46 protein-coding genes are annotated in these 53,170 nt (G+C 71.2%); 25 read left to right on the top strand and 21 right to left on the bottom strand.

Annotation, left to right across the window (positions count from 1 at the left end):
• The coding region (locus WD341_RS19430; RefSeq protein ID WP_368427150.1) for a TRAP transporter small permease at window positions 1-531 on the top strand (531 nt) is incomplete at its 5' end.
• 10 nt (window positions 532-541) lie between these two features.
• The gene (locus WD341_RS19425) at window positions 542-1,822 is read left to right on the top strand and encodes a TRAP transporter large permease (protein WP_368427149.1); all 1,281 of its coding nucleotides are present in this window, start codon (window positions 542-544) and stop codon (window positions 1,820-1,822) included.
• 31 nt (window positions 1,823-1,853) lie between these two features.
• Here the strand turns inward: WD341_RS19425 and WD341_RS19420 are convergent, their stop codons facing one another.
• Window positions 1,854-2,606, bottom strand: a complete 753-nt coding sequence (locus WD341_RS19420; RefSeq protein ID WP_368427148.1) for an SDR family NAD(P)-dependent oxidoreductase — start codon at window positions 2,604-2,606, stop codon at window positions 1,854-1,856.
• A gap of 119 nt (window positions 2,607-2,725) precedes the next feature.
• Here WD341_RS19420 and WD341_RS19415 point away from each other — a divergent pair, with 119 nt between their 5' ends.
• The 5 genes from WD341_RS19415 (at window position 2,726) to WD341_RS19395 (ending at window position 8,110) form a co-directional block, all read left to right on the top strand.
• Complete coding sequence (locus WD341_RS19415) at window positions 2,726-3,466, top strand: SDR family oxidoreductase (RefSeq protein ID WP_368427147.1); 741 nt, start codon at window positions 2,726-2,728, stop codon at window positions 3,464-3,466.
• A gap of 173 nt (window positions 3,467-3,639) precedes the next feature.
• Window positions 3,640-4,707, top strand: a complete 1,068-nt coding sequence (locus WD341_RS19410) for an ABC transporter ATP-binding protein (protein WP_368427146.1) — start codon at window positions 3,640-3,642, stop codon at window positions 4,705-4,707.
• Window positions 4,708-4,784: 77 nt separating this feature from the next.
• Window positions 4,785-6,107, top strand: coding sequence for an ABC transporter substrate-binding protein (locus tag WD341_RS19405; protein WP_368427145.1), 1,323 nt, complete (start codon window positions 4,785-4,787; stop codon window positions 6,105-6,107).
• Between the two features lie 94 nt (window positions 6,108-6,201).
• Window positions 6,202-7,152 (top strand): carbohydrate ABC transporter permease, encoded by a 951-nt coding sequence (locus WD341_RS19400; RefSeq protein ID WP_368427144.1) that lies wholly within the window; start codon window positions 6,202-6,204, stop codon window positions 7,150-7,152.
• 19 nt (window positions 7,153-7,171) lie between these two features.
• The gene (locus WD341_RS19395) at window positions 7,172-8,110 is read left to right on the top strand and encodes a carbohydrate ABC transporter permease (protein ID WP_368427143.1); all 939 of its coding nucleotides are present in this window, start codon (window positions 7,172-7,174) and stop codon (window positions 8,108-8,110) included.
• Between the two features lie 69 nt (window positions 8,111-8,179).
• Here WD341_RS19395 and WD341_RS19390 read toward each other — a convergent pair whose 3' ends face one another.
• Window positions 8,180-9,403 (bottom strand): Zn-dependent hydrolase, encoded by a 1,224-nt coding sequence (locus WD341_RS19390; RefSeq protein WP_368427142.1) that lies wholly within the window; start codon window positions 9,401-9,403, stop codon window positions 8,180-8,182.
• A 148-nt stretch (window positions 9,404-9,551) separates the two neighbouring features.
• Here WD341_RS19390 and WD341_RS19385 point away from each other — a divergent pair, with 148 nt between their 5' ends.
• The 7 genes from WD341_RS19385 to WD341_RS19355 all read left to right on the top strand — a co-directional run bounded on the left by WD341_RS19385 (window position 9,552) and on the right by WD341_RS19355 (window position 18,088).
• Window positions 9,552-11,114, top strand: coding sequence for an ABC transporter substrate-binding protein (locus WD341_RS19385; RefSeq protein WP_368427141.1), 1,563 nt, complete (start codon window positions 9,552-9,554; stop codon window positions 11,112-11,114).
• 240 nt (window positions 11,115-11,354) lie between these two features.
• Complete coding sequence (locus tag WD341_RS19380; protein ID WP_368427140.1) at window positions 11,355-12,299, top strand: ABC transporter permease; 945 nt, start codon at window positions 11,355-11,357, stop codon at window positions 12,297-12,299.
• Window positions 12,296-14,242, top strand: coding sequence for a dipeptide/oligopeptide/nickel ABC transporter permease/ATP-binding protein (locus WD341_RS19375; RefSeq protein ID WP_368427139.1), 1,947 nt, complete (start codon window positions 12,296-12,298; stop codon window positions 14,240-14,242). Before WD341_RS19380 ends, WD341_RS19375 begins: the two co-directional genes overlap by 4 nt.
• Complete coding sequence (locus WD341_RS19370) at window positions 14,239-15,246, top strand: oligopeptide/dipeptide ABC transporter ATP-binding protein (protein ID WP_368427138.1); 1,008 nt, start codon at window positions 14,239-14,241, stop codon at window positions 15,244-15,246. Before WD341_RS19375 ends, WD341_RS19370 begins: the two co-directional genes overlap by 4 nt.
• 17 nt (window positions 15,247-15,263) lie before the next feature.
• The gene (locus tag WD341_RS19365; RefSeq protein ID WP_368427137.1) at window positions 15,264-16,082 is read left to right on the top strand and encodes a FadR/GntR family transcriptional regulator; all 819 of its coding nucleotides are present in this window, start codon (window positions 15,264-15,266) and stop codon (window positions 16,080-16,082) included.
• Between the two features lie 150 nt (window positions 16,083-16,232).
• A complete protein-coding gene (locus tag WD341_RS19360; RefSeq protein ID WP_368427136.1) occupies window positions 16,233-17,147 on the top strand; it encodes a complex I NDUFA9 subunit family protein in 915 nt (304 codons plus the stop codon).
• Window positions 17,148-17,179: 32 nt separating this feature from the next.
• Window positions 17,180-18,088: a DUF3445 domain-containing protein gene (locus WD341_RS19355; protein WP_368427135.1), complete on the top strand. Its 909-nt coding sequence runs from the start codon at window positions 17,180-17,182 to the stop codon at window positions 18,086-18,088.
• An 81-nt stretch (window positions 18,089-18,169) separates the two neighbouring features.
• On the opposite strand, the gene WD341_RS19350 is transcribed toward WD341_RS19355, so the two are convergent.
• The 6 genes from WD341_RS19350 to WD341_RS19325 all read right to left on the bottom strand — a co-directional run bounded on the left by WD341_RS19350 (window position 18,170) and on the right by WD341_RS19325 (window position 23,783).
• A complete protein-coding gene (locus WD341_RS19350; RefSeq protein ID WP_368427134.1) occupies window positions 18,170-18,841 on the bottom strand; it encodes a tetratricopeptide repeat protein in 672 nt (223 codons plus the stop codon).
• Between the two features lie 188 nt (window positions 18,842-19,029).
• Entirely contained in the window at window positions 19,030-20,022 is a 993-nt protein-coding gene (locus WD341_RS19345; RefSeq protein WP_368427133.1) for an MDR family oxidoreductase, read from the bottom strand.
• On the bottom strand, window positions 20,019-20,456 hold the full coding sequence (locus WD341_RS19340; protein WP_368427132.1) for a PPC domain-containing DNA-binding protein: 438 nt from the start codon (window positions 20,454-20,456) through the stop codon (window positions 20,019-20,021). The genes WD341_RS19345 and WD341_RS19340 overlap by 4 nt, the downstream gene beginning before the upstream one ends.
• Entirely contained in the window at window positions 20,456-20,965 is a 510-nt protein-coding gene (locus WD341_RS19335; RefSeq protein WP_368427131.1) for a hypothetical protein, read from the bottom strand. The genes WD341_RS19340 and WD341_RS19335 overlap by 1 nt, the downstream gene beginning before the upstream one ends.
• Window positions 20,962-22,557 carry an acyl-CoA synthetase gene (locus WD341_RS19330; protein ID WP_368427130.1) on the bottom strand — a complete coding sequence of 532 codons (1,596 nt, stop codon included), beginning with the start codon at window positions 22,555-22,557 and terminating at the stop codon, window positions 20,962-20,964. The genes WD341_RS19335 and WD341_RS19330 overlap by 4 nt, the downstream gene beginning before the upstream one ends.
• A 56-nt stretch (window positions 22,558-22,613) precedes the next feature.
• Window positions 22,614-23,783, bottom strand: coding sequence for an acetyl-CoA acetyltransferase (locus WD341_RS19325; RefSeq protein WP_368427129.1), 1,170 nt, complete (start codon window positions 23,781-23,783; stop codon window positions 22,614-22,616).
• Between the two features lie 275 nt (window positions 23,784-24,058).
• Here WD341_RS19325 and WD341_RS19320 point away from each other — a divergent pair, with 275 nt between their 5' ends.
• The 3 genes from WD341_RS19320 to WD341_RS19310 all read left to right on the top strand — a co-directional run bounded on the left by WD341_RS19320 (window position 24,059) and on the right by WD341_RS19310 (window position 26,055).
• Window positions 24,059-24,379 carry a GNAT family N-acetyltransferase gene (locus tag WD341_RS19320; RefSeq protein WP_368427128.1) on the top strand — a complete coding sequence of 107 codons (321 nt, stop codon included), beginning with the start codon at window positions 24,059-24,061 and terminating at the stop codon, window positions 24,377-24,379.
• Window positions 24,380-24,462: 83 nt separating this feature from the next.
• On the top strand, window positions 24,463-25,110 hold the full coding sequence (locus tag WD341_RS19315; RefSeq protein ID WP_368427127.1) for a cysteine hydrolase family protein: 648 nt from the start codon (window positions 24,463-24,465) through the stop codon (window positions 25,108-25,110).
• A gap of 39 nt (window positions 25,111-25,149) precedes the next feature.
• Window positions 25,150-26,055, top strand: a complete 906-nt coding sequence (locus tag WD341_RS19310) for a homocysteine S-methyltransferase family protein (protein WP_368427126.1) — start codon at window positions 25,150-25,152, stop codon at window positions 26,053-26,055.
• A 544-nt stretch (window positions 26,056-26,599) separates the two neighbouring features.
• Here the strand turns inward: WD341_RS19310 and WD341_RS19305 are convergent.
• Window positions 26,600-28,396 carry a M3 family oligoendopeptidase gene (locus WD341_RS19305; RefSeq protein ID WP_368427125.1) on the bottom strand — a complete coding sequence of 599 codons (1,797 nt, stop codon included), beginning with the start codon at window positions 28,394-28,396 and terminating at the stop codon, window positions 26,600-26,602.
• 143 nt (window positions 28,397-28,539) lie between these two features.
• Between WD341_RS19305 and WD341_RS19300 the strand changes: the two genes are divergently transcribed.
• Complete coding sequence (locus tag WD341_RS19300) at window positions 28,540-30,348, top strand: long-chain fatty acid--CoA ligase (protein ID WP_368427124.1); 1,809 nt, start codon at window positions 28,540-28,542, stop codon at window positions 30,346-30,348.
• A 20-nt stretch (window positions 30,349-30,368) separates the two neighbouring features.
• Here WD341_RS19300 and WD341_RS19295 read toward each other — a convergent pair whose 3' ends face one another.
• Both WD341_RS19295 and WD341_RS19290 read right to left on the bottom strand, forming a co-directional pair.
• Window positions 30,369-30,824 carry a response regulator gene (locus tag WD341_RS19295; RefSeq protein WP_368427123.1) on the bottom strand — a complete coding sequence of 152 codons (456 nt, stop codon included), beginning with the start codon at window positions 30,822-30,824 and terminating at the stop codon, window positions 30,369-30,371.
• 121 nt (window positions 30,825-30,945) lie between these two features.
• Window positions 30,946-31,929, bottom strand: a complete 984-nt coding sequence (locus tag WD341_RS19290) for an NAD-dependent epimerase/dehydratase family protein (RefSeq protein ID WP_368427122.1) — start codon at window positions 31,927-31,929, stop codon at window positions 30,946-30,948.
• A 350-nt stretch (window positions 31,930-32,279) separates the two neighbouring features.
• Between WD341_RS19290 and WD341_RS19285 the strand changes: the two genes are divergently transcribed.
• Window positions 32,280-35,804, top strand: coding sequence for an indolepyruvate ferredoxin oxidoreductase family protein (locus WD341_RS19285; RefSeq protein WP_368427121.1), 3,525 nt, complete (start codon window positions 32,280-32,282; stop codon window positions 35,802-35,804).
• Window positions 35,805-35,826: 22 nt separating this feature from the next.
• Here the strand turns inward: WD341_RS19285 and WD341_RS19280 are convergent, their stop codons facing one another.
• On the bottom strand, window positions 35,827-38,907 hold the full coding sequence (locus tag WD341_RS19280; protein ID WP_368427120.1) for an efflux RND transporter permease subunit: 3,081 nt from the start codon (window positions 38,905-38,907) through the stop codon (window positions 35,827-35,829).
• Between the two features lie 2 nt (window positions 38,908-38,909).
• Complete coding sequence (locus tag WD341_RS19275) at window positions 38,910-39,995, bottom strand: efflux RND transporter periplasmic adaptor subunit (RefSeq protein WP_368427119.1); 1,086 nt, start codon at window positions 39,993-39,995, stop codon at window positions 38,910-38,912.
• Between the two features lie 85 nt (window positions 39,996-40,080).
• Here WD341_RS19275 and WD341_RS19270 point away from each other — a divergent pair, with 85 nt between their 5' ends.
• Window positions 40,081-40,743: a TetR/AcrR family transcriptional regulator gene (locus WD341_RS19270; RefSeq protein WP_368427118.1), complete on the top strand. Its 663-nt coding sequence runs from the start codon at window positions 40,081-40,083 to the stop codon at window positions 40,741-40,743.
• Here the strand turns inward: WD341_RS19270 and WD341_RS19265 are convergent.
• The 6 genes from WD341_RS19265 to WD341_RS19240 all read right to left on the bottom strand — a co-directional run bounded on the left by WD341_RS19265 (window position 40,740) and on the right by WD341_RS19240 (window position 44,794).
• Entirely contained in the window at window positions 40,740-41,285 is a 546-nt protein-coding gene (locus WD341_RS19265) for a PAS domain-containing protein (RefSeq protein WP_368427117.1), read from the bottom strand. The two genes, WD341_RS19270 and WD341_RS19265, sit on opposite strands and share 4 nt — an antisense overlap.
• 94 nt (window positions 41,286-41,379) lie before the next feature.
• Entirely contained in the window at window positions 41,380-41,628 is a 249-nt protein-coding gene (locus WD341_RS19260; RefSeq protein ID WP_368427116.1) for a DUF2312 domain-containing protein, read from the bottom strand.
• Window positions 41,629-41,754: 126 nt separating this feature from the next.
• Window positions 41,755-42,054, bottom strand: coding sequence for a DUF1244 domain-containing protein (locus tag WD341_RS19255; protein WP_368427115.1), 300 nt, complete (start codon window positions 42,052-42,054; stop codon window positions 41,755-41,757).
• A gap of 30 nt (window positions 42,055-42,084) precedes the next feature.
• Window positions 42,085-43,239, bottom strand: a complete 1,155-nt coding sequence (locus tag WD341_RS19250; RefSeq protein ID WP_368427114.1) for a carboxylate-amine ligase — start codon at window positions 43,237-43,239, stop codon at window positions 42,085-42,087.
• On the bottom strand, window positions 43,236-44,090 hold the full coding sequence (locus tag WD341_RS19245) for an N-formylglutamate amidohydrolase (protein ID WP_368427113.1): 855 nt from the start codon (window positions 44,088-44,090) through the stop codon (window positions 43,236-43,238). The genes WD341_RS19250 and WD341_RS19245 overlap by 4 nt, the downstream gene beginning before the upstream one ends.
• Before the next feature lie 11 nt (window positions 44,091-44,101).
• Window positions 44,102-44,794: a DUF938 domain-containing protein gene (locus WD341_RS19240; RefSeq protein WP_368427112.1), complete on the bottom strand. Its 693-nt coding sequence runs from the start codon at window positions 44,792-44,794 to the stop codon at window positions 44,102-44,104.
• Window positions 44,795-44,977: 183 nt separating this feature from the next.
• Here WD341_RS19240 and WD341_RS19235 point away from each other — a divergent pair, with 183 nt between their 5' ends.
• Together WD341_RS19235 and WD341_RS19230 are read left to right on the top strand one after the other, a co-directional pair.
• Entirely contained in the window at window positions 44,978-46,489 is a 1,512-nt protein-coding gene (locus tag WD341_RS19235) for an FAD-dependent oxidoreductase (protein WP_368427111.1), read from the top strand.
• A gap of 75 nt (window positions 46,490-46,564) precedes the next feature.
• A complete protein-coding gene (locus tag WD341_RS19230; RefSeq protein ID WP_368427110.1) occupies window positions 46,565-47,575 on the top strand; it encodes a 4-hydroxyproline epimerase in 1,011 nt (336 codons plus the stop codon).
• 186 nt (window positions 47,576-47,761) lie between these two features.
• Here WD341_RS19230 and WD341_RS19225 read toward each other — a convergent pair whose 3' ends face one another.
• Window positions 47,762-48,238 (bottom strand): hypothetical protein, encoded by a 477-nt coding sequence (locus WD341_RS19225; RefSeq protein WP_368427109.1) that lies wholly within the window; start codon window positions 48,236-48,238, stop codon window positions 47,762-47,764.
• 2 nt (window positions 48,239-48,240) lie between these two features.
• Window positions 48,241-49,158 (bottom strand): dihydrodipicolinate synthase family protein, encoded by a 918-nt coding sequence (locus tag WD341_RS19220; protein ID WP_368427108.1) that lies wholly within the window; start codon window positions 49,156-49,158, stop codon window positions 48,241-48,243.
• A gap of 226 nt (window positions 49,159-49,384) precedes the next feature.
• Here WD341_RS19220 and WD341_RS19215 point away from each other — a divergent pair, with 226 nt between their 5' ends.
• The 3 genes from WD341_RS19215 (at window position 49,385) to WD341_RS19205 (ending at window position 53,035) form a co-directional block, all read left to right on the top strand.
• Window positions 49,385-50,182, top strand: coding sequence for a FadR/GntR family transcriptional regulator (locus tag WD341_RS19215; RefSeq protein WP_368427107.1), 798 nt, complete (start codon window positions 49,385-49,387; stop codon window positions 50,180-50,182).
• Window positions 50,179-51,468 carry an MFS transporter gene (locus tag WD341_RS19210; protein WP_368427106.1) on the top strand — a complete coding sequence of 430 codons (1,290 nt, stop codon included), beginning with the start codon at window positions 50,179-50,181 and terminating at the stop codon, window positions 51,466-51,468. The genes WD341_RS19215 and WD341_RS19210 overlap by 4 nt, the downstream gene beginning before the upstream one ends.
• Before the next feature lie 292 nt (window positions 51,469-51,760).
• Window positions 51,761-53,035: a glycerate kinase gene (locus tag WD341_RS19205; protein WP_368427105.1), complete on the top strand. Its 1,275-nt coding sequence runs from the start codon at window positions 51,761-51,763 to the stop codon at window positions 53,033-53,035.
• Window positions 53,036-53,170: the final 135 nt, after the last annotated feature.

Below are 53,170 nucleotides of genomic sequence, written 5' to 3'. Positions count from 1 at the left end.
CCGCCGCCCGGCTTGGCGCCGGCCGTGCTCGACGACGACGAGCCGGTCTCCCTCGCCGACCTGCGCCCTGAGGATTCCCTGGTCTTCCTGCTGTTCTGGGGCCTGTCCGTCGTCGTCTTCCTGCAGTTCTTCACTCGCTACGTCCTCAACGACTCCCTCGCCTGGACGGAGGAGATCGCGCGCTACCTGCTGATCGCCGTGACCTTCGCCGGCGCCGTCATCGGCGTGCGCAAGCGCGACCACATCGCCGTCGAGCTGCTCGCCCGCTACCTGCCGAGGCGGGCCAACCGGATCGTCGACCTGGCGATCGACGCCGCCAGCGCCGCCACCTTCTTCTTCTTCGCCCTGCTGACCGCCCGCCTGGCCCTGCGCACCAAGCAGATGATGGTCTCGATCGACGTGCCGAAGTCCGTTGTCTACTGGCTGGTCTGCCTCGCCTTCGTCGCCATGGGCTGCCTCGCGCTGCGCTGGTTCTGGCGCCGCCTGCGCAACCGCACGGCCGACGCCCCCTCCCGCTCAGCCGTCGGCTAGGGCCCCTTTCATGCTGATCACCCTGCTGTTCGTCCTGTTGTTCGGCATGATCATCCTCGGCGTGCCGGTCGCGCTGGCGCTGGCCGGCTCCTCGCTGGTCTTCATCCTGCTGTCGGAGCGGATTCCCGACGTCGTCGTCGTGCACCGCATGATCAACGGCGTCGATTCCTTCCCGCTGCTCGCCGTGCCCTTCTTCATCCTGGCCGGCAACCTGATGAACACGGCCGGCATCACCAACCGGATCTTCGACTTCGCCAAGGCCTGTATCGGCTGGATGCGCGGCGGCCTGGGCCACGTCAACGTCGGCGCCTCGGTGATCTTCGCCGGCATGTCGGGCGCCGCCGTGGCCGACGCCGGCGGCCTCGGCACCATCGAGATCAAGGCGATGCGCGACGCCGGCTACGATCCCGCCTTCTCGGTCGGGGTCACCGCCGCCTCCTCGACCATCGGGCCGATCGTGCCGCCCTCGCTGCCCATGGTCATCTACGGCGTCATGGCCTCGGCCTCGATCGGCCAGCTGTTCGCCGCGGGCTTCATTCCTGGCCTGCTGATGGCCGTCTCGCTGATGCTGATGGTCGCCTGGTACGCGCATCGACGCCGCTACCCGCGCGACGCCGCCTTCGAGCTGCGCCGCCTCGGCCGCACCTTCGTCAAGGCCTTCCTGTCGCTGATGACGCCGGTGATCATCGTCGGCGGCATCCTGTTCGGCATCTTCACGCCGACCGAGGCGGCGATCGCGGCCAGCGCCTACGCCCTGTTCCTGGGCGCGGTGGTCTACCGAACGCTGACCTGGCGGCGGCTGCTGCGGGTCAGCTTCGACACCATCGAGACCACCGCCGTCGTCCTGTTCATCGTCGCCGGCGCCTCGATCTTCGCCTGGATCCTGACCAGCAGCCGGGTCACCGAGCACTTCGCCGCGATCCTGCTCGGCATCAGCGAGAACCCCATCGTCATCCTGCTGCTGATGAACCTGCTGCTGCTGGTCGTCGGCTTCTTCATGGAGACCATCGCTGCGATCACCATCCTGGTGCCGGTGCTGCTTCCCATCATCCTGAAGGTCGGCATCGACCCGGTGCATTTCGGCGTGATCATGGTGCTCAACCTGATGATCGGCCTGCTGACGCCGCCGGTCGGCATGGTGCTCTACGTGCTGTCCCGGGTCTCGGGCGTGCCCTTCGAGCGCTGCGTCTCGGCGACCCTGCCGTTCCTGATCCCGCTGGTCGCGGTGCTGCTGCTGGTGACCTTCCTGCCGCAGCTCTCGCTCTGGCTGCCGACCCTGATCTACCGGTGAGCGGGCCTCGATGACCCGCGCCGCGTCGCGCTCAGTAGGTCGCGCGCCCGCCGGACAGGTCGAAGACCGCGCCGGTGGTGAAGGCGTTCTCGGCCGAGACCAGCCAGGCGACCAGGGACGCGACCTCCTCGACCTTGAGGAAGCGCGCGCGCGGGATCTTCGAGAGCATGTAGTCGATGTGGGTCTGGCTCATCTGGTCGAAGATCGCGGTCTTGGCCGCGGCCGGCGTGATGCAGTTGACCGCGATGTCGCGGTCGGCGAGCTCCTTGCCCAGGCTCTTGGTCAGGGCGATGACGCCGGCCTTGGCGGCCGAGTAGGCGCTGGCGTTGGGGTTGCCCTCCTTGCCGGCGATCGAGGCGACGTTGACGATGCGGCCGTAGCCGGCCTCGGTCATGGTCGGCACCACGGCCTTGCAGCACAGGAAGACGCCGGTCAGGTCGATGTCCAGGACCCGCTGCCATTCCTCCACCGGATAGTCGGCGACGCTGGCGTTGGCCCCGGAGATGCCGGCGTTGGCGACCAGGATGTCGAGGCCGCCGAAGGCCGCGAGCGTCGCGTCCCGTGCCGCCTGCACCGAGGCCCAGTCGGTGACGTCGCAGGCCACCGCCCGGCAGGCTTCGCCGCCGCCGAGCGCCGCGGCCGTCTTTGCCGCCAGCGCCCCGTCCCGGTCCCAGATCGCGACCCTGGCGCCCGACTCGAGGAAGCGCTCGGCGACGGCGCGCCCGATGCCCTGGGCGCCGCCGGTGATCACGGCGCGGCGGCCGTCGAGGTCGATGCGATTCATGGGGATGTTCCTCCGGTTTCCTGGACTGCGTTCCTTGGCGACGGCGCGCATCCTATAACGCGGATCCGCCCGCCGCCCAGGGCTGGCCGGACCGCGCCACGACGAACAGGGAGTTGACGATGTCTCGACGACTGGCAGGCAAGCGCGCCCTCTGCACCGCCTCCGGCCAGGGCATCGGCCGGGCCACGGCCCTCGCCTTCGCCGCCGAGGGCGCCGAGGTCGTCGCCACCGACATCAACGAGGCGGCGCTCAAGGCGCTGGGCCGCGAGGCGGGGATCACGGCACGCCGCCTCGACGTGCTCGACTCCGCCGCCGTGGCGGCGCTGGCCGGCGAGATCGGCGGCCTCGACATCCTGTTCAACTGCGCCGGCTACGTGCATCACGGCTCGGTCCTGGACTGCAGCGAGGAGGAGTGGGACTTCGCCTTCGACCTCAACGTCAAGTCCATGTACCGCACGATCCATGCCTTCCTACCGGCCATGCTGGAGCGCGGCGGCGGCTCGATCGTCAACATCGCCTCGATGGCCTCCTCGCTGAAGGGCATCCCCTTCCGCTGCGCCTACGGCGCCAGCAAGGCGGCGGTGATCGGGCTGACGAAATCGGTCGCCGCGGACTTCGTCGGCCGCGGCCTGCGCTGCAACTGCATCTGCCCCGGCACCGTCGAATCGCCTTCGCTCGACCAGCGCATCGCCGCCTTCGACGATCCGGTCGCGGCGCGCAAGGCCTTCGTCGCCCGCCAGCCGATGGGCCGGCTGGGGCGGCCGGAGGAGATCGCCGAGATGGCGGTGTACCTGGGCAGCGACGCGGCCGCCTTCGTCACCGGCACGGCCATGGTGATCGACGGCGGCCTCGGCATCTAGCAGCCCGCGCACCGCCGTCCCGCCGCCCATGACGCCCCCCGACCCTCGGCTCGGCCCGCAGACTTGCGCAGTCACCCGGAAAACGGGTTGACCGATCCGGCCTTGCGGCCCCCTAATGCGGGCAACGCCGGCCCCAAAGAAGGCCGGCCCTGGAACTGGTACGGGGAGCGTCCATGGCGGCCGTCGATATCGTCGATGTGCGCAAGGCATTCGGTGCCACGGAAGTCATCCACGGGGTCGATATAGACATCGCCGACGGCCAGTTCGTCGTCCTGGTCGGCCCGTCGGGCTGCGGCAAGTCGACCCTGCTGCGCATGCTCGCCGGCCTCGAATCGATCACCGGCGGCGAGATCGCGATCGACGGCAAGGTGGTCAACCTGGTGCCGCCGAAGGAACGCGACATCGCGATGGTGTTCCAGAACTACGCGCTCTATCCGCACATGAGCGTGTTCGACAACATGGCATTCAGCCTCAAGCTGCGCCGCGCGCCCAAGGAGGAGATCGACCGGCGAGTCGGCCAGGCCGCGGCGATCCTCGACCTCGACAAGTACCTCGACCGCTTTCCCCGGCAGCTCTCGGGCGGCCAGCGCCAGCGTGTCGCCATGGGCCGCGCGATCGTGCGCGATCCGAAGGTCTTCCTGTTCGACGAGCCGCTGTCCAACCTCGACGCCAAGCTGCGCGTCGCCATGCGCACCGAGATCCGCGCGCTGCACCAGCGCCTGAGCTCGACCACGGTCTACGTCACCCACGACCAGATCGAGGCCATGACCATGGCCGACAAGATCGTCGTCATGAACGACGGCCGGGTCGAGCAGGTCGGCGAGCCGCTCGAGCTCTACGACCGCCCCGACAACCTCTTCGTCGCCGGCTTCATCGGCTCGCCGGCCATGAACTTCCTGGAGGGCCGCCTGGCGACCGAGGGCCGCCCCCGCTTCCTCGCCGCCGGGGACGTCAGCCTGCCGCTCGACAAGGCGCCGGCCGGCGCCCACGGCCGTCCGGTCGTGCTCGGCATCCGCCCGGAGCACCTGCAGCTGGCCACCGACGGCGCCGCCGCCGAGGTCGTGGTCGTCGAGCCGACCGGCTCCGAAACCCAGGTGGTCTGCAAGCTCGGCGGCACCGACGTGATCGCAGCCTTCCGCGAGCGCCACCGCTTCCGGCCCGGCGAGGAAATCCGGATCGCGCCGATGCCGGGCCACATCCATCTGTTCGACGCGGAGACCGGACGACGACTCGAGGCGTGAGCGCCGCCCGCTCCGAACCAAGAAGGCCAACGCCACGTCGCGGCGCGGGCCCATAACGAAGACGGGAGGAGACTGCGATGAAGTTCACCAGACGTGACGTGTTGCAGACCGGTGCCGGCCTCGCTGCCGGTGCCGTCGGCTCGAAGCTGCTCGGCGCGGGCGGCGCCTTCGCCCAGGACAGCCTGTCCTTCAAGCCCGAGGAAGGCGCCTCCCTGCGCGTCCTGCGCTGGCGCCGCTTCGTCGAGGGCGACGAGGTGCAGTGGCTCGCCAACACCAAGAAGTTCACCGAGGCGACAGGCGTCGAGGTGCGCATCGACAACGAGTCCTGGGAGGACGTGCGTCCCAAGGCGGCGGTGGCAGCCAACGTCGGCGACGGGCCGGACATCATCGTCGGTTGGTTCGACGACCCGCACCAGTACCCGGACAAGCTGGTCGACCTGACCGACCTGGCCGGCTACCTCGGCAACAAGTACGGCGGCTGGTATCCCGTCGCCGAGCGCTACGCCACGCGCGACGGCCGCTGGATCGGCCTGCCGCTGGGCGCCGCCGGCGCCTGCATGGTCTACCGCCAGTCCTGGGTCCAGGAAGCGGGCTTCGAGGAGTTCCCGCGGGACTACCAGGAAGTCCTGAAGTGCGCCCAGGCGCTCAAGAAGAACAACCGCCCGATGGGCATGGCCCTCGGCAACGCGGTCGGCGACGGCAACGGCTGGGTCCACACCATCCTGTGGGGCTTCGGCGGCAAGATGGTCGACGACAACAACGAGGTCGTGCTCAACAGCGACGAGACCGTGGCCGCCCTCGAGTACGTCAAGGAGCTCTACGAGAACTTCGTCCCGGGCACCCTGTCGTGGCTGGACTCGAACAACAACAAGGCCTTCCTCGCCGGCGAGATCAGCGCCACCAACAACGGCATCTCGGTCTACTACGCCGCCAAGATGTCCGATGACGCGGCGATGAAGGAACTGGCCAAGGACATCTACCACGTCAACATGCCGATCGGGCCGGTCGGCAAGCCGACCGAGCTGCACCTCTTCACCCAGGCGATGCTGTTCAACTACTCCAAGTACCCCAACGCGGCGAAGGAGTACCTGCGCTTCATGTGGGAGCGCGAGCAGTACGAGCCCTGGCAGCAGGCGGCGATCGGCTACATCACCCAGCCGCTGGCGGCCTACGAGCAGAACCCGATCTGGACCGAGGACCCCAAGCACACGCCCTATCGGGACTGCGTGAAGAACATGCTGTGGAACGGCTACAGCGGCGACCTGGGCTACGCCTCGGCCGTGGCGATGGCCGACTACATCGTCGTCAACATGTTCGCCGAGGCCTGCGCGGGCGACCGCTCGCCCAAGGAGGCGGCCGAGCGCGCCGCCAAGCGGGCCGAGCGCTACTACCGGGTCTGACCGAGACCCGGCGGGGGGGGGGGGGGGGGGGGGGGGGCGGCGCGGGGGCGCGGCCGCCGCTCCGCTTCCCTTCGCTTTGGAGACGACGGCCGACATGGTCGCTGAGACACGCCCCCTCTCCGGCGCCACCGCCTACCGCAGGAGCCTGTGGTCGCGGCTGATGAGCGACCGCAACTTCCTCGGCTTCTGGTTCATGGTGCCGGCGGCGGCGATCCTGCTGCTGTTTTTGGCCTGGCCGCTGATCCTCGGCGTCTGGCTGTCGATGACCGACACCACGATCGGCCGGGCCGGCCAGTTCATCGGGCTGGAGAACTTCGCCTGGCTGTCCGACGATTCGGTGTTCTGGCTATCGGTCTTCAACACCTTCCTCTACACGGTCGTCGCCAGCATCCTGAAGTTCCTGCTCGGCCTCTGGCTGGCGCTGCTGCTCAACCAGCACCTGCCGTTCAAGGCGCTGCTGCGCGCCATCGTGCTGCTGCCCTGGATCGTGCCGACCGTGCTCTCGGCGATCGCCTTCTGGTGGCTCTACGACAGCCAGTTCTCGATCCTCTCCTGGATCCTGGTCGAGGCCGGCATCATCGACACCTACATCGACTTCCTGGGCGATATGGACAATGCGCGGGCCAGCGTCATCGCCGCCAACACCTGGCGCGGGATTCCCTTCGTCGCCATCACGCTGCTGGCAGGGCTGCAGACCATCTCGCCCTCGCTGCACGAGGCGGCGACGATCGACGGCGCCAACTCCTGGCAGCGCTTCCGCTACGTCACGCTGCCGCTGCTGACGCCGATCATCGCCGTGGTCATGACCTTCTCGGTGCTCTTCACCTTCACCGACTTCCAGCTGATCTACGTGCTGACCCGCGGCGGCCCGCTGAACGCGACGCACCTGATGGCGACGCTGAGCTTCCAGCGCGCGATCCCCGGGGGTCAGCTCGGCGAGGGCGCGGCGATCGCCGTCGCCATGATCCCCTTCCTGCTGTCGGCCATCCTGTTCAGCTACTTCGGCCTGCAGCGCCGGCGCTGGCAGCAGGGCGGCAAGGACTGAGAGGCCAGCGAAGCACGCCATGTCACAGGTCACCCCGCAGCGAGCCACCGAGACCGCCGTCGCCCGGGACGGGCCGCGGCGCAAGACGCGCGGCGGCGACGGCGGCGAGGGCATGGACTACCTGGTGTCCCTGCCGCGCCGGGTGGTGACGGTCTACCTGCCCCTGCTGGTCTTCCTGTTCGTGCTGCTCTTCCCGTTCTATTGGATGACCATCACGACCTTCAAATCCAACGAGGAGCTCTACAACTTCCGGGATTTCAGCCCCTTCTGGGTGGTCCAGCCGACGCTGGCCAACATCGAGAAGCTGTTCTTCGAGACCAGCTATCCGACCTGGCTGTGGAACACCATGCTGGTCTCGGTGGTCGCGACCTTCATCTCGCTGTTCTGCGCGGTCTGCGCCGCCTACGCGATCGAGCGCCTGCGCTTCCAGGGCTCGCGGCTGGTCGGCATGGGCATCTTCCTGGCCTACCTGGTGCCGCCCTCGATCCTGTTCATTCCGCTGGCCACCATCGTCTTCGCCTACGGCCTGTTCGACAGCACGCTGGCGCTGATCCTGACCTACCCGACGATCCTGATCCCCTTCTGCACCTGGCTGCTGATGGGCTACTTCCGCTCGATCCCCTACGAGCTCGAGGAATGCGCCCTGATCGACGGCGCCTCACGCCTGCAGATCCTGATCAAGATCGTGCTGCCGCTCGCCGTGCCCGGGATCATCTCGGCCGGCATATTCGCCTTCACGCTGTCGTGGAACGAGTTCATCTACGCCCTGACCTTCATCTCCTCCTCAGAGAACAAGACCGTGCCGGTCGGCGTCATCACCGAGCTGGTCGAGGGCGACGTCTACCACTGGGGCTCGCTGATGGCCGGCGCCCTGATGGGCTCCCTGCCGGTCGCGATCCTCTATTCCTTCTTCGTCGAGTACTACGTTTCCAGCATGACCGGTGCGGTCAAGGAATAGCGCCCGCCAGGAACTGGCCGAGACGGTTCGCGACGGGATCGACGGGCCGAGCCGGCCCGTCGTTCGCCCTCAGCTCGCCAGCCTGCGCAACGCCCGGCCGAGCAGCTCGGTGCCGGCGGCGACGTCGGCCCAGTCGGTCCACTCCTCGGGGGCGTGGCTGACGCCACCGCGCGAGGGCACGAAGATCAGGCCGGCCGGGCAGAGGCTCAAGAGCGTCTGGGCGTCGTGCCCGGCACCACTCGGCATCGTCAGGGCCGGGCGCCCCAGGGCCTCGGCCTCCTCCTGCAGCAGGGCGATCAGGCACGGGTCGCAGGCGGTCGGCGCGAGGCGCCCCTGGTCGAGGATCGAGAGGCCGAGCCCCTGGCCCGCGGCGGCAGCGGCCAGCTCGTCGCGGCAGGCCGCGGCGAGACGGTCCAGCACCGCCTCCTCGAGATCGCGCACGATCAGGGAGAACTCGGCCTGCCCGGGGATCGTGTGAGGGTAGCCCGGCTGCAGCTCGACCCGCCCGACCGTGATCCGGCTCTCGGGCCCGCCGGCCCGCTCGATCAGCGCGGGAATGCCGGCGGCGAAGGCGGCGAGGCCGGCGAAGGCGTCGGCGCGCAGCGCCATCGGCGTGGTCCCAGAATGGTTGGCCCGCCCAGAGAGGCGGACCGTCCAGTTGATGACGCCCGAGATGCCCTCGACGATGCCGAGCGGCAGGCCGCGCGCCTCGAGCAGCGGGCCCTGCTCGACATGGAGCTCGAGAAAGGCCGCGACGGAGCCCTTCGGCCGCGCCGCCGCCAGGGCCCCCTCGACGCTCAGGCCGTTGGCCGCCAGGGCATCGACGAGGCGCTCGCCGCCGTCGCTGACCGCCGCCTCGATCCAGTCGGCGGTCAGCCGGCCCGCGAGCGCCTGGGCCCCGAACATGCCGCCGAAGCGGCCTTCCTCCTCGGCCGTCGCGACGACCTCGAGAGGACGGGCCGGCTCGAAGCCCGACTCCTTGAGGGCGCGCACGCACTCCAGGGCGGCGCAGGCGCCGAGCGCGCCGTCGAACAGGCCGCCCTCGGGCACCGTGTCGAGGTGCGAGCCGGCCATGACGCGGGGGCCCTCGCCGGCGTGCCAGAGGCCGCAGACGTTGCCGGCGCCGTCCATCGCGGCCTCGAGGCCGGCCTCGCGCAACCGCTCCAGGAACCAGGCGCGCCCGGCCATGTCGGCCGCCGAGAAGCTGACCCGGTTGATGCCGGGGCGCGCCGAGCGTCCGAAGTCCGCCAAGGTCTCCAGGTCCGAGCGCAGCCGCTCCAGGTCGATGTCCAAGCCTTCCCTCCCTGCGCCGGCTCGCGATCCGTGTATCCTCACACAAGACAATTCATCATGATAAATCACTATACAAGCCCGATTGGTGCGTACTAGCATTCTTGGAGGCGCCCGCAGCGCCGCGGGGCAGAGAACAGGGAGCAGGACCATGAAGCGCATTGCAGGCGCCCTGGCGGGCGCATTCTTCGCGGCGGCGCTGGCCGGCGTGCCGGCCCAGGCGCAGACGCCGCCGGGCGTGCTGATCGTCGGGCAGATCGCCGAACCCAAGTCGCTCGACCCGCAGGCGGTGACCGCGGTCAACGACTTCCGGATCCTGATGAACCTCTACGACGGCCTGGTCCGCTACAAGGACGGCACCCTGGAAGTCGAGCCGGCGCTGGCCGAGTCCTGGACCATCAGCGAGGACGGCACGACCTATACCTTTGCCCTGCGCGAAGACGTGACCTTCCACGACGGCACCCCCTTCGACGCCGAGGCCGTCAAGTTCGCCTTCGAGCGCATGCTCGACGAGAGCCATCCCCAGCACGACACCGGGCCCTTCCCGCTGGCCTTCTTCTTCTCGGCGGTGGAGAGCGTCACCGCCGAGGACAGCCACAGCGTCGTCTTCCAGCTGAAGGAGCCCTACGCGCCCTTCCTGTCGAACTTGGCCTACCCGACCGGACTGATCCCCTCGCCCAGCGCGATCGAGGCCGAGGGCAAGGACTTCGGCCGCAACCCGGTCGGCACCGGCGCCTTCCGGTTCGAGGAATGGGACAGCAACACCAAGGTCGTGGCGACGCGCAACGCCGACTACTGGGACGGGCCGCCGGCGCTGGAGGCCGTCGTCTTCCGGCCGATCACCGACGCCAACACCCGCGTCGCCGAGATGCTGTCGGGCGGCATCGACGTCATGGTCGAGGTGCCGCCGGACAACGTCGCGACCTTCACCGACGACGGCGGCTTCGCGCTGCACGAGCAGGCCGGCCCGCACCTCTGGTTCCTGATCCTGAACGTCAAGGAGGGCCCCTTCGCCGACAAGCGGGTGCGCCAGGCGGCGAACTACGCGATCGACAAGCGGGCGCTGGTCGAGAACGTGCTGCAGGGCACCGCCGAGATCGCCGCCGGACCGACCCCGCCGGCCTTCTCCTGGGCCTACAACGAGGCGCTCGAGCCCTACCCGCACGACCCGGACAAGGCCCGCGCCCTGCTCGCCGAGGCCGGCGCCGAGGGTGCCGAGCTGACGATGTACGTGACCCAGGGCGGCTCGGGCATGCTCGATCCCGTGCCGATGGGCTCGGCGATCCAGGCGGATCTCGCCGAGGTCGGCCTCGAGGTCGAGATCGAGAGCTACGAGTGGAACACCTTCCTCGGCAAGGTCAATCCGGGCCTCGAGGGCAAGGCCGACATGGCTCAGATGGCCTGGATGACCAACGATCCCGACACCCTGCCCTACCTGGCACTGCGCAGCGACGCCATGCCCGACCAGGGCGGCTTCAACTCGGGCTACTATTCAAATCCCGAGGTCGACGCGCTGCTCGAGCAGGCCCGCCGCTCGACCGAGCAGTCGGAGCGCGCGGCGCTCTACAAGCAGATGCAGGAGATCGTCCGGGAGGACGCGCCCTGGGTCTTCGTCGCGAACTGGAAGCAGAACGCCGTGACCAGCGAGCGGGTCGAGGGCTTCACGCTGCAGCCCTCCTTCTTCCTGCTGCTGCACGAGGTGAGCAAGTCCTGAGGGTATGACGGGCTGCCTGGCCGGATGAACCCGCAAGCGCTGCCACTCCCCTTGGCGTCCTCCCTCTCCGCCCCCTTGGGGGGGGAGAGGGTCGGGGAGAGGTGGGGCCTGCGGCCGGCAACAGCCCGCCTAGCCTGCCGCGATGGCCGGATCCCCCCACCTCTCCCTGCCCTCTCCGCCCCCCGGGGCGGAGAGGGGACACCGGGTGGCTGGCCCGCCGCACCGCGAGGAGGCAGGCCCATGACCTACGTCGCCAAGCGCCTGCTGGCCATGATCCCGATCCTGCTCGGGCTCACCGTCATCGTCTTCCTGATGATGGCGCTGATCCCGGGCGACCCGGCGACGGCGATCCTCGGCTCCTACGCGACCCCGGACAACGTCGAGCGGCTGAACCGCCAGCTCGGCCTCGACCGCCCGCTCCACGAGCAGTACCTGATCTGGCTCGGCAACATACTGGAGGGCGACTTCGGCCGCTCCTACTCGCTCAACCGCCCGGTCGCCGACGAGGTCCTGGAGCGCTTCTCGGCGACCCTCCTGCTGGCCGGCGCGGCGCTGCTGCTCTGCTCGGTCTTCGGCCTGCTGGCCGGCACCCTCTCGGCGGTCCGGCAGTTCGGCTGGACCGACAGGATCGTCACCCTGCTGGTGCTGATCGGCATCTCGATGCCCTCCTTCTGGCTCGGCCTGCTGATGATCCTGCTGTTCGCCGTGACCCTGCAGTGGCTGCCGGCGAGCGGCATGGTCGCGATCTACGGCGGCGGCGGTCCCCTCGACATCCTGACCCACCTGGTGCTGCCGGCCTTCACCCTGGCGGTGGTCGCGACGGGCGTGATCGCGCGCCTGACCCGCGCCTCCATGCTCGAGGTCCTGCGCCAGGACTACATCCGCACGGCCCGCGCCAAGGGCCTGCCGGAGCGCCGGGTGATCTGGCGCCACGCCTTCAAGGCGGCGCTGGTCACGGTGATCCCGGTGATCGGCATCCAGGCCGGCTTCGTCCTCGGCGGCGCGGTCTACATCGAGACGGTGTTCCAGTGGCCCGGGGTCGGCGCCATGCTGGTCAAGGCGATCTCGACCCGCGACCTGCTGCTGGTCCAGGGCGGCGTGCTGGTGGTGGCCGCCAGCTACGTGCTGTTCAACCTGGCGGCCGACCTGCTGCAGGCCGCGCTCGACCCGAGGCTGAAGGGATGACCGCCGCGGCCGAGGCCGGCCGGGCGCAACCGCCGCGGCGCGACCGCAGCCGGCCAAGCGCCTGGCGGCTGCTCCTGAACAACCGGCTGGCCGCGGCCGGCCTGCTGCTGCTGGCACTGGTCCTGCTGCTGGCGCTGGCGGTGCCGCTGCTGCCCCTGCAGCCGCCCGACGCGACGGCGCCGGCCGACCGCCTGCTGCGGCCCTTCACCGAGGGCCATTTGCTGGGCACCGACGAGCTCGGCCGCGACCTGCTCTCGCGCCTGCTCTGGGGCACGCGGGTCAGCCTGGCGGTCGGCCTGTCCGCGACCCTGATCGCCGCCTTCTTCGGCTCGCTGATCGGCCTGGTCGCGGGCTACGCCGGCGGCCGCCTCGACGGCCTGCTGATGCGCGGCATCGACCTCGTCATGGCCTTTCCCTACATCCTGCTGGCGCTCGGCATCGTCGCCGTGCTCGGCCCCGGCCTGCTCAACGCCCTCTACGCCATCGCCGTCGTCAACATCCCCTTCTTCGCGCGCAACATCCGCGGCGTCACCCTGGGCCTGGCGCGGCGCGAGTTCGTCGATGCGGCGCGCCTGTCGGGCAAGAGCCACCTGCTGATCGTCACCAGCGAGATCCTGCCCAACGTGCTGCCGGTCGTCGTCGTCACCATGTCGACGACGCTGGGCTGGATGATCCTGGAGACCGCCGGCCTCTCCTTCCTCGGGCTCGGCGCGCAGCCGCCCCAGGCCGACCTCGGCTCCATGCTCGGCGAGGGGCGCAAGCTGCTGTTCACCGCGCCCCACGTCTCGGTGATCCCGGGCCTGATGATCTTTCTCGTGGTGATGTCGATCAACCTGCTGGGCGACGGCATCCGCGATGTCCTCGACCCGCGCCTCAAGTCCGGTGCCCTGGCGCGCCCCTCGGCGCGTACAGAGGTCCGGCGCGAGCGCGTGCCGCCGGCGCCCGCATCGGGCGCCCTGGTCGAGGTCACGGGCCTGGAGACCCACTTCCATGTCGGCCGCGAGGTCTACCGTGCGGTCGACGGCGTCGACTTCCGGCTGGCGCCCGGCGAGTGCCTCGGCCTGGTCGGCGAGTCCGGCTCCGGCAAGTCGGTGACCGCGCTGTCCCTGGCCGGCCTGGTGGCGAGCCCGCCGGGGCGCAACGTCGGCGGCCGCATCGACTTCGAGGGCCGCGACCTGCTGGCGGCCTCAGATGCCGAGATCCGGGCCCTGCGCGGCGACAAGCTGTCCCACGTCTTCCAGGACCCGCTGGCGACCCTGCATCCCCTGTTCACCGTGGGCGAGCAGATCGTCGAGGCGATCCGCGCGCACCAGCCCCTGTCGCGCGCCGCGGCCCGGGCCCGGGCCGCCGAGCTGCTCGGCTTGGTGCGCATCCCCAATCCTTCGGCGCGCCTGGATGCCTACCCCCACGAGCTGTCGGGCGGCATGCGCCAGCGCGTCTCGATCGCCATGGCCCTGGCCAACGACGCGCGCCTGCTGATCGCGGACGAGCCGACGACGGCGCTCGACGTCACGGTGCAGGCCCAGGTGCTAAAGCTGCTCGACGGGCTGCGCAGCGAGCGCGACACGGCGGTGCTGTTCATCACCCACGACTTCGGCGTGGTTTCGGAGCTCTGCGACCGCATCGCCGTCATGTATGCCGGACGCATCGTCGAGACCGGCGCGACCGAGGCGGTGATGGCCGCCCCGGCCCACCCCTACACCCGCATGCTGATCGACTGCGTGCCGGTGCTCGGCGAGCCGGGGCGCCGGCTCGACGCGATCCCCGGCCTGCCGCCGCCGGTCAACCGCCTGCCCGAGGGCTGCGCCTTCGCCGAGCGCTGCCCGCGCGCCGAGGCCGACTGCCGCCAGGGGGCCATCCCGCTCGACCCCCTCTCAGGGGCGGCCGGCCGGGACCGCGCCGTGCGCTGCCTGCATCCGGTCGGCGCCGAGGCCGTCCGATGAGCGGCGCGATCCTCGAGGTCCGCGACCTTGAGCGCCGCTTCGGCGGCGGCCGGGACCTGCTCGGCCGCCCGAAGCCGGCGGTCCACGCCCTGCAGGGCATCTCCTTCGACCTGCGCGAGGGCGAGACGCTGGGCATCGTCGGCGAGTCGGGTTGCGGCAAGTCGACCCTGGCGCGCCTGCTGGTCGGCCTCGACCGGCCGAGCGGCGGCACCATCCGGCTCCAGGGCCGCGACGTCACCGCCCTGGCCGGCCGGGAGCCGCGCGCCCTGGCGCGGGTCGTTCAGTACGTCTTCCAGGATCCTGTCTCCTCGCTCAACCCGCGCAAGACGATCCGGGCCACCCTGGAGGCGCCGATGCTCCACCTGCTCGGCCTCGACCGGGCGGCGCGGCGTCGGCGCCTCGAGGAGCTGATGGAGGCGGTCAGACTCAGGAGCGAGTTCCTCGACCGCTACCCGCACGAGTTCTCGGGCGGCCAGGCCCAGCGCATCGGCATCGCCCGGGCGCTGGCCGCCGAGCCGCGCGTGATCGTGCTCGACGAGCCGGTCTCGGCGCTCGACGTGTCGGTCCAGGCGCAGGTGCTCAACCTGCTCGACGACCTGAAGCAGCGCTTCGGCCTGACCTACCTCTTCATCAGCCACGACCTCTCGGTGATCGAGAGCGTCAGCGACCGCATCGCGGTGCTCTACTTCGGCCGTCTCGCCGAGTTCGCCGGGCGCGCGGCGCTCTTCGCCGAGCCGCGCCATCACTACACCCGTCTGCTGCTCGCCTCGGCCCCGGTGCCGGGCCGCCGTTCGGTGCGGGCGGAAGAGGCGCTTGCCGAGCTGCCCGATCCGCTCGATCCTCCCCCGGGCTGCGCCTTCGCGCCGCGCTGCCCGCGGTCCGAGGCCGACTGCCTCCAGCGGATCCCGCAGCCGGAGGACGGCGCCCGGCGCGACGGCGGCGCGCTCCATCTGGCCGCCTGCCTGCATCCGGCGAGCGGCCCCCTACCCCCCGCCTCGCCATGAAGAGGAACGAGCGGCCGATGAGCCTCCAGGACGAGCCCGCCGGGACCCTGCAGCGATCCGAGCTGGCGCCGGTGCCGCCGCCGGCGGCGCCGCTGCCGGGGGCCCGACGGCTGAAGCGCACCGACGCGATCGCCGAGGCGGTCAAGGACTGGATCGTGCTCAACGCGCTCAGGCCCGGCGACCGCCTGCCCCAGGAGAAGGCCCTGATGGCGCAGTTCAAGGCGTCGAAGGGCACGATTCGCGAGGCGCTGAAGGCTTTGGAGACGCAAGGCCTGATCCGCAGCCGCACAGGCCCCGGCGGCGGCGCCTTCGTCGCCGAGCAGAGCGGCGAGCACGCCATGGCGCTGCTCGCCAACTACTTCTTCTTCCGCCAGCCCTCGATCCGCGACATCTACGCCCTGCGCAAGCGCCTGGAGCCGGACCTGGCGGCGAGCCTGGCAGGCCAGCTGGGGGAGGACGACTTCCGCCGGCTCGAGGCAACCATGCGGCTCTACGACCACCCGCCGGCGACGACCGGCGAGGAGTACCAGCAGCGCCTGGCCGAGCTGGAATTCCACGGCATCCTGGCCGAGCTCTGCCCGAACCCGGCGCTCGGCTTCATCTGCCGCTTCCTGCAGACGCTGCTGGCCAACCTGACGATCTGCCGCCGGATCTACGACATCCCCAATCCCGAGCTGCGCGATGCCGGCCTCAGCTACCAGATCCGCCTGCTGCGCGCCCTCAAGTCGGGCGACGCCGAGACGGCCAGCGCCGTCATGCACGAGCACATGTGCGCCGCCGAACGCTACATGGAATCCTGCGAGGCCGAGTTCCGGAGCGGCTTCCTGAAGCTGTGACGGGTTCGCCCGCTATGCCGCGACCGGGCCGACCGGAAGATCGGCCGGCAGTCTCGGCCGACTCGGCCATTCGGATCGAGTGCCGCGCGGGACCGGCCGGAACCGTCGCCGCCGGCGAGCCGTTGGCCCGAGAGCGCAGGAGACAGCGGCATGACGGAGCCCCTGGTCACGGTCTTCGGCGGCACCGGCTTCCTCGGCCGCCGGGTCGTCGCCCGCCTGCTCCGGGCGGACGCTGGCGTGCGGGTCGCCAGCCGGCACCCCGGGAAGGCCCGCGCGCTCTTCGGCACGCCGCCGAGGCTGGAGGCGGTCGCGGCGGATATCGCCAGCGAGGCGCAGGTCGCCACAGCCGTGGCCGGCGCGAGCGGCGTCGTCAACGCGGTCAGCCTCTACGTCGAGGGCGGCGGTGCGACCTTCCACGCGATCCACGTCGAGGCGGCCAGACGCTTGGCCAGGGCCGCGCGCGAGGCGGGCGTGGGACGGCTGGCGCAGCTGTCGGGCATCGGCGCCGATCCACGATCCGAGTCGCCCTACATCCGCAGCCGCGGCGAGGGCGAGGCGGCCGTGCGGGCCGCCTTTCCGGAGGCGACGGTCCTGCGCTCGGCGGTGATGGCCGGGCGGGACGACAGCCTGGTGGTGCCGCTGGCCGGGCTGCTGCGCCGCTTTCCCGCCTTCGCCCTCTTCGGTGGCGGCCAGACGCGCCTGCAGCCGGCCTGGGTCGAGGACGTCGCCGAAGCGGTCGCCCGCAGCGTCGCGGGCCAGGAACCGCCGCCGGCGGGCCTCCTGGAGCTGGGCGGGGCGGAGGTCCTGAGCTACCGGGCGCTGATCGAGGCGATCTGCCGGCGGATCGGCCGCCGGCCGCTGCTGCTGCCGCTGCCCTTCGCGGCCTGGCAGCGCCTCGCCTGGCTGGCCGAGCGGCTGCCCGAGCCGCCGATCACGCGCAACCAGGTCGAGCTGATGCGGTTCGACAATGTCGTCTCCGGCGCGCTGCCCGGCTTCGCCGACCTGGGGCTCGCGCCCCGCGGCCTCTCGTCGCTGCTGCCGGAGATCCTGGACGGCGCCGGCTGACAAGCGGCTGCGGGGCCGCCATCATGGGCGACATGTCGACGAGGCCACCCTACCTGCCCTTCACCGAGGGCCCCTGGCGCATGACCATGGGGCTGCTCGCGATGAAGCCCCAGGACTGGATCGAGATCGACCGGGAGTACGAGAGCTACCTGGCCGAAAAGCGCCGCCTGCTGGCCGAGCGGCGCGATGCGGTCTTCGCGACCCTGCCCGGCTCGGAGGCGGCGACGCGCGAGCTGCAGGACAACCTGGCCGGCTTCCTGGCCGAGCGCTTCCCCGAGCGCTTCCGGCTCGAGGGCCGCCTCCTGCGCCGGCTCACGGACGGGGAGGCCTGGGATCTCGACGACCCATCGGAGCACCCGCTGGCCCGCGCCGGCCTGTGGGTGCAGGAGGACTTCTGCGTCCTGGAATCGGCGGGCCCCGGCGAACCCTACGTGCTGACCGCCGCGACCCTGTCGTTCCCGACGCGCTGGAAGCTGGCCGACAAGATCGGCCGCCCGCTGCTGGCGATCCACGCTCCCGTGCCCGGCTACGCCGAGCGGCTCGGCCGGCCGGTCGACCGCTTCTTCGAGAAGCTGGCTCCGGAGCGGCCGGTCTGGCGGATCAACTGGTCGCTGACCGACGAGCCGACGCTGTTCCAGCCCGAGGGCCACGGCCGCAAGGAGGCCGACCCCTCGATCACGGCCGAGAACGCCGGCGAGCGGGTCTGGCTGCGCGTCGAGCGCCAGACCCTGCGGCGCCTGCCGTCGAGCGGCGCCGTCATCTTCGGCATCCGCATCTACCGCCACCCGCTGTCGAGCCTCGCCGCGGCCCCGGAGGCGGCGGGCCACCTGGCGCGCTGGCTCGGCGAGCTGCCCGAGGATCTGGCGCGCTACAAGTCCCTCCCGGTCTTCGGGGTGGCGGCGCGCGCCTATCTCCAGAAGCTCGCCTGTGTAGAGGCGTGACGCTTTCCGGGGGCCGAAATCCGCCTTTTCTGGGGATAACGGGCGGGATAAGTGAGAAATCTGTGGAAAGCCGGGGAACCTTCAGCGCGCCTGCGATTCTCTCGCAGCGATTTCTGCGGCCTGCCGCTGCTCGTCGCTGAGCAACGGGGCGACCTCGGCGACCAGGCCCTCGGCCGCCGCGACACCGGCGTCTTGGGCCCGCAGCAGCCAAAGGTAGGCGCTTGCCGCATCCGGCGGGCTGGCGCGCAGGGCCAGTAGCGCGCGGTTCAGCGCCGCCTGGGGAAGGCCGTCTCGGAAGGCCTGCTCGTAGAGCCGGGCGGCCTCGGTTTCGTCCGCCGCGACGCCCTGCCCGGTCTCGTGGAGAACCGCCAGATTGTAGGCCGCCGGGGCGATCCCGCCCTCGGCCGCGGCCCGGAACCATTGCGCCGCCGCCGCATGGTCCGGCGGGCTGATCTGGCCGAGCAGCACGCCGAGCCTGAACTGGGCCGCAGGCTGGCCGTTTTCCGCCGCCATGCGGTACCAGTGCAGGGCCTGCGCGCGGTCGACCGGCGTGCCGATGCCGCGCTCGTGCATGGCGCCGGCCAGCGCCTGCGCCTCGGCGTCGCCGCGCACCCCGCGGTGCTCGTACCAGTCGACGCCCAGGCGCTCGTTCCAGGGCAGCAGCTCCCACAGCGGGTCGCGCGCCATGCCGGGACCGGCCGACAGGCACAGCGCGGCGAGCAGCAGCGCGCCGATCGGCCAGCCTCTGGTCAAGGTCGCCTGGAAATCGAAAAGGCTCGAGCCGGACCGCGCGCCGCGCCGACCGCGCCGCCGCCGGATGCCCGATCCGTGACACTGCTTCGCATCGGACCCCCCTGTCCCCCGCCAGAGCGACTTATGCCCCATGCGGCCGTTGTGTGACAAGACGAGGTCGAAACCGCAGAAGAGCCGGGGTGACGGCCCTAACGCCGGACGTCGATGACCGTGCGTCCCTGCACCCGGCCGGCGAGGATCGCCTCGGCCAGCGCCGGCAGGTCGGCGAGGCCGGCCTCGCCGGTCATGGCGTCGAGCTTGTCGAGCGGCAGGTCGGCGACCAGGCGGTTCCAGGCCTCGATCCGGTCGGCATAGGGCCGCATCACCGAGTCGATGCCGAGCAGGCGCACGCCGCGCAGCAGGAAGGGCAGCACCGTGGTGTCCAGCCTGTTGCCGCCGGCGAGGCCGACGGCGGCGACCGCACGGCCGTAACCCATCTGGCTCAGCAGGTGCGCCAGGGTCGTGCCGCCGACCGCGTCGATGCAGCCGGCCCAGCGCTCGCTATCGAGCGGTCGGGCCGGCGGCTCGGCCAGCTCGGCGCGCTCGAGGATCTCGGCGGCGCCGAGCTGCTTCAGGTAGCCGTGGCTTGCGGCCCGTCCGGTCGAGGCGGCGACGCGGTAGCCGAGCCGGGCCAGGAGCGCGACGGCGACCGAGCCGACGCCGCCGGCGGCGCCGGTGACCAGCACCGGCAGGTCGCCGCCCGGCGCCAGGCCGTGGCGCTCCAGCTCGAGGACCGCCAGCATCGCCGTTAGGCCGGCGGTGCCGATCGCCATGGCCCGGCGGGCGGTCAGCCCCTCCGGCAGCGGCACCAGCCAGTCCGCCCTGACCCGAGCCTTGCCGGCGTAGCCGCCCCAGTGCGTCTCGCCGACCCGCCAGCCGGTCAGCACGACCTTGTCGCCCGGCCGATAGCGCGGATCCTCGCTCGCCTCGACCGTGCCGGCGAAGTCGACGCCGGGGACGTGGGGATAGCGGCGGACAAGGCGGCCGATGCCCTGCAGGATCATGCCGTCCTTGTAGTTCAGCGTCGAATACTCGACGGCGACCGTGACCTCGCCCGCCGGCAGGGCCGACTCCTCGAGCTCGACCAGGCGGCCGGCGACCTTGCCCTCGCTCTCCTCGAGCAGGTGCGCGGCAAAGCTCATGGCAGCTCCTCCCCCTCCTCGACCGGGTCCTCGTCCTCCTCCGGCAGCCATTCCTGGAGGACCAGCTCCAGGGTGATGCCGATGGGATTGGCGCCGCGCACGAAGCGCCCGCCGTAGATCCGCGCCTCTGCGTCGGCGATCGTGCCCTGCAGGTAGGCGTGGGGTCGGCCGTTGTCGTCGGTGCGCAGCTCGCCCGCCAGGGTCAGGATCTCGATGTCCGGCCCCTCCACCGTGGTGACGCCGGCGTGCTCGCCGGAGCCGTAGCCGAGCGCAGCGTCGACCAGTGAGCCGATGCCCGAGCGCAGGGTCGCGTAGCGCAGGCCGGACTCGCCCGCGGCCCGCTCGATGCCCTCGACCAGGTCCTGGTTCGGCTTCAGCCGGATCGCGACGAGCCGGCCCTGCCGGCCGGCCTCGAACTGGGTCTCGTGGTCCATCAGGTGCCCTCCACGGGCTGCAGCAGGGTACGGTCGGTCTCGGCGTCGTGGACGGCGAAGAAGCCGGCCCCGGCCAGGGCGAGGACCTGCAGAACCAGGCCGTCGGCGCCGACCCGGCAGCCGGCGGGCACCAGCGCGCCGCCCTCGAGGCGCCCGCTCCGATCGACGACCGTGGCGCGGCAGCGCAGGCAGGCCCCTCCTTCGGCGTCGCGCCCGAGAATGCCGGCGCCGCCGACCAGGGTCGCCGCTCCTTCGAGCTTTCGCGGCCCGGCCGGCTCCGCCGGCCCGCCGCCCAGGGAGTCGGAAACCTCGAGCTCCAGGCGGTCGAAGCTGCCGCTCAGCAGCTGCAGGGCGGCCTGCTCGACGCCGCGCGCCTGCAGCGCAGCGATCAGGGCGGCCCCGAGCTCGGCGCCCGGCGGCAGGGCGATCCGCCACTCGCCGCCCGAGCGGCCCCGGGCGATCACGCGACGCGGCTCGGTCGGCCGGCCCGGGTGCTTGATCAGCCTCACGGCGCGCTGGCCCCGGCCAGCTCGCCGCGCTCGGCCAGGGCCTGGCGCACGAGATGCTTCGGCACCTTGCCGTAGCCCGACTTCGGCAGGGCGTCCCAGAAGAACACCCGGCGCGGCCACTTGTACTTGGCCAGGCGGTTTTCCAGGAAGCCAAGCAGCTCGGCCTCCTCGGCCCGGGCGCCCTCGGCGAGCACGACGACGGCGACGCCCGATTCGCCCCAGGCCGGATCGGGCACGCCGAGCACCGCGACCTCGGCGACCGCCGGATGGGCCAGCAGCACCTCCTCGGCCTCGCGTGGATAGACGTTCGAGCCGCCGGAGATGTACATGTCCGAGGCGCGCCCGGTGATGTAGAGGTAGCCGGCCTCGTCGAGCTGGCCGAGGTCGCCGGTGTGAAACCAGCCATCCTTCAGGGCCTTGGCGTTGGCCTCGGGATTGTCGTGGTAGCCGGCGAAGACGGCGGGCCCGCGCACGCAGATCTCGCCGTCCTGGCGCGGGCCCAGGCGTCGGCCCTCGGCGTCCTTGACGGCGATCTCCATGCCGGTGCGTGGGAAGCCGCAGGAGCCGACGCGCATGCGGTTGTCGTCCAGGTGATGCTCGCGCGGCGGCAGCACCGTGATGTTGCCGGTGACCTCGCCCAGGCCGTAGTACTGCACCAGGCAGGGCCCGAGCTTCTCCAGGGCGTGGCGCTGGTCCTCGCGGTACATCGGCGCGCCGGCGTAGATCACGTACTTCAGCGAGGAATGGTCGTGGCGGTCGACCGCCGGGTGGCGGGCCAGGCGGTTCAGGATCACCGGCACGGTGAACATGTTGGTGATGCGCTGCTCCTCGACCAGGCGCCAGGCCGCCGCCTCGTCGAAGGAGGTGCCGGGCAGCAGCACCGAGCGGACGCCGCGCGCGACCTGGGGCAGCATGTGCACGCCGGCGCCATGCGACAGCGGCGCCACGACCAGCGAGGCGTCGGCCTCGGTCGTGTCCGGCATCAGGTCGGCGAGGTGGTTGACCGTGACGAAGGCGAGCTGGCCGTGGGTCAGGACGCCGGCCTTGGGGCGGCCCGTGGTGCCCGAGGTGTAGAAGAACCAGCAGGGGTCGTTCCGCCCGACCTCGGCCTCCCAGGAGCCCGCGCCCCCACCCTCCTCGACCATGCCCTCCTCGACCAGCGCCTCGTAGGAGACCTGCCCCGCGCCGGGCTCGCCGATCACGACCGTCAGGGCGAGCGCCTCCGAGGCCTCGGCGACCGCCTCGGCATGCCCGGGGAAGGCGTCCTCGAGGATCATCGCCCGGGCCCCGGAATGGGCGCCCAGGTAGGCGACCTCCGAGGGCGTCAGGCGGACGTTGGTCGGGACCCAGACGGCGCCCAGCTTGAAGGCGGCCCAGGCGCTCTCGAACAGCTGGTTGGAGTTGCGGGCGTGGACCAGGATCCGGTCGCCCTTGCCGAGGCCGCGCGCCTTCAGGGCCGCGACCAGGGCGTCGACCCGCCGGTCGAGCTCGGCCCAGGTCCACTGCCGCTCGCCCCAGACCAGGCCGACCCGCTCGGGCAGGCGGCGCGCCGTGTCCGACAGCAGCCGCCCCAGGTTCATCACGTCGCCCATGGGACGTCGCTCCTCCGTCCGATCCCGGTCGCCTCCAGACCCGGCGCCTCGACCCGCTACTTCAGCGGCTCCAGGATCGAGACGTAGTTGGCGACGGCGGCGCCGCCCATGTTGAAGATGCCGCCGAGGCGCGCGTCCTTGACCTGCATGCCCTCGGCCTTGCCCATCAGCTGCATCGAGGTCATGACGTGCATCGAGACGCCGGTCGCGCCGATCGGATGGCCCTTGGACTTGAGGCCGCCCGAGGGGTTGACCGGCAGCCGGCCGTCCTTGCGGGTCCAGCCCTCCAGGACCGCCCGCGCGCCCTGGCCGCGCGGCGTCAGGCCCATGGCCTCGTACTCCAGCAGCTCGGCGATGGTGAAGCAGTCGTGGGTCTCGACCAGCGAGAGGTCGGAGAGCGCGGTGCCGGCCTCGGCGTGGGCCCGCTTCCAGGCCACCTCGCAGCCCTCGAACAGCACGATGTCGCGCTTCGACAGCGGCAGGTAGTCGTTGACCTGCACGGCGGCGCGGAACTTGACCGCCTTGTCCAGGGTGCGCGCCGTCTCCTCGTCGGCCAGCACCAGCGCCGCTGCGCCGTCGGAGACCAGCGAGCAGTCGGTGCGCTTCAGCGGGCCGGCGACATAGGGGTTCTTTTCCGAGACGTTGCGGCAGAAGTCGTAGCCGAGATCCTTGCGCATCTGCGCCCAGGGGTTCTCGACACCGTTGGCGTGGTTCTTGGCGGCGATCGCGGCCAGCGCGTCCGACTGGTCGCCGTGGCGCTGGAAGTACTGGTTGGCGATGACCCCGAAGACCCCGGCGAAGCCGCCCTCGATCTCGCTCTCCTCCTTGAGGTAGGAGGCCTTGAGCAGGGTCTTGCCGATCTCCGGCCCGGGCAGCGCCGTCATCTTCTCGACGCCGACGACCAGCACGAAGCGCCCCTGGCCGGCCGCGATGGTCTTGAGGCCCTGGTGGATCGCCGCCGAGCCGGTCGCGCAGGCGTTCTCGACGCGCGTCGCCGGCTTGAAGCGGAAGTCCGGGGAGGTCTGCAGCACCAGCGAGGAGGGGAAGCCCTGGGGCGAGAAGCCCTCGTTGTAGGTGCCGAGCACGATCTCGTCGATGTCGCCGGGCTCCAGCCCGGCGTCGGCGACGGCCTGGGTCGCGACCTTGGCGATCAGCGACTCGACGTCCTCCCCCTCGTGCTTGCCGAAGGGCGTGTGCGCCCAGCCGACGATGCAGGAACTGGTCATGGCGTGGCCTTCCTCGCTCGGTTCTTCTATGAGTCGGTCCCTGATATAGCGGCGCGGCCGGGCCTTCGCCAGAGCCGGGCCGCCCGCAGCAGGGGAGCGCCGCCATGGTGCGCGAGGCAGAGGCAATCCGGCTGCGCCCGGCCGAGACTGGGGAAGCCGCGGCGCTGAGCACCCTGGCGCTGCGCTCCAAGGCGGTCTAGGGCTACGACGCGGCCTTCCTGGAGGCCTGCCGGGGCGAGCTGACGCTCGAGCCGGGCGAGATCGCGGCCGGCGGCGTGACCGTCGCCGAGCGCGAGGGCCGGATCGTCGGCCTCTCGCGCCTGGCCTTCGAGGCCGACGGCGCCGGCGGCACCACCGCCGAGATCCTGCTGCTCTTCGTCGAGCCGGGCCTGCTGCGCGCTGGCGTCGGGCGGGCGCTCTTCGCGGCGATGGAGGAGGAGGCCGGGCGGCGCGGCGCCGCCCGGATCGCCGCCGGCGCCGACCCCGGCGCGGAGGGCTTCTACCGGCGCGTGGGCATGGTCCGCGTCGGCGAGGAGCCCTCGGGCAGCATCCCGGGCCGCCTGCTGCCGCGCCTGGAAAAGCCGCTCCGGGGGTAGCCGTTCCGGGACTGGCGCCCCGCCGGCCCACGACCGATACTGCGGGCCGCTCGACTCACCCCAGGCACGGAACCCGGAATCTCATGACCGCCTTCGACCCCTTGCGCATGAAGCGCGACAAGCCTCTCGACCCCGCCGTCACGGCGGTGCTCATCGTCGATGCCCAGAACGCCGAGATCGACGAGCCCTACCGCAGCGCCCATCCGGCGTACTGGCAGGCGATCCAGGAGCGCGCCCTGCCGGCGATGCGGCAGCTGCTCGAGGGCAGCCGGGCCGCCGGCTGCGAGGTGCTCTACACGGTGATCGAGGCCCTGACCCGCGACGGCCGCGACCGCTCGCTCGACCACAAGCTCTCGGGCATCCTGGTGCCGCGCGGCTCGCCGGGCGCGAAGGTGATCGCCGAGGTCGCGCCGCGGGACGACGAGATCGTGCTGCCGAAGACCTCCTCGGGCGTCTTCAACTCGACCAACATCGACTACCTGCTGCGCAACCTCGGCGTCGAGAACCTGATCGTCGCCGGCTTCCTGACCGACCAGTGCGTCGACATGGCAGTGCGCGACGCCGCCGACCGCGGCTACTACGTCGTCTGCGCCGCCGACGCCTGCGCCAGCCACAGCGAGGAGCGCCACGAGACGGCGCTCGAGGCCTTCGGCGGCTACTGCCGGGTGCAGACGGTCGCCGAGATCCTGTCCGACCTGCCCTCGGTGCCCGAGGCGGCGGTCGCCCTTTAGCGGCAACCCCTTCAAGGGAGGTCCAGGATGGCAAGCCGGATGACGATCCTCGACGGCGGCATGAGCCGGGAACTGGTGCGCCTGGGCGCCGAGCTGCGCCAGCCGGAGTGGTCGGCGCTGGCGCTGATCGAGACGCCGGGCATCGTCCAGCGCGTCCACGAGGCCTTCATCGAGGCCGGGGCCGAGGTCATCACCACCAACAGCTACGCCCTGGTGCCCTTCCACATCGGCGAGCAGCGCTTCCGCGAGCAGGGCGCCGCGCTCGCCCGCCTGTCCGGCGAGCTGGCGCGGGCCGCGGCCGACGCAGGAGCGGCCGACGGGCAGAGCCGGGTCCGGGTCGCCGGCTGCCTGCCGCCGATCTTCGGCTCCTACGAGCCCGAGGCCTTCGAGCCGGCGCGCGCCGGCGCCTATCTCGATGTCCTTGTCACGGGCCTGTCGCCCTCGGTCGACCTCTGGCTCGGCGAGACCCTGAGCCTGATTGCAGAGGCCAAGGCCGTGGTGGCGGCGACGGCGGCCACCGGCAAGCCGGTCTGGATCTCCTTCACCCTGGAGGACCGCGACGCGCCCGAGACGCCGGAGGTGCCCCGGCTGCGCTCGGGCGAGACGGTCGAGGCGGCGGCGCGCTGGGCGCTTGAGGCCGGCGTGGCGGCGCTGCTGTTCAACTGCAGCCAGCCCGAGGTCATGGCCGCGGCGGTCGAGCGGGCCGCACAGGTCACGAAAGCCGCCGGAAGCTCGCTGCCGCTCGGCGTCTACGCCAACGCCTTCGAGCCGAAGCGGCGCCAGGGCAAGGCCAACGCGGGCCTGAGCGGCACGCGCGAGGAACTGACGCCGGCGCTCTACGCGGCCTTCGCCGCCGACTGGGCGGCGCGCGGCGCCACCATCGTCGGCGGCTGCTGCGGCATCGGCGCCGCCCACATCCGGGCGATCGCCGACCGCCTCAAGTAGCCGGCGCTCCGGGTGCGGCGGCATCGAGCCGCTCTAGCTCGTCGATCACGCCCTTGCCCACCGACCAGTTCAGGAACGGAATTGGGAATGGTTGCAGCTCGAAGTATTGGAACTTCAGCGCTTCTTGGATTTTCCATTCCCATTGTCGTTATGCTCGTCGGGTACTTGTTGGCATGGGTCGACGGCTTTAAGATAGGGGATAATCCCCTTAAGATAATCTCGATACTCTGGTACCATAAGTTAGTCGTTGCAGTATGGCCATCTGGTATCATTTTTCTGATGTCTGGTGGACATCTGGCTCCTATTTCAATCGCCTTTGTTTCGATCTTCTTTATAGCCGTCGTACTGAACGTAGCATTGTATGTGCTGTTCGGATTTCTTTTGTCGAGAAGGTGGGGGAGATTTGGACCCCTAAGCATTATCTCGTTCGTTGGCGTGTTGGCGTATTGGGTCTTTCTCGCCGCGATCTGAGGGGCAGGTCTGGTTACCGGCACATCGAGTCATAGCGCCGGCGGCAACAAGCGTCGGCCGGCGCCAGAGGGCTTCAGTCGAGCCGTTCCAGCTCGTCGATCATGCCCTCGACCACCGTCAGCCCCTTGCGCCAGAAGGCCGGATCAGAGGCGTCCAGGCCGAAGGGCGCCAGCAGCTCCTTGTGGCGCTTGGTGCCGCCGGCGCGCAGCAGCTCCAGGTACTTCTCGGCGAAGCCCTCCTCGGCCTCCTGGTAGACCGCGTAGAGCGAGTTCACCAGGCAGTCGCCGAAGGCGTAGGCGTAGACGTAGAAGGGCGTGTGGAGGAAGTGCGGGATATAGGTCCAGAAGACCCGGTAGTCCTCGTTGAGGTCGAAGGCCGGGCCGAGCGCCTCGACCTGGGTCTCCATCCAGATCTCGGCCAGATCGTCGCTCAGCAGCTCGCCCTGGCGGCGCCGGTCGTGAACCGCCGTCTCGAAGCGGTGGAAGGCGATCTGCCGGACCACCGTGTTGAGCATGTCCTCGACCTTGCTCGCCAGCATAGCCTTGCGCTCGGCCGGATCCTTGGTGTCCGCGAGCAGGCGGCGGAAGGTCAGCATCTCGCCGAACACGCTGGCGGTCTCGGCCAGGGTCAGGGGCGTGCCGGCGAGCAGGTGGCCCTGGGCGCTGGCGAGCACCTGGTGGACGCCGTGGCCAAGCTCGTGGGCCAGGGTCATGACGTCGCGCACCCGGCCCTGGTAGTTGAGCAGCAGGTAGGGGTGCACGCTCGGCACCGTCGAGTGGGCGAAGGCGCCGGACTGCTTGCCGGGCCGGGCCGGGGCGTCGATCCAGGGCCGCTCGAAGAAGCGGCGCCCGACCCCGGCGAGCTCCTCGGAGAAGTCGGCGTAGGCGGTCAGCACGGTCCGCTGCGCCTCGTCCCAGGGCACCTGGCGGTCGACGCTGGTCGGCAGCGGCGCGTTGCGGTCCCAGTAGGACAGCTTGTCGAGGCCGAGCCAGCGCGCCTTCATGGCGTAGTAGCGGTGCGAAAGGCGCGGGTAGGACTCGACGGCCGCCCCGACCAGGGCGTCGACGACCTCGTCCTCGACCCGGTTGTGCAGGTTGCGCGCCGAGATCGGGCGCGCGAAGCCGCGCCAGGAGTCCTCGATCTGCTTGTCCTTGGCCAGGGTGTTGGTGACCAGGGAGAACAGGCCGAGGCGGCTCTTCAGGCCTGCCGCGAAGGCTTCGCCGGCCCGCTGGCGCGCCGCGCGGTCGAAGTCGCTCATCCGGTTGAGGACCTCCATCGAGGTCTGGTCCTTGCCGTCGAGCCGGAAGCGCAGGCCAGCCATGGTCTCGTCGAACAGCCGGGTCCAGGCCGAGGCGCCCGCGACCTGCTTGTCGTGCAGCAGGCGCTCGAGCCGCTCGTCGAGCTGGTGCGGCCGGTAGGCGCGGCTGTCGCGGATCCAGGGGCGGTAGCGCGCCAGCAGCGGATCCTGGAGCTTCTCCTCCAGCGCCGCCTCCTCGATCTCGTTGAGCTCGAGGGTGAAGAAGATCAGCTCGGCGGAGATCTCGCTGACCGCCTCCTGCATGCGCTGGTAGAAGCGGCCGCTGCGGGGGTCCGCCATGTCGGCGGCATAGACCAGCTGGGCGTAGCTCATGAGCTTCGACAGGATCTCGTCGACCGCCTCGTAGTCGCCGAGGGCGCGGCCCAGGGTGTCGCCGGCGAGCGTCGCGAGCTTGCCGGCGCAGCGCTGGCGCAGCTCGCCGGCGAGCGTGCGCGCCTCGGCGAGGTCCTTGTCGATCTCCGGCGCCTCGGTCCCGGCATAGAGGTCCGTGAGGTCCCATTCGGGGAGCGGGCCCAGGGTGTCCGCTGCATTGGTCTCGGCGACGTCGCTCATGCTTTTCCTTTCGCTTGACCTTCCCGCATATAGGCCGCATGTCGCTGGACACCAAAGCAAGAAGCGGCCGGCGGCCGGCGCTGCGGCCGAGCCGGGCACCGCAAGGCGACAGGCCGGGCCGCCAGATCCTGGGGAGGACCGTCTTGGGGGCAGCAATCGACTATCGTGCCGTCGGCAGCCTGCCGGCGCTGTTCTTCGATCAGGCCCGCGCGCTCGGCGACAAGCCGCTGCTCTGGGCCAAGCGGGAGGACGCCTACCGGCCGCTGAGCTGGCGCGAGGTCGAGGCGCGGATCCGCGACCTCGCGCGCGGCCTGCGCGCGCTCGGCATCGCGCCCGGCGACCGGGTGCTGCTGGTCTCGGAGAACCGCCCGGAGTTCTTCATCGCGACCTTCGCGATCATGGCGGCGCGCGCCATCGTCGTGCCGGCCTACACCACCAACACGCCGCGCGACCATGCGCACGTGCTGCGCGACAGCGGCGCCGCCGCCGCCCTGGTCACCACCGGGGCGCTCGCCGGGCCGCTGCTGAGGGCGGTCGCCGAGGTCGAGGACTGCCGCCGGGTCGTCGGCCTGGAGCCGTTGCCCGCGCTGGCCGGGCCGGCGGCGGAGCGCGTCTCGCTGCACGACTGGCACGAGGTCGAGCGGCTCGGCGCCGCCGCGCCGGACGATATCGACGCGCTGGTCGCCGCGGTGCCGCGCGGCGAGACCTGCTGCCTGATCTACACCTCCGGCACCGGGGGCGCGCCCAAGGGCGTGATGCTCAGCCACGGCAACATCCTGTGCAACTGCCTGGGCGCCTACGACCTGCTGAAGGACTTCGGTCTCGGCGACGAGGTCTTCCTCTGCTTCCTGCCGCTGTCGCACTCCTATGAGTTCACCTGCGGCCAGATGTTCCCGATGTCGATCGGCGCGCAGATCTACTACGCCGAGGGCGTCGACCAGCTCGGCCGCAACATGGTCGAGGCGCGGCCGACGATCATGACCGCCGTGCCCCGGCTCTACGAGACCATGCAGGCGCGGATCCTGCGCGGCCTGGCCAAGCAGTCCGGCCTGAAGCGCTGGCTGTTCGCCACCGCCGAGCGCCTCGGCCGCAAGCGCTACGAGGACGCCGGCAGCCTGAGCGCGCGCGAGCGCCTGCTCGACCTGCTTTGCGAGAAGCTGGTGCGCAGCAAGGTGCGCGCGCGCTTCGGCGGCCGACTCAAGGGCCTGGTCTCGGGCGGCGGGCCGCTCAACCCCGACGTCGGCCTGTTCTTCGTGGCCCTCGGCCTGCGCCTGCTCCAGGGGTACGGCCAGACCGAGGCGGCGCCGGTGATCTCCTGCAACCGCCCCTTCGCCTACCGCATGCACACGGTCGGCCCGCCGCTGAAGGAGGTCGAGGTCCGGATCGCCGAGGACGGCGAGATCCTGGTGCGCGGCGAGCTGATCATGACGGGCTACTGGAACCAGCCGGAAGCGACGGCCGCGGTCTTGCGCGACGGCTGGCTCTACACCGGCGACGTCGGCTGCCTCGACACCGAGGGCTACCTGATGATCACCGACCGCAAGAAGGACATCGTCGTGCTGTCCGGCGGCGACAACGTCTCGCCGGCCCGCGTCGAGGGCTTCCTGACCCTGCAGCCGGAGATCTCCCAGGCGATGGTTTCGGGCGACAAGCGCCCGCACCTGGTCTGCCTGCTGGTGCCCGACCCGGACTGGCTGCGCGAATGGGCTGCGAGCGCGGGCAAGACCGATGAGCTGCGGGCGCTGAGCGGCGACGAGGACCTGCGCAAGGCGCTGGCCCAGGCGGTCGAGCGGGTCAACCGCGAGGTCAGCGGCCTGGAGCGGGTGCGCCACTTCGCGGTGGCACCCGAACCCTTCTCGATCGAGAACGAGATGCTGACGCCCAGCCTCAAGGTCCGGCGCCACGTGGTCCGGCGGCACTACGGCGCCCAGCTCGACGCGCTCTACGGCTGAGGCGGCCTACGGACGCGGGCCTAAGGACGCGGGCGCGCGCCAGCGCCGGCCGTCGCCGGCCGGCCGGCGCGCATCAGCAGCGCGATGTGGCTGCGCAGGCTGTCGCGGCTCGGCGGCTTGAGCATCAGGATGCTGCGCGCGATCGCCCGCACCTGCGCGACTTGGCCTTCGGTGGCGTTGGGCGTGAGGAACAGGATCGGCAGGTCGCGGAGGCCGGCCTGCGCGGCGCTGCGCACCGTCTGCGCCAGGGCGAAGCCGTCGAGCGGCTCCACGTCGACCGCCAGCACCAGCAGGTCCGGCGTGAGCTGGTGCAGGTCGGCGAAGGCCGTGGCGCTGTCGGTGCCGGCCCAGACGTGGGCGAAGCCGAGCCCGCGCATCAGGTCGCAGACGAGCCGCGCCTGCCCGACGCTCGACTCGACAACCAGGGCGCTGGGGAAGCGCTCCCGCCCGATATCCGCGTCATAGCCGTCCCGCACCCGCAGCTTCCTCCAATGCACCTATCCGCCGGGGATGATGATGCGGCAATGCTTAAGCCTCGGTTCACAGCAGCCTCGGTTCACAGGGCCGGCAGGCGACGGCCGACCCCCGCCAGGCCCCTTACAGGCCGCGCCACTCCTTGAACCAGGCGACGAAGCGGCCGAGGCCCTCGTCGATCGGCGTGCTCGGCCGGAAGCCGAGGTCGCGCTCGGCGGCCGTGATGTCGGCGTAGGTCTCCTTGACCTCACCCGGCTGCATCGGCTTCTCGATGATGGTCGCCGGCCGGCCGCAATGCTGCTCCAGCACCTCCAGGAAGCGGCGCAGCGACTCGGGGCGCGAGTTGCCGAGGTTGTAGAGCCGGTGCGGGACGCTGCCGGGCTCCGCCGCCGCCGGTGGCCGCTCGAGGGCCGCGAGCACGCCGGCGACGACATCGTCGATGTAGGTGAAGTCGCGGCGCATGTCGCCGCCGTTGAACAGCTCGATCGGCTGGCCGCCCAGGATCTTCTCGGTGAAGCCCCAGTAGGCCATGTCCGGCCGGCCCCAGGGGCCATAGACGGTGAAGAAGCGCAGGCCGGTCAGGGGCAGCTCGAAGAGCCGGGCGTAGGTCTCGGAGAGCAGCTCGCCCGCGCGCTTGGTCGCGGCGTAGACCGAGACCGGCGAATCGACCCGGTCGGTCTCGGAGAAAGGCTGCTTGGTGTTGGCGCCGTAGACCGAGGAGGAGCTGGCGTAGACCAGGTGGGTCAGCGCCGGCAGGCGCTGCGCCGCCTCCAGGATCGCCAGGTGGCCGGTGACGTTCGAATCGACATAGGTGAAGGGGTGGCTCAGCGAGTAGCGCACGCCGGCCTGGGCGGCCAGGTGCAGCACCTGCTCGATCTCCGGGTGTTCCCGGAACAGCGCCGCGACGGCTTCGGGGTCGCCGATGTCGAGCTGCCGGAAGCGGAAGCCCGGGACACCCTCGAGCGCCGTCAGCCGCGCCCGCTTGAGCGCCGGATCGTAGTAGCTGTTGAGGTTGTCGATGCCGAGCACGCTCCGGCCCCGGTCGAGCAGCGCGCGGCTGGTGTGCGAGCCGATGAAGCCGGCGGCTCCGGTGACGAGAACGGTCATGGGATCCAGGCGTTGAGCGAAAAGGGAGGGCCGTCCGGCGGTTATAGCCACAACCGACCGTAGCCTGCACCTTTTTTGGGAGCGCGCGGAGCCCCGCTGCTGCGCCTCCTCTGGACAAATAGGTCAGTAATAGTTACCTTTTTTTGACGCCCCGGACACCTACCTCACACGCTAGGCGATTGACGGGACGCGCTGGCTCCGCCCGTGGCAGGGTGTAGGCTGGACGCCGCAGCCTTCAGGCACGCGGCGCGTGACATACGGGAGAAGGCGCCGGCCGCAGGCGGCAAGGCGCCCCGGACAAACGGAAGTGCGGCCGCGAGGTGCCTTCCGGTTAGGGAGAAGCAGGACGAATGCCCGACGCCGCAGTCAGACTCGACGACAAGTACACGCTGGAATCCGGCCGGATCTTTCTGACCGGCACCCAGGCCCTGGTTCGCCTGCCGATGATGCAGCGCCAGCGCGACCTGGCCGCCGGCCTGAACACCGCCGGCTTCATTTCCGGCTATCGCGGGTCGCCGCTCGGCGGCTTCGACCAGCAGCTGTGGAAGGCGCGGCGCTTCCTCAAGGACAACCACATCCACTTCCAGCCGGGGGTCAACGAGGACCTGGCGGCAACCGCCGTCTGGGGCACCCAGCAGGCGCCGATCTTCGGCGACTGCCGCTACGACGGCATCTATTCGATCTGGTACGGCAAGGGCCCGGGCGTCGACCGCTCGGGCGACGTCTTCCGCCACGGCAACTACGCCGGCGCCTCGCAGCACGGCGGCGTGCTGCTGCTGGCCGGCGACGACCATGCGGCCAAGTCCTCGACCACCGCCCACCAGTGCGAATACACCTTCCTCGACGCCATGGTCCCGGTGCTGAGCCCCGCCGGCGTCCAGGAGTTCCTCGACCTCGGCCTCTACGGCTGGGCGATGAGCCGCTATTCCGGCTGCTGGGTCGGCTTCAAGACGGTCACCGAGACGGTCGACGCCACCGCCTCCTGCTACGTCGATCCGCACCGCATCGAGGTCGTCCTGCCCGAGGACTTCGAGCTGCCGGAGGGCGGGCTGAACCTGCGCTGGAACGGCGCCCTCGACATCCTGGAGCAGGAAGAGCGCCACCACCGCTACAAGATCTACGCCGCGCGCGCCTTCGCCCGCGCCAACAAGCTCGACCGCGCTGTCATCGACGGGCCCGACCGCAAGGTCGGCATCGTCTCGGTCGGCAAGTCCTACCTGGACGTCCGCCAGGCGCTCGACGACCTGCACATCGACGAGGCCGAGGCCGCGCGCCTGGGCCTGTCGGTCTACAAGGTCGCCATGCCCTGGCCGCTGGAGCCGACCGGCGTGCGGACCTTCTGCGAGGGGCTCGACGAGGTCCTGGTCGTCGAGGAGAAGCGCGCGGTCATCGAGAACCAGCTGAAAGAGCAGCTCTACAACTGGCACACCGACAAGCGCCCGCGCATCGTCGGCAAGTTCGACCGGGACTATCCCGACCAGCCGGCGGCGGCCCTGCTGCCGTCCTACGGCGAGCTGACACCGGCGATGATCGCGCGGGCGATCGGACGGCTGTTGAAGCGCCACGGTCGGACCACCGAATCGATCGAGGCGCGCCTGCGCTTCCTCGACGAGAAGGAGCAGGCGCAGTCGCGCGCCGCGCCGCCGATGAAGCGGGTGCCCTACTTCTGCTCGGGCTGCCCCCACAACACCTCGACGCGGGTGCCCGAGGGCAGTCGCGCCATGGCCGGCATCGGCTGCCACTACATGGTCCAGTGGATGGACCGGAACACCGAGACCTTCACCCAGATGGGCGGCGAGGGCGTGCCCTGGGTCGGCCAGGCGCCCTTCAGCACGACTAGGCACGTCTTCGTCAACCTGGGCGACGGCACCTACTTCCACTCCGGCCTGCTGGCGATCCGCCAGGCGGTCGCCGCCAAGGTCAACATCACCTACAAGATTCTGTTCAACGACGCGGTCGCGATGACCGGCGGTCAGCCGCATGACGGCGAGCTCGACCCCATGGCGATCAGCCGCCAGGTCTGGGCCGAGGGCGTCAAGCAGGTCGTGGTCGTCTCCGACGAGCCGGACAAGTACCCCCTCGGCGTCGAGTGGGGCGGCGCCAGCACGGTGCGCCACCGCGACGACCTCGACCAGATCCAGCGCGACCTGCGCGAGCAGGAAGGCGTGACGGTGCTGATCTACGACCAGACCTGCGCCGCCGAGAAGCGGCGCCGGCGCAAGCGCGGCACCTTCCCCGACCCGGACCGGCGCGTCTTCATCAACGACGCCGTCTGCGAGGCCTGCGGCGACTGCTCGGTCAAGTCGAACTGCGTCTCCGTCGTCCCGGTCGAGACCGAATTCGGCACCAAGCGCGGCATCGACCAGTCGTCCTGCAACAAGGATTTCTCCTGCCTCAAGGGCTTCTGCCCCTCCTTCGTCACGGTCGAGGGCGCGACCCTGCACAAGTCGAAGGCGGTCGAGCCCATCGTCGGTCCCTCGGGCAGCCCGTCCGAGCGCCCCTGGCCAGTGCTGCCGGAGCCGACGCTGCCGAGCCTCGACGAGCCCTACGGCATCCTGGTCACCGGCGTCGGCGGCACCGGCGTGGTGACGATCGGCGCCCTGCTCGGCATGGCCGCGCACATCGAGGGCAAAGGCTGTTCCGTGCTCGACATGGCCGGCCTCGCCCAGAAGGGCGGCGCGGTGCTGAGCCACATCCGCCTGGCGCAGCGCCCGGAGGAGCTCCACGCCGTACGCATCTCGGCGGGCGGCGCCCGCCTGCTGCTCGGCTGCGACCTGGTCGTCGCCGCGGCCACCGACACGCTGTCCAAGGTGCGCGAGGGCTACAGCCGGGCGATCGTCAACGACCAGGAGTCGGTGACCGGCGACTTCACCCGCAACTCGACCGCCTACCGCTTCCCCAAGCAGCCGCTCATGGACCTGATTGGCGAGGCGACAGGCGCCGGGGCGGCCGACTTCGTCTCGGCGAGCCGGATCGCGACCGGCCTGCTCGGCGACTCGATCGCGAGCAACCTCTTCATGCTCGGCTACGCCTGGCAGAAGGGCCTGGTGCCGATCAGCGGCGCGGCGATCGACCAGGCCATCGACCTCAACGGCGTCGCCGTCTCCTTCAACAAGCAGGCATTCCTGTGGGGCCGCCGCGCCGCCGAGGACCTGGCCGCCGTCGAGAAGCTGGCCCTGCCGGCCGAGGCGCCGACCAGCCACAGGGTGAGCCAGACCTTCGACGAGCTCGTCGAGCGCCGCCGCGCCTATCTCGCCGCCTACCAGGACGAGGCCTACGCCGGTCGCTATCTCGAGGTCGTCGAGCGCGCCCGCAAGGCCGAGGCCGAGCGGACGCCGGGCATGACCGGTCTTGCCGAGGCGGTCGCGCGCTACGCCTACAAGGTCATGGCCTACAAGGACGAATACGAGGTCGCGCGGCTCTACAGCGATCCCGAGTTCGAGGCCAAGCTCAGGAACCAGTTCAGCGGCGACTTCAAGCTGAAGCTGCACCTGGCGCCGCCGCTGCTGGCCGACCGCGACCCGCAGACCGGCCATCTCAAGAAGCGCGAGTACGGGCCCTGGATCTTCCAGGCCTTCCGCCTGCTGACCCGCCTCAAGGGACTGCGCGGCACCCGCCTCGACCCCTTCGGCTACAGCGCCGAGCGGCGGGCGGAGCGCCGGCTGCGCGACGACTACCTGGCGCTGGTCGAGGAGATCGCGGCCAACCTGTCGCCGGCAAACCACGCGATCGCCGTCGAGCTCGCCTCGGTGCCGGACCAGATCCGCGGCTTCGGCCACATCAAGGACGCCAACCTGGCCCGGGGACGGGCACGCTGGACCGACCTGCTGGAGAGCTTCCGCGACCCGGCCGCGCAGCGCAGCGCGGCCGAATAGGCGGCGGCTTCCCCGGCCCGCCCTACTCGGCGGCTTCGGGCGTCGCCTCCCTGAGGCCGCTGCCGGCAGCTTCCGGCCGGCTCCGGTCGCGGGCGAGCAGCGTGTAGGCGGTCGGCACGACGAAGAGGGTCAAGAGGGTGCCGAGGCTCATGCCGCCGGCGATGACCCAGCCGATGTCCTGCCGGGCCGCAGCACCGGCGCCGCTCGCCAAGGCCAGCGGGATCGCGCCCGAGACCATGGCGCCCGTGGTCATCAGGATCGGGCGCAGGCGCAGGGCGGCGGCCTCGACGACGGCCTCGCGCAGGGGCCGGCCCTGGTCCTGCAGGCTGTTGGCAAACTGCACGATCAGGATGCCGTGCTTGCTGATCAGACCGATCAGGGTGACCAGGCCGATCTGGCTGTAGATGTTCAGCGTCCCGCCCGTCAGCTCGAGCGCCAGCAGCGCGCCGGTCATCGACAGCGGCACGGTCAGCATGATGATCAGCGGATCGAGGAAGCTCTCGAACTGGGCGGCGAGAACCAGGAAGATGAAGCCCAGCGCCAGGATGAATACGAACACCAGGCTCGCCCCGGCCTCCTTGAACTCGCGCGATTCGCCGGCGTAGTCGAAGCGCAGGTCGGCGGGCAGCACCCGCTGCGCGGCCGCCTCCAGGTCGGCGAGCCCCTCGCCCAGGGAGAAGCCCGGCGCGATGTTGCCGGTGATCGTCGCCGAGCGGAACTGGTTGAAGCGGTTGAGCTCCTTGGGCGCCACGCTCTCGCGCACCCGGACCAGGTTGGAGAGCTGGATCATCTCGCCGTTGCGTCCGCGCACGTAGATGTCGTCGAGGTCGTCGGGCGTCCGGCGATCCTCCGGTGCGACCTGGACGATGACGTCGTACTGCTCGCCGTTCTGGTTGAAGCGCGTGACCTGGCGGCCGCCGAGCAGCGTTTCCAGCGCACGCCCCACCGTCAGCACGCCGGCGCCGGTGTCGGCGATCCGCTCGCGGTCGACCTCGACGTCGATCTGCGGCTTGTTGAGGCGCAGGTCGCTGTCGAGGTTGATCAGGCTCGGCGCCTGCTCGGCCTCCGCCAGCAGCGTCGCAACGTAGTCGTCGAGCTGGGCGTAGCTCTGCGAGGTCTGGATGACGAACTCGATCGGCTTGTTGCGCGCGCTCTGGCCGAAGGAGCCGGGGTTGTTGGCGAAGGCCCGGACCCCGGTGACCCGGGAGAGGCGCGGCTGGAGCTCGTCGACGATCTCCATCTGGGTGCGCTCGCGCTCCTCCCAGGGCGACAGCTGGGAGAAGGAGATCAACTCGGTGACCGCGCGCGAGCCGACGATGACGAAGTAGTGCTCGACCTCGGGAATGTCGTCGAGCAGATCCTCGAACTCGGCCGCGTAGCGGCTCGTGAAGTCGACCGTCGAGCCCTCGGGGGCGTTGCCGGCGGTGAACAGCACGCCGCGGTCCTCGATCGGCGCCAGCTCCGACTTCAGTCCGGTGAAGAGCAGGTAGCTCGCGCCGGCGACCAGCAGGGCGACCAGCACCACGGCCGGGCGCGCGCGCAGCGTCGCCTCCAGCATCCGCCGGTAGCCGTCGTTGACGGCCAGCAGGGCGCGCTCGAGCAGGTTGTAGAAGCGGCCGTGGGTCTCGTGCTCGCGCAGCAGGCGCGAGCACATCATCGGCGTCAGCGTCAGGGCGACGAAGCCCGAGACGAGGACGGCGCCGGCCAGGGTCAGGGCGAACTCGGCGAAGAGGGTGCCGGTGCGCCCGGGGGCGAAGGCGACGGGCGCGTAGACCGCCGCCAGCGTCAGGGTCATGGCGACGACCGCCCCCGAGATCTCGCCGATGCCGACGGCCGCCGCGCGCAGCGGCTTCATGCCTTCCTCGATGTGCCTGTGGATGTTCTCGAGCACGACGATGGCGTCGTCGACCACCAGGCCGATCGCCAGGACCATGGCCAACAGGGTCAGGGTGTTGATCGAGAAGCCGAGCAGGTTCATCAGCGCGAAGGCGCCGATCAGCGACACCGGGATGGTGACCAGGGGGATGATCGTCGCTCGCACGGTGCGCAGGAAGAAGAAGATGACGAGCACGACGAGCGCCACCGCCTCCGCGATCGTCGTGTAGACCGCGGCGATCGAGCGGTCGATGAAGATCGACTTGTCGTAGGCGACCTCGGCGTTCATGCCGGCGGGCAGGTCCTGGGCCAGCTGCGGCATGACCTCGCGCAGCGCCGTCGAGACGTCGAGCGGGTTGGCGGTCGCCTGCTTGACGATGCCGAGAATGACGGCGTTGTCGCCCTTGAAGCGGGTGACCCGTCGCTCGTCCTGCGGTCCGATCTCGACCCGCGCCATGGCGCCGAGGCGGACCGGAAAGCCGTCGACGTCCTTGACGACGATCTGCTCGAACTGCTCCGGCGTCACGAGGCCGGTGCGCGACAGCACGGTGAATTCGCGGTCGAAGCTCTCGATCCGGCCCGACGGCACCTCGACGTTCTGCTGGCGCAGCGCATCCTCGACGTCGGGGGCGGTCAGGTCGTAGGCGGCCAGGCGCGCGCGGTCGAGCCAGATGCGCATGGCGTAGCGGCGCTCGCCGAAGATCCGGACCTCGGCGACGCCGGGCAGGTTCTGCAGGCGATCGCGGACGTAGCGGTCGGCGTAGTCGGAGATCTCGATCGGCGAATGGCGGTCGCTGGTGAAGGCAACGAAGACGATCGCCTGCGCGTCCGCCTCGACCTTCGCGATGATCGGCTCCTCGACCTCGCTCGGCAGGCGGCCGCGCACCCGCGCGACGCGGTCGCGCACGTCGCTGGCGGCGACGTCGGGATCGGTGCCCAGGCGGAAGCGGACGGTGATCCGGCTCTCTTCGGGCTCGCTGCTCGAGGTCATGGTCTCGATGCCCTCGATGCCGGCGATCGAGCCCTCCAGCACCTGGGTGACCTGGCTCTCGATGATCTCCGCGCTGGCGCCGAGATAGCTGGTCCGGACCGAGACGACCGGCTCGTCGATGTCGGGATACTCGCGCACGCTGAGCTGGGAGTAGGAGACGAGGCCGACGAGGATCACGATCAGGCTGACCACCGTCGCGAAGACGGGCCGGCGGATGAAGAACTCGAAGAAGCCCATGATCAGCTGCCGGCGGCGGCTGCGAGGACCTCGACGAGGCTGCCGTCGCGGAGCTTCTGGTGTCCTGCGGTGACGACCACGGCGTCGTCGGCCAGGCCGCCCAGCACCTCGACCTGGCCCGGCCGGCGCTGGCCGAGCTCGACCGCGGTGCGCACCGCGCGCTGCTCGACGACCCGGTAGACGTAGCGCTCCTGGCCCTCTGCGAAGATCGCCGATTCCGGCACCAGCAGCGCGTCGTCGCGCCGCTCGACGACGATCTGGACGCGCGCGAAGAGGCCCGGCGACAGCAGGCGCTCGGCGTTGTCGATACGGGCGCGCAGCCGGACCGCGCGGCCGTTGACGTCGACGACCGGGTCGATGGCATAGACCTCGCCCTCGAAGGTCCGGCCCGGCACGGCGTCGACCGTGACCCGGATCGCCTGGCCCGGACGCAGGCTCGCCAGCACCAGCTCGGGGACGCGGAAGTCGACCTTGATCGGATCGACGTCGGCGAGGTCGACGAGCCGGTCGCCCGGCATCACGTAGGCGCCGGCGCTCACCGCGCGCAGGCCGACGACGCCGGAGAAGGGCGCCGCGATCGAGGCCTTCTCGAGCCGGGCCTGGGCGAGCGCCACGTTCGCCTCGGCGAGGCTGTGGGCCGCGACCGCCTCGTCGCGCGCCCGCAGCGTGCCGGTGCCGCGTGTCGCCAGGGTCATGGCACGCTCGCGGTTGGCATCGGCCAGGGTCAGGTCCGACTGCGCCTTAGCCATCTCGGCGCGCAGGATCGCGGCGTCCAGCTCGACCAGGACGTCGCCGGCCGCGACCTCGTCGCCCTCGGCGAAGCCGATGCTCTCGATGCGCCCGGCGATCTCCGGCGAGATCGTGACGGCCTCGCTCGGCATCAGGGTTCCGACCGCCTGGAGGTCCTGCAGCACCGTATCGACCGCCACCGGCTGCGCCTCGACGGTGACCGCCTGCTCCGCGGCCGGGGCCTCGGCCCGGGCGAGCCGCCCGGCCGGCGTCTCCGGCTCCGCGAGGTAATGATAGGCGAGGCCGCCGAGCGCGAGCGCGGCCAATCCCAGGGCGCCCCAGAAGATGCTTCGAGCCATTGACAGTCCCGTTGCTACGGCCGAACTTGGACTGGACCGTACAGTCCAATCTACGCCGACGACCCGGCAGAAAAGCAAGGCCGAATTGAAGCGGACGGCAAGCCAGACACCCTCGGGCCCATCCCGACGCAAGCACGACGCGATCCGACAGGCCGGCACCGAGATCTTCCTGAGGCTCGGCTACGGCAACGCCACGATGGATCTCGTCGCCGCCGAGGCCGGCGTCTCCAAGCAGACCGTCTACAACCATTTCCAGAGCAAGGAAGGGCTGTTCAAGGCGATCATCGAGGACCAGACCACGAGGCTGATGGCCCCGCTGGTGCTGCCCGACCGCGCGGACGCCCCGCCGGAGCGGGTGCTCTCCGCCCTCGGGCGGGATTTCCTGGGACTGATGCTGCGGCCGGGCTCGCTCGCGCTCTACCGCCTGATCGTCGCGGAATCGGACCGCTTCCCCGAGCTCGGCAGCGCCACCTACGAGTTCGGCACGGGCCGCCTGCTTGCGATGCTCGCCGACTACCTGGCGCGGGAGACGCGCCATGGCCGCCTGTCGGTCGCGGAGCCGGGGTTCGCGGCGGAGCAGTTCGTCGGCATGCTGACCGGGCGGATGCAATTGCGCGCGCTGCTCGGCGTCGGGCCGACGCCCGGCGCGGCGGCCCTGAAACGTCATGCCGAGCGAACGGCCGCCGCCTTCCTGGCCCTCTATGCCCGGCAGCCCAGGCCGATTCCGGTCGAGCCTCTCCGCGCCTAGAGGCCTGCGCCCGTGTAGACGCCTGGGCGCATGCCTGCACGCGGGCGCGACGGCCCGCGGACCGCGGCGGGCGTCGGCTGGACGCCGCCGAACAGCATCTCGATACGCCCCTCCTCGCCGGCGAGCGGCATGACGAGGCGCTGGTAGGAGCCGTGACGATCGGATTTGCCGGGCAGCGAGAGCGAGTCGTAGACCGGGCGGCCGGTCTCGACGACCTCACGGTAGCGGTCCGCCAGCCGGTCGGCGACCCGTTGCCCGGTCATGTCGCGCCCGAACCAGGCGACGATGCGCGTGCCGACCAGACGGAAGCGGAAGTCCAGGGGGTCGCGCTCGATATCAACCAGGTAGACCTGCGGCAGGAGGCTGGGAATCTCCAAGGGCTCGATGTCGGCACGGGTCGGCATCCGCTCGCCCTGCCACTTGTCCCGCCAGTAGAGATAAAGCTCGCGCAGCGCCGGCCCCGCAATCGGCAGCGCGCCGAGACCGCAGGCCGCGACCGGGGTCTCCGGCACCGCCGCAGCGACCACCTGTTCTCTCGTCATTCACGACTCCCGCAATGCGGGAAATGATGACAGGCTGACCGTATGCGTCAAGTAAACAAGAGGAGGCTGCTCGTTACCATCTCGCAATGGTTAATCATTCCGACAGGCCGACGGCAGCCTTGTAGAGATCGAGAAGTGCTTCCTGCTCCTGACGATCATTCTGGTCCATTTTCCGGAGCTTTATCACCTGCCGCATGATCTTCGTATCGAATCCGGCAGACTTTGCTTCCGCATATACTTCACGAACGTCATTCGCCAGGGCGGCTTTTTCTTCTTCCAGTCGCTCGATTCGTTCGATGAACGAGCGTAACCGCTCGGCTGCGACGCCGCCGATATCGGACATCATGCACTCCCGGGTAGTAAAGGGGACTTCAGGCGGCAGACGCTAGCCCGCGCCCGGCGCCGGAGCAACACGGGCGATCGTTCCAATCGTGGGGATAAGCGCGGGGCCGTGGGGATAACTCGGGCTTCAGCTCTCGTGAGCGCCGCTCTTGGCGAAGGCCACCTTCTGCTCGGCGCTCGCTTCGGTCTGGTGCTTCGCGCGCCATTCCTCGTAGGGCATGCCGTAGACGATCTCGCGCGCGCCCTCCTTGTCGAGCGGCAGGCCGCGCTCGTTGGCTGCCTCCTGGTACCAGCGCGACAGGCAGTTCCGGCAGAAGCCGGCCAGGTTCATCAGGTCGATGTTCTGGACGTCGCTGCGCTCGCGCAGGTGCCCGACCAGCCGGCGAAAGGCCGCCGCCTGGAGCTCGGTCTCGGTCTTGCTGTCCATGGTCTCAGTCTCCCCGTTCTCGTTGTCAGGCTAGATATCGGTCGCCGGATCGAGCCCCGCAACCGTCTCTTCCATGAGGAAGTCGACGACCGCGTCCAGCGCCTCGCGCTGGTCGGCGCCGGCCTCGCGGGCCTGGCGGAAGGCGGCGAGCTGGCGGTGGGCGCTGGTGCCCCGCCGGACGATCTCGCGCGCCCACTCGATCTCGGCGCGACAGTCGAAGTGCTCGGCGTCGGGCGCGGTCAGAGCGATGATCTCCTCCAGCAGCTCGCCATAGGGCACGATCTCGCCGCGGCCGAAGTCGACCAGCCCGGAATCGATGCCGTAGCGCTGGGCGCGCCAGCGGTTCTCGTTGACCAGCAGGTTGGAGTAGCGCCGCCAGCGCTGGTTGTCGCGCTTCAGCCGCCACAGCATACGCAGCAGGCAAAGATAGATCGCGGCCACCGCGAAGCCGTCGCGTGCCGTCGTGCAGACGTCGGGAATCCGGAGCTCGAGCGTCGGGAAGCGCGCCGAGGGGCGCACGTCCCACCAGAGCTTGGAGGCGTCCTCGAAGAGGCTGGCGTCGACCAGCACTTGGATGTGGCGTTGGAACTCGCCCCAGGAATCGAAGTGCTCGGGCAGCCCAGTGCGCGGCAGTTCGTCGAAAACGGCCAGGCGGTAGGACTTCAGGCCGCTGTCCTGGCCGCGCCAGAAGGGCGAGGAGGTCGAGAGCGCCAGCAGGTGCGGCAAGAAGTAGGCGATCTGGCCCAGCAGGTCGATGCGCAGGTCGTCGTCGTCGAGGCCGACGTGGACGTGCATGCCGCAGATCACCAGGCGCCGCGCCGGCGCCTGGATGTCGCGCGCCAGCACGTTGTAGCGCTCCTTGTCGGTGTGTTTCTGGGCGTCCCAGGCGGCGATCGGGTGGGTCGAGGCGGCGATTGGCGCCAGGCCGTACTCGCCCGCGATGCGGGCGACGCAGCGGCGGAAGCTGCCGATCTCCTCGCAGGCCTGGCGAAGGCTGTCGCACTTGCTGGTGCCGACCTCGATCTGGGACTGCAGGAACTCGGGGCTGACGTGGCCCTCGAGCTCGGTCTCGCAGCGGCTCATCAGGCCGTCGGGCGGGTCGACGACCAGGTCGCGTGTCCGGCGGTCGACCAGCAGATACTCCTCCTCGATGCCGATCGTGAAGGAGGGCTCGGGACGGCTCACCGCGCCGCTCCGGCCAGCTGGGTCTCGCGGAACACCGCCGGGTCGGCGAGCAGCGGCGCCAGGACCTCGGCGAGCAGACGCGCCCAGCGCTCGGCGCCCTGGGCGGTGTCGATCAGATCCTGGCGGAGCTCGATCAGGGCGCAGGGCAGCCGGCGCGCCTCGCCGTGGGCGTGCAGCGAGTAGTCGACCGGGGAGGCGCCCGAGTAGGGCTGGTTGTCGCCGACCGCCAGCCCCTTCGCCTGCAGCGCCCGGATCAGCGGCACCGCCAGGCGCGGGTCTCGGTCCCACAGGACGCCGACCTCCCAGGGCCGCTCGAAGCCCTCCATGACCGGCGTGAAGGAGTGCATGAACAGGAGCGCCGGCGTCACGCCGACGGCCAGGCGCGCCTCGATCAGCCGCGCGACGGCGCCGTGGTAGGGCTTGAACAGGCAGTCGCGGCGCAGGGCGCGCGCCGCCGCGTCGAGCCCGCGGTTGCCCGGCACCGGCGTGCCGTCGCTCGCTTCGGGAATCGAATTCTCGGCGCCGAGCCGCCGGTTGGCGTCGATGACCAGGCGCGAGAAGCCCGAGAGCACTGCCGGGGCGTCGAGCAGCGGCGCCAGCCGGCGGGTGACCTCGGCGGCACCGATGTCCCAGGCGATGTGCCGCGCCAGCTCGGCGCGCTCGACGCCGAGCCGCCCGAGCGCGCGCGGCAGGTGGTTGGAGGCGTGGTCGCAGGTCAGGATCACCGGCGCCGCCCCCTCCAGCCGGCAGAAGCCGAAGGGCGGCGGCTCGTCGCGGGCGAGCAGCCCGGGCTCGGGTGGACAGCCCTGCAGCAGCTCCGAGAGGCGGGGTTCGATGACGGGATCGTCCATGGCGGCCGCGACTATAGTGCCTTCTCCGGCCGCGCGGAATCGGCGCGGCGCCGCAGCGCCAGCGTCAGGTTGTTGGCCGGCATCTCGACCAGCGCCTCGAGCGCCAGGCCGAGCGGCGCCGCCGCGGCCATGACCGCCTCCAGCTTGCGCAGGCCCCAGCGCGGGTCGCGGGCCCGCAGGCTTCGGTCGAAGCTCTCGTTGCTCGGCGCGGTCGGCACGCCGACGCGCCGGAACGGTCCGTAGAGAATCAGCGGGCCGCCCTCGGGCAGCAGCCGCGCCGCCCCGGCGAGCAGGCCGAGGCAGGCGCTCCAGGGCGCGATGTGGATCATGTTGACGCAGAGCACGGCCGAGACCGGCGGCAATCCCTCGGCCCAGCCGTCCCGAGTCGCGTCGAGCGGCAGCGGCGGCTCCAGGTTAGGCAGGCCGGCCGCCTGCCGCCAGGCCTCGATCGAGGCGCGCGCGGCCGGATCGGGGTCGCTCGGCAACCAGGCGAGGCCCGGCAAGCGCTCGGCCAGGAAGACCGCGTGCTGGCCGGTGCCGCTGGCAAGCTCCAGGAGGCGCCCCTGCCCCGGCAGCAGGCTCTCAAGCACCGAGGCGAGCGGCGCGGCGTTGCGCTCCGCGGCCGGCGCGAACAGCCGGCCGTCGTCGTGCCCGAGGCCGTCCGCGGGCGCCTCGAAGACCCAGTGGTCCGCTTCGGCCGCCATGTCCGCTCCCTTCTTCTGTCCGTAGCGCGGTCGAGGATGCCGAAGCCGCGCGGCTTTGGCGACCTGCCTTGTCTCCGGGTTCCCGCCGGAACCGCCACCGCGGGGTGACGTTGGCCAAGGGAGGCAGAGACGCCCGGAAGCGCCTCTACCGGTCCCGGAACCTCGAGCAGTGGGAGATCGGCTGTGAACCAGTACTGGCCGTCGGCCGGGGGCCCGGCCCCCACCTATCCGAGCCTGCAGGGCGACTTGCAGGTCGATGTCGTCGTCATCGGCGCCGGCATCGTCGGCCTGACCGCCGCGGAACTGCTGCGCCGCGGCGGCAAGCGGGTCGCGGTGCTGGAGGCGCTCCGGGTCGGCAGGCAGGCGACCGGCAAGTCGACCGCCAAGATCACCTCCCAGCACGGGCTGACCTACCGCAAGCTGATCGACGACCTGGGCGAGCCGCGCGCGGCCGACTATGCCGCGGCTAACCAGGCGGCGATCCGGCGCATCGAGGGCTTCGTCAAGGAGCTCGCCATCGACTGCGCTTTCGAGCACAAGGCGGCCTACCTCTACGGCCGTGCCGAGGAGTCGGTGCCGGCGCTCGAGGCCGAGGTCGAGGCGGCCCTGCGGCTCGGCCTGCCGGCAAGCTTCACCCGCGAGCTGCCGCTGCCCTTCCCGGTCGCCGGCGCAATCCGCTTCGACGGCCAGGCGCAGTTCGATCCGGTGCGCTACCTCGACGGTCTCGCCGCCGCCTTCGCGCGCGAGGGACAGCTGTTCGAGAACACGCGGGTGACGAAGGTGGAGTCCGGCGAGCCCTGCCGCGTAGAGACCGAGAGCGGCGCCACCGTTACCGCCGACCACGTTGTCGTGGCGACGCAGATACCGACGGTGCCGGACGGCATGTTCTTCGCCAAGGCCTACCCCTTCGCGCACCCCATGGCCGCCGGCCGGGTCGACCCGGCGCGCGCCCCCGACGGCATGTTCAAGAGCACGGACGAGCCGAGCCACTCGTTCCGCGTCGACCGCCGCAACGGCGAGACCTACCTCGTCGCCGCCGGCGGCACTTACAAGCCCGGCCACACCGAGGAGGCGACCGAGCTCGCCGAGGAGCTCGAGCGCTTCCTGCAGGAGGCTTTCGGGATCGAAGAGGTGGCCTATCGCTGGACCAGCGAGGATTTCTCGCCGATGGACGGCCTGCCCTTCGTCGGGCGTGCCAGCAGCGGCTCGCCGCTGCTCGTCGCCACGGGCTTCAAGGCCTGGGGCATCACCAACGGCACGGCGGCGGGCGCGATCCTCTCCGACCTCGTACTGGGCTGCGAGAATTCCTGGGCCGCCGTCTTCGACGCCACGCGCCTCAGGCCGGCGGCGGGCGGGCCGACCTTCCTGAAGGAGAACCTCGAGGTCGCCGGCCACTTCGTGAAGGACCGCCTGTTCGGAAGCCGGTCGAGCGAGGTCGAGCTGGCGCCCGGACAGGGCGCGGTGTTCGAGGTGGAGGGCGAGAAGCTCGCGGTGTCGAAGGACGCTGACGGCAGGCTCCACGCCCTTTCCGCGATCTGCAGCCATCTCGGCTGCGTCGTCGGCTGGAACTCGATCGACCGCAGCTGGGACTGCCCCTGTCACGGCTCGCGCTTCCTGGAGGACGGCAGCGTATTGACCGGCCCCGCGACCACGGCGCTCGAGCGCAGGGAGCTCGCGCCGCCGGGCGACGAGTAGCGCGAACTCCGGAGGCTCCGCGCAGCGCATTTCCGCCGTTGTCGCCGCGGTCGATCTGGCATACCTCCTTCGGCCATGGAGACCCGGCCCAACACCTTCTTCTGCATCGACGGCCACACCTGCGGCAATCCGGTGCGGCTGGTCGCGGGCGGCGGCCCGGCCCTGCGCGGTGCCTCGATGAGTGAGAAGCGGCAGGACTTCCTGGCGCGCTACGACTGGATCCGCACCGCCCTGATGTTCGAGCCGCGCGGCCACGACATGATGTCGGGCTCGCTGCTCTACCCGCCGACGCGCCCCGACTGCGACGTCGCCATCCTCTTCATCGAGACCTCCGGCTGCCTGCCGATGTGCGGCCACGGCACGATCGGCACCGTCACCTTCGCGATCGAGCGCGGCCTGGTGCAGCCGGCCGAGGAGGGCCTGCTCGCCCTCGACGCCCCGGCCGGCCGGGTGCTCGCCCGCTACCGGCGCGACGGCCAGGGCCGGGTCGAGGCGGTGCGCATCACCAACGTGCGCTCCTTCCTGGCGGTCGAGGGGCTGGAGGTCGATTGCCCGACCCTCGGGCCCCTGACCCTGGACATCGCCTACGGCGGCAACTTCTACGCCATCGTCGAGCCGCAGCAGCGCTTCGGCGGGCTGGAGACGATCGCGCCGGCCGAGGTGCTGCGCCTCTCGCCGCTGCTGCGCCAGGCGGTCAACGAGGCCGTCGAGGTCGTGCATCCCGAGGACCCGACGATCCGCGGCGTCAGCCACGTGCTGTGGACCGGCCGGCCGACCCAGGCCGGGGCCGACGCCCGCAACGCCGTCTTCTACGGCGACAAGGCGATCGACCGCAGCCCCTGCGGCACCGGCACCTCGGCGCGCATGGCCCAGCTCCACGCCAAGGGCCGCCTGAAGGCCGGCGCGGACTTCGTCCACGAGTCGATCATCGGCAGCCTGTTCCGCGGCCGCATCGAGGAGGAGACGAGGCTGGCCGGCCGTCCGGCCATCGTGCCCTCGGTCGAGGGCTGGGCGAGGATCACCGGCCTCAACACGATCTTCGTCGACCCCCACGACCCCTTCGCCCACGGCTTCCAGGTCGTGTGAGGGGAAGGCGCCCCCCACTCCCCGCCCTTACTCTTCGTCGTTCCCGCCCCTCTCCTTCGTCATTCCCGCGAAGGCGGGAATCCATAGGGAGCCGCCGTCGCGCACGGACGGGGCCGCCGGCACGGGCGGGAAGCCACGATGGATCCCCGCCTTCGCGGGAATGACGAAAAAAGAAGGCCTCGCCCCCTACTCCCCTCCCAGCAGATGCCGATTCGGCCGGCGCGCGGCCTCGGCCAGCTCGGGGATCTCGATGACCGCCACGCCGAAGCGCTGCAATCGGCCGATCGCCTCGTTCTCCACGAACTTCGGCGGCTCGCGCAGGGCCAGCACGACGCGGCGGATGCCGGCCTCCAGGATATGCTGGGCGCAGGGCTTGCGCCCGGAGAGGCGCAGGCCGCAGGGCTCCATCGAGGCGTAAATCGTGGCGCCCGCCAGGTCGAGCCCGGCGCGGCGCGCCTTGTCCAGCGCGACCTCCTCGGCGTGCCAGGCCTCGCCGAGCTCTCGGCTGAAGCCGGTCGCCAGCAGGCGGCCGCTGGCGTCGGCGATCATCGAGCCGACGGAATAGGCGGTTTGCGAAGGGGTGCAGCGCTCGGCCAGGGCGACCGCCTGCTCCAGCAGCGCCCGGTCCCAGGAGGTCTGGTGGGGGGCAACGGCTGCGGGCAAGGCTACTCCGCCGCGAGCTTAGGCCGCGCGTCGAGACCCGCCTGGACGATGCCGATGACCCGCTCGCGCTCGGCGCCCTCGAGCTTGCGGCGCGGCGCGCGCACCGTCTCGGTGCCGTGGCCGCAGAGCGCCTGGGCCAGCTTGATGTACTGGACCAGCTTGATGTGGACGTCGAGGTGCAGCAGCGGCGTGAACCAGCGGTAGAGCGTCCGCGCCTCCTCCCAGCGCTCCTGGTGGATCAGGCGCCAGAGCCGCACCGACTCTTCCGGGAAGGCATTGACCAGCCCGGCGACCCAGCCGGTGGTGCCGAGCATGGCGGTCTCCAGCGCCAGGTCGTCGACGCCGCAGAACAGGGTGTAGCGCTCGCCCACCTGGTTGACGATGTCGGTGATCCGGCGCGGGTCGTCGGAGCTCTCCTTGATGGCGACCAGGGTCTCCTCGTCGGCCAGCTCGGCGAACATCTCCGGGGTCACGTCGACGCCGTAGGTGACGGGGTTGTTGTAGACCATGACCGGCAGGTCGCTGGCGCGCGCCACGGCCCGGAAGTGCGCCATCGCCTCGGCGGCGTCGGCCCGGTAGACCATCGCCGGCAGCACCATCAGGCCGCTGCAGCCGAGCGCCTGCATGTCCTCGGCGAAACGGCAGGCGGCGCGGGTCGAGAACTCGGCGACGCCGGCGAGCACCGGCACGCGGCCGGCCACGGTCTCGAGCGTGGCGCGGATCACCTCGCGCTTCTCCTCGGGCTCCATCGTCGTGGCCTCGCCGAGGGTCCCGAGCATGATCAGGCCGTCGACGCCCGCCTCGACCAGGGTACGGACATGGGCCTGGTTGGCCTCCGCGTCGATCGATTCGTCGGAGGCGAACTGGGTCGTCACCGCGGGGAAGACGCCGGTCCAGTCACCGGCCGTGACGCTGCTCATGAATCGCTCCTGCCTGTCGAGGAAACCGGCGACCGGTATAGCGCGGCCGCGACCTGCCACCCAAGAGCCTTTGTCGCCGCCCGTGTCCGCCGGAGGCCATGCCGGCTGCGCGGCGCAGCCGTGCAGGGCGCAGGCTTGACGCTCCGCGAGCCGGCTGGGCAGGCTCGCCCGGTCGAATCAGAGGAACAGAGAGGGGCCGCGCGCAGCCGCGCCGGCGGTCGAGCCGATGCAGCGAACCGCGCCGAGCGTCCCCGACCTGCGGTTCCAGTCGATCCAGCGCGTGCGGGTGTCCGACCGGGTCGCGCGCGAGATTCTGCGGCTGATCGCGGCTGGCGAGCTGGTCCCCGGCGAGCGCCTGCCGGGCGAGCGCCAGCTCGCCGAGCTGATGGAGGTGAGCCGGGCGTCGGTGCGCGCCGCCCTCCAGCAGCTCAAGGCCCAGGGCTTCGTCAGGGCGGTCCGGGGCGGCGGCACCCGCATCGTCGCCTCGACCGATCCGCTCGACGTCGGCCTGACCGAACTGATCCGGGCCAGCGCCGCCAACCTCGCCGACCTCGCCGAGATCCGCGCCAACCTTGAGATCTGGGCGGTGCGTCGCGCGGCCGAGCGGGGCGGCGACGGGCGCCTGCCGGAGATCGCCCGCATCCTCGAGGCGATGGCGGACCCCGAACGCCCGGCCGCCTGCCGCGCGGAGGACGATCACGCCTACCACCTCGCCATCGCCAGGGCGTCGGGCAGCGCGGTCTATCGGCACCTGATGTCGGTGCTCGGCGAGATCCTGGAGAAGATGTTCGACCACAGCCGCAACCGCCACTACCCGACGGAGCGGGACGACCGCTGCCTGCTCGACCAGCACCGCGCCATCTACCGGGCGATCGAGGCAGGCGACGCCGAAGCCGCCGGCCAGGCGATGCGGGAGCACCTCGAGGCCGCGCAGGCGGGCTTTCGCAATCCACCGGCGGAGTCCGAGGCGGCGGACCTCCAGCCGCTGCCTCGACGGCGCTCCGCCGGCGGCCGGGGCGCATGACGGTGCCATCCGGGCCGGCGGCGGCGCGCGGCGGCGGCACCGCCCTGCCCTGGATCGTCTGGGGCCTCGGCGCCACGCTGTTCTGCTACGGCTTCTTCCAGCGCGTCGCGCCGAGCGTCATGGTCGACTCGCTGATGCGCGACTTCCAGGTCGGAGGGGCGCTGCTGGGCGGCCTGTCCGCCTTCTACTTCTACGCCTACGCCGGCCTGCAGATCCCCGTCGGCCTGCTGGTCGACCGCTACGGGCCGCGTCGCATGCTGGCACTGGGCGCCGGCCTCTGCGGGCTCGGCAGCCTCGTCTTCGGCCTGTCCGAGCAGGTCGAGCTGGCCTACCTCGGCCGGCTCCTGATCGGCGCCGGCGCCGGCTTCAGCTTCGTCGGCACGCTGAAGCTGGCGACCCTGTGGTTCGCACCCCAGCGCTTCGCCCAGCTCGCGGGGATGACCATGATGCTGGGCATGCTCGGCGGCATCCTGGGCCAGGCGCCGCTCGCCGCCCTGGTCGAGGCCTTCGGCTGGCGCGGCACGATGCTCGTGGCCGGCGGGGCCGGCGGCCTGCTGGCGCTGGCGATCTGGCTGGTCGTGCGCGACAGCGGCTTGGCCGGGCCCGCCGAGGGCGCCCCGCCACCGCGGGCCGGCGCGGGCGAGCTCTGGAGCGGCATCGTGCGGGTGCTGGGCAACCGCCAGCTCTGGGTGATGACGCTGATCGCCGCCGCGATGAGCGCGCCGATGCTGACCGTCGCCGGCCTCTGGGGCGTGCCCTGGCTGATGCACGTCCACGGCTACGCCCGGTCCGAGGCTGCAGGCACCAATTCACTGCTGCTGATCGGCTGGGCGGTTGGCTCGCCGCTCGCCGGCATTCTTTCCGACCGGCTCGGCAGGCGCCGCCTGCCGCTGCTGCTCGGCGCCCTGCTCGGGCTGGTCTGCCTGGTCGCCCTGCTCTATCTGCCGGGGCTGCCGGGGGCGCTGCTCTCGGCGCTCTTCTTCCTGGCCGGCGTGGGCATGGGCTGCATGGCGATCACCTACGCCATGGCCCGCGAAAGCGTGCCGGCGAGCGACGCCGGCACCGCCATGGCCCTGGTCAACACCGCGACCGTCGGCAGCGGCGCGCTGTTCCAGCCGTTGGTCGGCTGGCTGCTCGATCTCGGCTGGGACGGCGAGCTGGAGGCCGGCGCGCGGGTCTACGGCGCCGGCGCCTACGATGTCGCCCTGGGCACCCTGGCGGCGCTGCTGGCGGTCGGGCTGCTCGCCGGCCTGCTGCTGCGCGACACCGGCCCCGCCACGGCCTAGCCAGCCTGCCCGTCGGCTGGAGTCCGCCCGAGACGGAGAGGCTGCGCGCGACGGCCTGACGAGGCTGCGCCGGCGTGCTAGCCTGGATTTCTCATACTGGAAGGGGTCGTCACGTGGGTTATCGGCGGACAGGCAAGGAGAAGCGGGCAGCGCGATGCGGCGCATCGGGCAAGCGCTTCGACGCCGCCTGTGCGGTGATAGCCCACGCCCTTCGGGTCGCTCCTGGCGGAGCGAGCCCGCCAGGGGCGATGCCGACCCCTTCCAGATGAGAGATCCAGGCTAGACAGCGGGCATGGACGCCCGACAGCTCCTCGACGAGGCCTTTGGCGCCGCCCTCGCCGCCGCCGACCCGGCCCGGGTGCTGCCCGCCGCGCTGCCCGAGGCGCCGACCGGGCGCACCCTCGTCGTCGGCGCCGGCAAGGCCGCCGCCGCCATGGCCCGGGCGCTCGAAAGCGCCTGGCCGGGACCCCTGGAAGGGCTCGTCGTCACCCGCTACGGCCACGGCCGGCCGGCCGCCGGCCCCTGCGAGCGCATCGAGGTCGTCGAGGCCGCCCATCCGGTGCCCGACGCCGCCGGCCGCGAGGCCGCCCGCCGCATCCTGGAGCTGGCGCGCGGCCTCGGCTCCGAGGATCTGCTGCTCTGCCTGATCTCCGGCGGCGGATCGGCCCTGCTGAGCCTGCCGGCGCCCGGCCTGGACCTGGCCGACAAGCAGGCGGTGAACAAGGCGCTGCTGGCCAGCGGCGCCGCGATCGGCGAGATGAACTGCGTGCGCAAGCACCTCTCCGCGATCAAGGGCGGCCGGCTCGCCGCCGCGGCGCACCCTGCGCGGGTCGTGACCCTGGCGATCTCCGACGTGCCCGACGACGACCCGGCGACCATCGGCTCTGGCCCCACGGTCGGCGACCCGACCAGCTTCGCCGACGCCCGTGCGATCCTGCGCAAGTACGGGATCGAGCCGCCCGAGGCCGTGCGCCGCCATCTCGAGGAAGGCGCCGAGGAGACGCCCAAGCCGGATGATCCGCGGCTGGCCGGAAGCCGCCTGGAGCTGATCGCCCGGCCCCAGGACGCACTCGAAGCCGCCGCCGAGGTCGCCCGTTCGGCCGGCGTGACGCCGCTGATCCTGGGCGCCGACATCGAGGGCGAGGCCCGCGAGGTTGCCCGGGTGATGGCCGGCATCGCCAAGCAGGTGCGCCGCTTCGGGCAGCCGGCCGCGGCGCCCTGCCTGCTACTCTCGGGCGGCGAGACGACGGTGACCCTGAAGGGCAAGGGCGGTGGGCGCGGCGGACGCAATGCCGAGTTCCTGCTGGCGCTGGCCGTGGCGCTCGACGGGCTCGACGGGGTCCATGCCCTGGCCTGCGACACCGACGGCATCGACGGCAGCGAGGACAATGCCGGCGCCCGGCTCGCGCCGGACAGCCTGGCCCGGGCGGCGGCCCGCGGGCTCGACGCCAAGGCGCTGCTCGCGGCCAACGACGCCTACGGCTTCTTCGCCGGGCTCGACGACCTGATCGTGACCGGCCCGACCCTGACCAACGTTAACGACTTCCGCGCCATTTTGGTAACGTGACCGCCGCCGCTTCGCCGGGCACCGAAGGCGGACCAGCCTGGATTTCTCATACTGGAAGGGGTCGTCACGTGGGTTATCGTCGGACAGGCAAGGAGAAGCGCGCAGCGCGATGCGGCGCATCGGGCAAGCGCTTCG

It is taken from the genome of Tistlia sp. (genome assembly GCF_040905785.1).
Lineage (GTDB): Bacteria > Pseudomonadota > Alphaproteobacteria > Kiloniellales > DSM-21159 > Tistlia.
This window is presented reverse-complemented; position numbering and strand designations above follow the sequence as displayed.

Bases quoted from the DNA above. Each gene is read 5' to 3' on its own strand.
- WD341_RS19310 (WP_368427126.1), top strand. From the start codon at position 25,150: ATGACGATCCTCGACGGCGGCATGAGCCGGGAACTGGTGCGCCTGGGC.
- WD341_RS19360 (WP_368427136.1), top strand. From the start codon at position 16,233: ATGACGGAGCCCCTGGTCACGGTCTTCGGCGGCACCGGCTTCCTCGGC.
- WD341_RS19420 (WP_368427148.1), bottom strand. From the start codon at position 2,606: ATGAATCGCATCGACCTCGACGGCCGCCGCGCCGTGATCACCGGCGGC.
- WD341_RS19305 (WP_368427125.1), bottom strand. From the start codon at position 28,396: ATGAGCGACGTCGCCGAGACCAATGCAGCGGACACCCTGGGCCCGCTC.
- WD341_RS19265 (WP_368427117.1), bottom strand. From the start codon at position 41,285: ATGACGAGAGAACAGGTGGTCGCTGCGGCGGTGCCGGAGACCCCGGTC.
- WD341_RS19290 (WP_368427122.1), bottom strand. From the start codon at position 31,929: ATGACCGTTCTCGTCACCGGAGCCGCCGGCTTCATCGGCTCGCACACC.
- WD341_RS19400 (WP_368427144.1), top strand. From the start codon at position 6,202: ATGGTCGCTGAGACACGCCCCCTCTCCGGCGCCACCGCCTACCGCAGG.
- WD341_RS19325 (WP_368427129.1), bottom strand. From the start codon at position 23,783: ATGACCAGTTCCTGCATCGTCGGCTGGGCGCACACGCCCTTCGGCAAG.
- WD341_RS19395 (WP_368427143.1), top strand. From the start codon at position 7,172: ATGTCACAGGTCACCCCGCAGCGAGCCACCGAGACCGCCGTCGCCCGG.
- WD341_RS19405 (WP_368427145.1), top strand. From the start codon at position 4,785: ATGAAGTTCACCAGACGTGACGTGTTGCAGACCGGTGCCGGCCTCGCT.
- WD341_RS19340 (WP_368427132.1), bottom strand. From the start codon at position 20,456: ATGGACCACGAGACCCAGTTCGAGGCCGGCCGGCAGGGCCGGCTCGTC.
- WD341_RS19210 (WP_368427106.1), top strand. From the start codon at position 50,179: ATGACGGTGCCATCCGGGCCGGCGGCGGCGCGCGGCGGCGGCACCGCC.
- WD341_RS19330 (WP_368427130.1), bottom strand. From the start codon at position 22,557: ATGGGCGACGTGATGAACCTGGGGCGGCTGCTGTCGGACACGGCGCGC.
- WD341_RS19415 (WP_368427147.1), top strand. From the start codon at position 2,726: ATGTCTCGACGACTGGCAGGCAAGCGCGCCCTCTGCACCGCCTCCGGC.
- WD341_RS19220 (WP_368427108.1), bottom strand. From the start codon at position 49,158: ATGAGCAGCGTCACGGCCGGTGACTGGACCGGCGTCTTCCCCGCGGTG.
- WD341_RS19345 (WP_368427133.1), bottom strand. From the start codon at position 20,022: ATGAGCTTTGCCGCGCACCTGCTCGAGGAGAGCGAGGGCAAGGTCGCC.
- WD341_RS19425 (WP_368427149.1), top strand. From the start codon at position 542: ATGCTGATCACCCTGCTGTTCGTCCTGTTGTTCGGCATGATCATCCTC.
- WD341_RS19375 (WP_368427139.1), top strand. From the start codon at position 12,296: ATGACCGCCGCGGCCGAGGCCGGCCGGGCGCAACCGCCGCGGCGCGAC.
- WD341_RS19275 (WP_368427119.1), bottom strand. From the start codon at position 39,995: ATGGCTCGAAGCATCTTCTGGGGCGCCCTGGGATTGGCCGCGCTCGCG.
- WD341_RS19230 (WP_368427110.1), top strand. From the start codon at position 46,565: ATGGAGACCCGGCCCAACACCTTCTTCTGCATCGACGGCCACACCTGC.
- WD341_RS19385 (WP_368427141.1), top strand. From the start codon at position 9,552: ATGAAGCGCATTGCAGGCGCCCTGGCGGGCGCATTCTTCGCGGCGGCG.
- WD341_RS19245 (WP_368427113.1), bottom strand. From the start codon at position 44,090: ATGGACGATCCCGTCATCGAACCCCGCCTCTCGGAGCTGCTGCAGGGC.
- WD341_RS19205 (WP_368427105.1), top strand. From the start codon at position 51,761: ATGGACGCCCGACAGCTCCTCGACGAGGCCTTTGGCGCCGCCCTCGCC.
- WD341_RS19365 (WP_368427137.1), top strand. From the start codon at position 15,264: ATGAGCCTCCAGGACGAGCCCGCCGGGACCCTGCAGCGATCCGAGCTG.
- WD341_RS19285 (WP_368427121.1), top strand. From the start codon at position 32,280: ATGCCCGACGCCGCAGTCAGACTCGACGACAAGTACACGCTGGAATCC.
- WD341_RS19315 (WP_368427127.1), top strand. From the start codon at position 24,463: ATGACCGCCTTCGACCCCTTGCGCATGAAGCGCGACAAGCCTCTCGAC.
- WD341_RS19355 (WP_368427135.1), top strand. From the start codon at position 17,180: ATGTCGACGAGGCCACCCTACCTGCCCTTCACCGAGGGCCCCTGGCGC.
- WD341_RS19280 (WP_368427120.1), bottom strand. From the start codon at position 38,907: ATGGGCTTCTTCGAGTTCTTCATCCGCCGGCCCGTCTTCGCGACGGTG.
- WD341_RS19370 (WP_368427138.1), top strand. From the start codon at position 14,239: ATGAGCGGCGCGATCCTCGAGGTCCGCGACCTTGAGCGCCGCTTCGGC.
- WD341_RS19260 (WP_368427116.1), bottom strand. From the start codon at position 41,628: ATGTCCGATATCGGCGGCGTCGCAGCCGAGCGGTTACGCTCGTTCATC.
- WD341_RS19380 (WP_368427140.1), top strand. From the start codon at position 11,355: ATGACCTACGTCGCCAAGCGCCTGCTGGCCATGATCCCGATCCTGCTC.
- WD341_RS19255 (WP_368427115.1), bottom strand. From the start codon at position 42,054: ATGGACAGCAAGACCGAGACCGAGCTCCAGGCGGCGGCCTTTCGCCGG.
- WD341_RS19410 (WP_368427146.1), top strand. From the start codon at position 3,640: ATGGCGGCCGTCGATATCGTCGATGTGCGCAAGGCATTCGGTGCCACG.
- WD341_RS19240 (WP_368427112.1), bottom strand. From the start codon at position 44,794: ATGGCGGCCGAAGCGGACCACTGGGTCTTCGAGGCGCCCGCGGACGGC.
- WD341_RS19215 (WP_368427107.1), top strand. From the start codon at position 49,385: ATGCAGCGAACCGCGCCGAGCGTCCCCGACCTGCGGTTCCAGTCGATC.